Raw genomic sequence first — 57,434 nt, 5'->3', positions numbered from 1 at the left:
CTAGGTGATAAACGAGGCATTGGTCGTTTTGGTTTTAGCTTACCGATGGATGAAGCAAGCGCCACCTGTTTACTTGATTTGTCAGGCCGTGCTTTCACCAAGTTTGATGCCAACTTTGATCGTGAAATGGTTGGAGAAATGTCGACGGAAATGGTGCCACACTTCTTCCGCTCTTTTGCCGACGGCCTGCGCTGTACTCTTCATGTATCAACCCAAGGTGATAATGATCATCACAAGGTGGAAAGTCTGTTTAAAGTACTTGGCCGGGCATTGCGTCAAGCGGTTGCCGTGGAAGGTGACGAACTGCCATCAAGTAAGGGGGTACTATGACCACCCAGCCAACCGCTGAAACCGTCATTATTGATACAGGCTGTGCGAACTTAAGCTCTGTTCGCTATGCCTTTGAACGACTCAATGCCGATGTTCTAGTCACAGACGACCCCGCGCTTATCAAAGGCGCCAAGCGCGTGGTATTGCCGGGCGTAGGCAGTGCTGGAGCAGCAATGGCATCACTTGAGCAGAAGTCTTTAATTGAATTGATACAGGGACTGACTCAACCAGTGCTTGGGGTTTGCCTAGGAATGCAAATGCTCGGGCGCCTATCAAAAGAGCGTGGTGGAAAAAGTGAAGATTGCCAATGTTTGGATCTCGTTCCTGTTGATATAGAAGAACTTGACAGCCAAGGTCAACCACTCCCCCATATGGGCTGGAACCAAATCACGGTTTCAAACCACCCTTTATTTGAAGGCATCGAACAAGGAAGTTACGTTTACTTTGTGCATAGTTATCGCGCACCGCTGAGCGACTATACCTTGGCCCAATGTGACTATGGCGAGCGCTTTAGTGCTGCTATCGGCAAAGACAACTTTATGGGGGTGCAATTCCACCCTGAAAAAAGTGCAGCAGTCGGTGCCAAAATCCTCGCTAACTTTTTAAAAATGAACTCAGAGAATGGAGCATAGGCCTTAGTATGATCATTCCAGCTATTGACTTAATCGACGGCCAAGTTGTCCGTTTATATCAAGGTGATTACCAGCAAAAAACCACCTTTGACCTCAGCCCACTTTCACAGTTGACTGAATATCAAAATCAAGGGGCAAAGTGGTTGCATATTGTTGATCTTACTGGCGCTAAAGCTCCGGAAAAGCGTCAAACAACACTGATTAGCGAACTCGTAAACAACCTCAATGCCAATATTCAAGTTGGTGGTGGTATCCGAACCGAAGCGCAACTAGCTGAACTTCTAGAGCTTGGAGTAAAGCGTGTTGTAATAGGGTCTCTTGCAGTTAAACAGCCTGAAATCGTGCAAAGCTGGATGAAAAAATATGGCCCAGAAGCGATTTGCCTAGCCCTTGATGTCAACATCAATGAGAACAATGAAAAAATTGTCGCTGTTTCAGGCTGGCAATCTGGTGGTGGCAAAAGCCTAGAAGAACTCGTAGAAGCATTTAAGCCCTTTGGTTTAAAGCATGCATTAGTTACTGACATTAGCCGCGATGGTACGCTCAAAGGTGCCAACACCGAGCTTTACCAAGAGATCGCCGAACTTTACCCTGAAATCCAATGGCAAGCATCGGGCGGAATTGCCACCCTTGATGATGTCGCCGCGGTGAGAGATTCTGGTGCCGACGGCATTATCATCGGCAAAGCGTTGCTGATTAACCAATTCAACGTTGAGGAGGCTATCACGTGCTGGCCAAACGCATAGTTCCATGCCTTGACGTAAAAGACGGTAAAGTCGTCAAAGGCGTCCAGTTTAGAAACCACGAAATTGTGGGGGATATTGTGCCCCTATCTGCGCGCTATGCTCAAGAAGGCGCAGATGAACTGGTCTTTTATGATATAACCGCCAGTGCCCATGAGCGTGTGGTGGATAAATCCTGGGTCAGTCGCGTTGCCGAACAAATAGATATCCCTTTTTGTGTGGCTGGTGGTATCAAAACCGTTGCGCAAGCAAGAGAATTGTTGGCATTTGGTGCAGACAAAATCTCGATCAATTCACCGGCAATCAGTGACCCAAGTTTAATTGAGCGTATGCAAGATGAGTTTGGCCGCCAATGTATAGTTATCGGCATCGATTCCTATTTTGATGCCGAAACAGGCACATACAAAGTGAAGCAATTTACCGGTGACGAAGCCGCCACGAAAGAAACCCAGTGGTATACCCAAGATTGGGTTGAAGAAGTACAAAAAAGGGGATGTGGTGAGATTGTACTGAACGTCATGAACCAAGATGGCGTCCGTCAGGGTTATGATATTAAGCAGCTATCCATCGTGCGCAGCCTTTGTGATGTCCCCTTAATTGCATCCGGCGGTGCTGGCACCATGGAACACTTTAAAGACGTGTTTCAATTGGCCCGCGTAGATGCAGCCCTTGCTGCAAGTGTATTCCACAAAGGCATCATCGATATTGGTGAGCTTAAAGCTTATCTAGCCGAGCAAAATGTTGCGACCCGACTATAAGGCCAAATGAACATGACAACAGTAAACCTCATTGAACAACTCGACTGGGATAAGCAACAAGGACTGATCCCTGCCGTGGTTCAAAATCATCTTTCGGGCAAAGTCCTGATGCTCGGTTACATGGATAAAGCCGCGCTCACCCAAACTCTCGAAACCAAAGCGGTCACTTTCTATAGCCGCAGTAAAAATCGTTTATGGACTAAAGGTGAAAGTTCAGGCAATACCTTAACCTTGGTTGCCATTGATTTAGATTGCGATAACGATAGCCTATTAGTTCAAGTCATTCCTGCCGGCCCCACCTGCCATCTTGGCCGCGAGAGCTGCTGGAAAGACGATAACGCCCATCCATTCATTAATAATTTAGCAAGCCTAATTGCCTCGCGCAAAGGTCAAGCAGCAGACACGAGCTATACCGCTTCACTATTTGAACGCGGGACTAAACGTATCGCACAAAAAGTCGGTGAAGAAGGTTTAGAGACAGCTCTTGCTGCAGCAACCCATGACAAACCGGAAATGATTGATGAAGCCTCAGACCTGATGTATCACCTGTTGGTATTACTCGAAGACCAAGATTTGAGCATGGACGATATCAATGCGAACTTAATGAAGCGTCACGCTAAAGCAAGTCAAAATTAAAAGTCGCAAGGCCTAGCCGCTTACTGACTAAGTGCCAATGCCTACACATTTTGCCCACCTGCAGTCGTTGCATGTGGGCATTTTTATAGATATTCCCTCGTCTTTTACAGCCTCCCTCAGCTCAATGTTTTGTTGTCGCTATTGAAGAGGTTCAAGACTAGCAGCCTTGATTGGAAGAATAAATCCCTAAGAAACACCGACAAACACCACAAGCTCCACGAATGCTCAATCGCTCACATCAACTCAAAGTGTGAGCGACCTCTACGACCGAAAAGCAAAGTACCCGTACACTGACGGCCAATAATACAGTCAATTATTCATCTGACATCTCAGCAGCTTATAGGACATTTTCATGGGCAAAATCTTGCTAGTTTGCGGTCATCCAAACCTTTCACAGTCCACTGCAACCCGACAAATTCTCGAACAGCTCGCACCAGACATTTCAGTGCGAAAGCTTGATACGCTATATCCGCACTATCAAATTGATATCAAAGCCGAACAGCAAGCACTGATTGAAGCAGATCTGGTCATCATCCAATTCCCGCTGTACTGGTCAACATATCCCGCGTTGTTAAAGAAATGGTTTGATGATTTATGGACCTATAATTTTGCTTTTGGGCCAGAAGGTGACAAGTTGAAAGACAAAAAAGTGATTCTTTCAATAACGGCAGGAGCGACCGAAGAATCTTATCAGGTCGGAGATTTTAACTTCATGGCGCTGGAAAAATACCTCGATGCCGCGCTACACCCAGTCAAAGCCGCGAAGATGAATATTTGCGATGTGATTACCACGTTTAATATGAACGCAGACGTGAATGAAGGTGGCAATGTGGATAACGTAACAAAGCTAGTGGATGAACATCTGAAAAAACTAAATAAGGCCATCATGGAAGCCAAATCAGCTTAAGACATACAATGGCAACGAAAGCACGCACATGACAATATAATTGCTGCCAACCTCCCGCTGGCAGCACACTTCATACAAATGGGCAATCCTGATGCTGATTAATCGATGCTTACATCTTTGATCTTTTTTACAGCAGAGCAAGTGCCGTCGGTTTTGTATATTTCACATATCCAATAAGCGTTATTCCACAGTACTTTCTCAGGATTATACTTGCGATTACTGTTGAAAACACATGTACAAGGTTCTTCATCAGGCTCGGCACCAATTCCTGTTTTTTTTGCCAAAGGTTGGTTCTCGGCCTTTAAAGGTCTAGTTTGCGATTCGGCTGCTCGAGCTTCAGTCATCACTGAATTTAACGCAGCTAATTCGTTTTTCAGCGCCATCAGCACTTGTTCTTGTTGCTTCAACTCAGTGATTGCAGCTTCAAGTTGTTGGCGCTTCTTCTGATAATCGTCAACCAAAGCTTCATATTTGGCTTGTTTCGCAAGGATATCGGCTTCTAACTGCGCCAGAGCCGGCTCAGCCCCATGACTATTTAGCGCCAGTAACATCAGCATGCTTGTAACCAGCGTTTTTAAAATTTTCATGAGAACCTTTTCACCCTTTTGTACTGCCATCATCAATACTTGATTCAGCTTGCGTCGATCCGCTCGATGGTTAACGCCAAAACCATATATAATGCTGTGACTTTATACCGAACACACAATTTATTCTGCGAATTACTCAGCAATAAAGGTAACCGTTACATTGGCTGAATAAGTAACCTTTTCAAAAGAGGCGTGCATCGGTTCATGGCTATGCTTGCTCGAGGAATAACTTTTATCCATACGACTTCCCGTCACCTGAATTCTTTCTATCTCTTCGTTAACAGCTGTCGCGTGATCAGAGAACGAAACGGCTTTTAAATTGATCCCCAAGGTTTTACTGTAAAACGCTTTTTGCGCCAACACTTTGTTTAACGCCTTCTCCTTCACTTTTTGCGTAAAGGCTTCTTTTTCAGAATGTTCATACTGAGTATCGACGAGGCTAACTTCATCATAGGAATCTACAATTTTTGCAATACTCTGCATGCCTGACTCATTGTTGATACGCACGGTCACCGTATTTGTCACTTTATAGCTATCTGGATTTTTACCAAACCAGCCATAATCTGGAGAGGTCGAAAACTTTGAATTTTTGATTCGGCTAAGTGGGATGTTCTGCGCCTCGAGAGCCGATGAAATGCTAGCGCGTATTTTCGAATTTTTTTGCAGTGACACAGCCAGTTTGTCATCCTCAGTGGTCACGAGCAGACTGATCACCGCCTGATCTTTAAATGCGACGATTTCAGCATCCTGGGTCATCGAAATCGTCTTAACTTCCGGATGCAAAAAACGTCTAAGCTCATCAGGGCTTCCCTTCAACTCAGTGTCTGCAAGTACAGGTAAGGCCAAAAATAACGTCAATCCAATAGGTTTAAGATTCAAAATAACTCTCCTTAGTTTTAGTAAGTCTCACAGCATCTTGCTCTGCACAAAGGGGAGTTGAACATTACTCCCCCCTTTTTTATTGCCTATTATAAAGTGATTTAGAGTCGAAAAAATCAACTTTAAAATATTTTTTGTAAGAATATCAAACATATCAAAGACAACAACCATCTGCACAGACCTTAACAAATAAACGATGTAATAATGACGTTAAGGACCCAGATTTAATTTGGGCACAAGAATGGCTGCGCATCACCATACGGCAAAATGCTTATCATCGTGAGGACGGACCAAAGCCAAAGTTTGGTTACATTTTTGTAAAGAGGTTTCCTCTATGATCGAATCACGAACCAAGTTTTTTGAACCCAGTCCACTTGCTCCGCAGATGACTGGAGTACCTATCGACCTTGCAGAAATAAGCCAATAAAAAATATCGAATAGGTATCAAAGAGGAGGCCCAAGGATTAGCTGGGTATGGTTGTCCGATCTAAGCTGCTCAATACTTTATTGGCGCTTGAGGAAACTCAACTTCGACTAGAGTGTTGGGTGTTTGCAAAAGGGAAAAGCGGTCGTTTCCCTCTTGACTGGGTGTGGGCAGAAAACCCACGGCTTCATCTTCTAGCTGATATAGGCCAAAAGTTGCTGTTTCACTTCTGCAGAAGCAAAGGACTTTTCCACACTAGTCCGATAAATCGCATGATAGTCTTGTTCAGTTAAATCAAACTGTTGCATGACTTTGGCAACTTCGTCAGTCATGGTGGTATTTGAAACAGTGCGATTATCCGTATTGATAGTAATGAGGACATCATCTTGATAAAAATCTCTCAGCGGATGGCTGGCAAGACTTTCTACAGCTTTGGTTTGGACATTGCTACTTGGACAAGTTTCAAGCGCCACGTTTTGAGCTTTAACAAGATTATACGCGTCGGCATGGTCTTTCATATGAATGCCATGGCCAACACGCTCTGCATTCAGTAAATGCACGGCATCAAATACGTTTTGGCCACTACCCTGCTCGCCCGCATGGATGGTGATTCGATAGCCTTTGGCTTTTGCGTATTGTGCATGGGGCACAAATGTTTGGCTAAAGCCTGGCAATTCAGCACCAGCCAAATCAAATGCGACCACCCCTTGGCCTAAGTATGGTAACCCCGCATCAATCACTTCATAGACTCGATCTAAGTCCATGGTTCTCAAAATTGATAAAATGTAGTTACCTTGAATATCGTATTCATCTTGAGCGAGTTGCATCCCTTTAACCACGCTTGCAATCACTTGGTCAAGGCTTAACCCTTGCTGCACGTGCAGCAGGGGTCCAAAACGCACTTCCAAGTACTTCACGTTTTCTTTGGCTGCATCTTCAAATAGTTCATAGGAAATTCGAGTCAGCGCTTCTTCGGTTTGCATGACACTAATGGGGAGTTCGAAACGCTCGATATACTCCACTAAATCTTTACATGATTCGGGCGCGATCATGAGATTATTAATCACTTCAATATCTTGAGAAGGGATCTCTAACTCTTGCTGAGCAGCAAGATCAATTATTGTTTGAGGACGAACACTACCGTCGAGGTGACAGTGAAGATCAATTTTAGGTACATCAAAGTATTGCATGAGGTCTCTACCTTTATTTGGCACGCATAAAGTACAGACTTCATAATCAAGAGTTTAAGGCTCTTGGTAGAAACTCCCAAACCATATCATTGGGATTATACGAAGTAACTTAGCGCGGATTCTATCACTGCACGACTAACTGTGCAATATTTAGAACAGCCAACATGAAATTGCGAACAATAGTGTAATTCATTGAATTCACAGTAGTTGAGTTATCAATACCGCTTCAATGTTTACTTTCGTTATTTTCAATATAGGTGACACATCACATAAATGACAATTGGCACCGCAACATCTGCTGCTAAGTGCCAATTTTTTAGACAAGTCAAAGACTTTGAAGTGATTTAATAGCTGTTTTGGTGCACCGATTCAGCAAGGGTTTTGCGTTGTTTCCATTTCAACTTTTCTAGCTCTGGCATATCGAAGAACTCATCTACGTAGCCAACACATAAATAACCTACCAACTTGTGCCCTGCAGGCGCGTTTAAGGTTTGCTTTACTGCTTGTGGGTCTACAATGCTTACCCAACCTATACCGACATTCAGCGAACGCGCCATTAACCACATATTCTGAATGGCACACACCACACTATACTCCCCCATCTCAGCCATCGAGGTTTGTCCTAGGGTTACTTCATCTGCCTGGGCGTAAAATACGGCAATATTTACTGGCGATTCTTTAATGCCCTCAAGTTTTAACCGGGTATATAACGCTTTTTGCTCACCATGAAATAGCTGCAGTGCTTTATCATTTTCTTTGGCAAAGTTGTCGGCAACTTGTTGCTTGATATCGCCATCACGGATCACGACAAACTCCCATGGCTGAGAAAACCCGACTGATGGCGCTAAAGTCGCTGCGTGCAATATTTTATTTAGTACTTCTTCTTCAATCGGTTTTGATAAGAATTTATTCCCACGAACATCACGACGGTGAAGCATAATTTCTTCTAATAATTGCTGCTCTTGTACATCAAATTGGCGATTATTCATGACGTTCAAATCCTTTGTTATTGAGACGCATACCAAGCAGAATGCATTGCTATACCTTTAGAGTGCAGACAAATATTTAAAGCGATAGCTACAGCTTTAGCAAGCGAATTGCCAAGACGGCTCCTCAAGATGAGAGATCCACCAAGTTCATAACTTCTTTCGCGAGTGTTAGAGCATTCTTAAACGTAAAAAAGCTAAACCGTTCAAGCTGATGAACTCGGCCTTGGCGCATTATGTATTAGCGCACTATGAAGTGATTATTTATTGGTCAACTCAGCTCGGACTATAGCTTGAGCTTCGGTTACGCTCTGAAGAAAAATAAGTAGAGAGAACACCATAGAAAAGCCTTGAGCAGCGAACGCTACTCAAGGCTTTTGACAATTCACAACGCCTCACGTATGCCTTATAGGCTATAACCTGTTTCTTCGTGTTCTGATATATCTAGACCTGTCACCTCTTGTTCTTCGTCAACACGGAGACCACCAACCATCACGCTAACAACTTTGAACAGTATGAAACTTACAACCGCGGTATAGGCGAAGGTTGAAAGCACACCAATGACTTGCACGCCAAACTGATCAGCCATGGTTTCATTTCCATCTGCAAAGCCGTAACCACTAAAGACACCCAGCTCCGTTGAGCTAAAGACACCCGCAAGCAACGTACCTAAGATACCGCCAACACCATGGACAGGAAATACATCGAGCGAGTCATCGATTTTGAGCTTTTGTTTGATATAAACCGTTGCATAAAAACAGATCACGCCACCAAGTAGGCCAATAACTAATGCGCCACCAGGGCCAACAAAACCTGAAGCTGGTGTAATCGTACCTAGGCCCGCAACCATACCGGTCACGATACCCAGCGCACTGGGTTTACCAAACTTCGCCCATTCAATCGCAGCCCATGTCATAGCCCCCATGGATGCTGAAATATGCGTGACTAAGATTGCCATCGATGCATCACCGTTGGCAGCCAATGCGCTACCGCCGTTGAATCCATACCAGCCAACCCAAAGCATACCTGCGCCAGTGACCGTCATGGTCATATTGTGGGGAATAATCGCTGTGGTTCCAAAACCTTTACGAGGGCCAACCATCACTGCAGCAATCAGTGCAGCGACACCTGCGGTGATATGTACCACGGTGCCACCTGCAAAGTCATATAAACCCATTTCAGCTAACCAGCCGCCACCCCATACCCAGTGGGTAATTGGTGCGTAAACAACCAGTAACCATAACGCACTGAAAATAAGTACAGCTGAGAACTTCATCCGTTCCGCAAAGCCACCAATAATCAAAGCCGGTGTAATTACGGCAAAAGTCATTTGGAATAGCATAAACAGGGACTCAGGAATGTCGCCACTTAAGCTGTCTTTGGTCACACTCGCGAGCATGGCTTTACCAAAACCCCCCATAAAGCCATTACCTTCATCAAAAGCAATGGAATAACCCACGATAAACCATAAAACCGACGCGATGCCAGCAATAGCAAAACACTGCATCAATATCGAAAGCACGTTTTTACTACGAACCAAGCCACCATAAAACAATGCAAGACCGGGCAGTGTCATAAATAGCACTAACGCCGACGAACTGAGGATCCAAGCCGTGTTTGCGCCATTGAGTTCATCTGCGCTTGTGCCAAAAGAAATCAACGACAATAAGCCGATTGACCAAGCAGATTGCATAAATTTCTTCATCTTAAATTGCCTCGCTACCTTCTTCAGATGTACGGATCCGAATCACTTGATCAAGCTGTCTCACAAAAATCTTGCCATCACCAATCTTACCGGTATGGGCAGCTTTAATAATGCTCTCGATGACTTCGTCTTCTTGTGAAGCGTTAATTGCGATTTCCAGCTTCACCTTGGGAAGAAAATCAACCATATATTCTGCGCCACGGTAAAGCTCAGTATGTCCTTTTTGGCGGCCAAAACCTTTCACTTCAGTCACGGTGACACCTTGAACGCCGATGTCGGCAAGAGCTTCACGTACGTCATCGACTTTAAAAGGTTTAATAATTGCGGTTACTAGTTTCAAAATGACCTCCAAACAAAATGCCTTAGTGAATTCCCAGCAGAGGCTGTATTCACCTGATACTGGTATTTAGCAGGTTTCAGGCCAGAAATTTTAACTGTTTTTTAACAATGGGTTACATCAAGACGCACAAAAATGAAACGCCGAAGCGCACCATTAGCGTGCAACAAAAACTGAAAAGGGAACAAAATGGTGCAGTGCACTTGATAGTGCACCAGTGTGAGGCACGTCACGCAATTACAAATAATGCGCCAGCAAGCGAGGCCAAAGGCATGGTAATGCTCAGTACGCGTATACTGAACACGTATGATTAATAAGGTGCCAAGTGTTATTTCGCGCTTAAAACACCCGCATGATAAGCGGCTTTCCTCTGTAATGCGGCGGCAATAATCACTTGTTTTTGATCTTCATCCGCATGGTGCCAAGCAAGGATCTCTTCAAGTAATCGAAAACAGCCTAAACACATATCTTCTTCATTCAAACAACACTTACGAACGCAAGGTGTAAACTTGGGGTACTTTTGTCTCATGACATCCCCTTCATTAGGAGTTTTTTTGATTAGTCAGACCAAACTGCATACTCATTACCACAGGGCTCGGTAAAATGAAAACGTCGCCCACCCGGAAAACTAAACACGGCTTTGGTGATCACACCACCCGCAGCAACAACCTTTTCCTGTGCCGCTTGCAAATCATCATGGTAAAGCACTATTAATGGCGAGCCTTGTTGTAGATTAAAAACTTGGTCTGCCTGATAAAAGCCGCCATCGATGCCTGCATTACTAAAGCAGCAGTATTCGGGGCCATAATCTAAAAATTGCCAGCCAAAAACTTGGCCAAAGAATGTTTTACTACTTGCGAGATCTTGTGTGGGTAATTCCAGGTAATTTATCGTGTTATGTATTGCGGGCATGATCCAGTTCCTTTTGTTTCTACCACAAAAAAGGAGCCATAAGGCTCCTTCATTTGAGTATAGACTGCTTGGTTCAATTTGTAAGCAGCAAGCTCAATTGAAACACTTTGGCTAGATCCAGCTTACGCCTGAATGAGTGCTGCGACAAGACCTATTATGCCGCCAAACACGCCGCCCCAGATCACGAGCCAACCTAAATGTTCTTTAATCATGTTTTGTACAATCTCTTTCACCAGCTCTGGTGTCAGTTCATTCAGGCGTTGGGTGACGATTTGTTCAATCTTCGCCCGCATGTCAGCGATGATATCTGGTTGCTCTAACTCATTTTTTAACTCTTCGTAAAACGCATCACTACTGGCCATTTCGATCATGGATGATTTCATTTTGACAATAAAGGGCTCCTTTAGTGGAACCAGTGCTGCGCTCCCCCCCATCATCTCTATCATGCCCCCAAAGGCAGACTGTTCAACGGTCTCAATCAACGCATTAAATGCCGGTTCCATGTCGATTTTTTCAATCACTGGCGCTAGATCAAAATGAGCTTGTGCGCCCCCTTTCTCACTTAAAAACCTGTCTATATTTTGATGGGTAAAGAATTGCTCCATCATCAGTTGTGCAATCGCCGATTTAAAATCTTCAAACCTTGCAGGGATGACACCAGAACCGTATAAAAATGGAACTTTTTCAAACAGCATATGTACCGCAAGCCAATTTGTGACTGCGCCCGATAACGCAAAAAGCCCCACAGATAAGATCATTGCCGAGCCGGTAACATAACCAGAAATCATTAAAGACGCAGCTAACAGATTGGTAATTAAACTTTTATTCAACAAACTAACCTCATTTAACTCAAACAGCTTCACAAGTACTTACAATTGTACTGGCTTAAATTGCGCGCATTTTATCAATGGCAAATCTGTGATTCAAGAGAAAGAATTGCTAAACAAAAACAAATAAATATGCAAATTTACCCGCACAATATTCTCACAAAAATCACCGAGAAAACGTTCGATTAAAAATCCTACGCTCAAATTTATAGCTCTCTGTGACCTACACTTAACCCGACGTTTGACGGCCACAAGGATCTATATATGAGCTCGCTTTTTACGACACACGGAGCACTGAGTTGGCATGAACTCACTTCAAGCAATACGGAGCACTCCATGACGTTTTATGGGGAAGTATTTGGCTGGTCTTTTCGAACCATTCAAATTGCAGAAGGCCCATACCACATTATTGAAAATCAAGGGGAAAGCATTGGCGGAATTATGGGTAGCCCTGCCCCAGCAATGCCAAGTAATTGGACAGGATATATTACAGTAAAGAATGTCGATGACATTATACAACGGGTAGAACGGCTTGGCGGAACGATACTATTTGGGCCCGAAGATATACCTGATATTGGTCGTTTTTGTTGGATTAAAGATCCCCAAGGCGCAATTATTGCGGCAATCTCGTACCACATCAACGCAAAAAACAAAATCGGCTAGTAACCGTTACTGATTGTGTCTCGATTCATTTTCAATAAAACTCAGTAAATTCAGCGCGAACTGCATATTCATGAAGGCGCTTTTTAGTTACCATAGCATAGGTAGAGAGTTGGATTATTTGAAGCTCATTTTTTGGCCTCAGTTGTAAATCTTTGCCGTATTTCTAGGAGCCTGTCGTCGCTATGTTAACTGCACTTTCCCAAGTTCAAACCAAGTTTTTCGCACTGCCAAAATGGCAACGTATTGTGAGTTATTTGCTTTTAACCTATCTCATTTATGCCATCATACTCGGACTTGTGGTTCCGCAAGTAGCTAAAACCATAGTGCCAGAAAAGATTACCCAAGCCACAGGCCGAGCATCAAGCGTTCAAGATATTCGAATTAACCCTTTCCTATTACAGCTACAGGTCGATCAATTGCTTATTGCAAAACAGTCGGCACAATCTGTGACAAATCAAAATACTGACAAAACCGAATCGATAGCAATCAGTAGCAATACCGAAGGTTTTATCGGCTTTGAACAACTTTCAGGCCAAATCAATTTTTGGCACTCATTAGTTAACGGGGCCATCAGTTTATCGGACTTACACCTCAAAGCGCCTTATGTCGCCATAGAAGCAAAGCAAATATCACACGATATTGCCGGCCCAATGACATTTAGTTTTGACGATATTTTGGCTCACGTAAACGCGCAGCAAACCCAAGTAACCAACCAAAATGAAGCTACGGAGCAAGAAGCGACGGCCTTGCCACACATTTTGATTAACCAATTACATCTCGATGCGGCGCGCGTTAAAATTGTGTTAGATAAGCAGCTCACTGGGCAGCAAGCCCTATTTAGTGTCGATGATTTCAGTGTTACCCTGGCGCAATTTGATTCGCTCAGTCAACCACTAGAAAACCAAGCCAATCAAACACGACCACTCCAAGACAACCGATTTAACCTCTCACTGCATAGTAATGACAGTGACGAGATTAGCGCTCAAGGGCAACTACAGCTGTTACCATTTGCTGTCGATGGCAATGTAAAGATGAGCAAGTTATCGCTCCATAAGTTGTGGCCATTTATTGCCGAACACTTTGAAGCTACGCTTGCGCATGGGGTGTTGGGTTTTGAAACTGATTTTCTAGTCAAGCAACAAGCCGAGGGGATGGTATTGAAGACCCATCAAGGGCTGATCGTTCTAAATCACCTTGATCTTCAATATCAGCAACAGAGCTTTATTCAGCTGCCAGAATTTGCCATTGAATCTATTGAAGCACACAGCGGGCAAAAACAGGTGACGATTGCAAATATCCGCAGCCAAGACCTATTGCTCAATGCACTCCTTGATGATGATGGCCTTAATATTGCCAAATGGCTTCAACCAAAAGCTATTCAATCTGAATCCGTGGAAAATACAAACACAGCGCCAGTGCAAACAAACACAGACATCGTCGACACATCAGAATTACAGCATCAAGCGGACCCTAGCCCAACGAGTCAGGCATCACAAAATAATGCCACACAATCCTGGTCAATTATTATTGATGCACTAGCTATCAATAATTACGATGTCAAAATTCAAGAGCAGCTGGTCACTAAAAACACTGAGCTTTGGCATATAGCGCCGCTATCTTTTAGTACAACCGCCATCCATAGCGATTTAAAAACACCCGTGGATTACCAACTTGCTTTACAAGTGAACCAGCAAGGCACCATAACATCGGCGGGCTCAGTAGACCTAGCTTCGCAAACGGCGAAGCTCGCCCTTGAGATAGAAAAGCTGCAATTTAAACAGTTTCAGCCCTATGTATCGCCTTGGGTCAACCTTGAACTTGTCGATGGCAATTTGAATACCCAAGCGAAAATAGAACGTGTAGCAGATGGCTCTGTGATCGTCGATAGCGCCATTCAAGTGAGCCAGCTACAAGTGAAAGACTCCGTGAAGCAACGCGAGTTATTGGCATGGGATCAGCTAAATATTAATCATATTCGCTTTGAGCAACAAAATAATAAGCTTAGCGTTGATACAGTTCACTTCACAAAACCCTTTGCTCGGGTGGTCATTGCCAAAGATAGAAGCACAAATATTGGTAACCTTCTGGTTTCAAATCAAGACCAGAGCCCTTCTAAGACTGTGCCCGCCCCAAAAACAGCGGAAACACCCAAAAATAAAAGCCCTCAGACAATCAATGAACAAGGGGCGTCTACTCAACAACCCTCAGCAGATACACAAGCGCCTTTAGCCATTGAAATTGCTCAAATAAAAATAGAAGATGGTGCTGCATTTTTTGCAGACAAGTCACTGACACCGAGTTTTGCTTCCAGTATTGAGCAACTCAATGGCCATGTAAGCCGCCTCTCCTCCAGCAGCAAGCAAGCTGCCACTGTAGATTTAACCGGCAAAATTGATAAATACGCGCCGGTCATTTTGCAAGGCGAAATTAATCCGCTCCTTGAAAAGCCATTTTTAGATTTAGGGCTGCAATTTAAAGATGTCGAGCTTACGTCCGTGAATCCCTATTCCGGCACCTACGCGGGCTATTATATTGATCGCGGCCAGCTCTCTTTGACTCTGGATTACAAGCTAGACAACAATCAATTACTGGGCAGCAACCACTTGGTTGTCGATCAATTAGAGCTTGGTAAACCAAGCAATAGCAGCCTCGCCACCAGTCTGCCTGTTTCACTCGCCATTGCATTACTGCAGGACAGCGATGGCGTGATTGATCTTGGACTGGATGTATCTGGAGACCTCGATTCACCCAGCTTTAGCTTTGGTGACATCATTATGACCGCAGTAACCAATGTCATTACCAAAGCGGTGACTGCACCGTTTTCACTGCTCGCAAGTTTAGTCGATACCGATGATGAACTTGATAAAGTGGCCTTTGCTATCGGCCGCGACAGCCTCGATACTAAAGAAACGAAAAAGCTTACAGAACTTGCCAAGGCTCTCAATAAACGGCCCAAGTTGATATTAAGCATTAAAGGCGAAGTTAAACGAACCGACGACAGTCGTGCGCTCAAACAGCAGCAACTATTGGATCAGCTTTACCAAGAAGTGAAGCTAAATGGCAATGAAATTGGTTTGCCAAGATCAGCCAGTGAAGTCGCGATGGATACACGTTTTGCCGATGCCCTACCGGCAGTGTTTCAAAAAACGCTTAAGCAGGATCCACTGGCCTATAAAGCAACACTTGCACAGCAACTTAAAGACAAGGCAGAGAAGCCAAAAGAGCCATTATCTGAATCTACACTCAATGAACAATGGCGCATCGGTCTCTACAATATGAGCTTAAATGCACAGCCGATCAGCGATGATTTACTTGGAGAACTTGCCCACCGCAGAGCACTCTCCGTCAAAAGCTTTTTGGTAGAACAAAGCCAAGTACCCGCTGCTCGTGTCTTTATTATTGAAAGTAAAGTGAATATCGAAGATGCCAGCCCGCAAGCAACATTGACCCTTGAAGCCAAGTAGGTGAAATCTTATATACATCCTCCATAAAAGTGTGAGGTGGATCTTCCCCCAGTTGGAGGCATGAGGTAAAATCCGCATGATTTTTTACTAATACAGAGGTCAATCATGTTCGTAGTACGTTGGATATTAGGTCGGATCATTTTAGTGGCTAACTTCATTTTTACTCCCAAAAAACGCCAACGACCCGTATCAGAGCAGAACAAAGTTGATGAGCAAACTGCAAACATGGCTTTATACCAATACGCGGCTTGCCCTTTTTGCGTCAAAGTAAGAAGAGCTATGCACCGCCAAAGCCTCAACATTGCTATCGTTGATGCTAAACAAGCTACAAATAAAGAAGTTTTAGAAGAAAACGGTGGAAAAGTTCAAGTTCCTTGTCTGCGCATAGAAGAGCAAGGGGAAGTCAAATGGATGTATGAGTCCAAAGCAATCATTGAGTTTTTAAACCAAAAATTTGCTTAGTTGTCTTCGAAAATGAAAAAAGGCTGAGTTACTTTGTATCAACTAGTTCAAATGATACTAGCAAAATACAAAATATCTCAGCCTTTTTTGTGGCTCATTATCGAAGAATTAATCGATTAAGTGTGTCATACCTTTCAAAACAATATCATGGTAGCTCACCAGCCCAAGAACTTCGCCATTCTCGATGACAGGCGCTTTGGTAATACCAAAACGCTCAAATAATCGCGCACAGTAACGAACATCCATGCTGCCCGTCACCGACAATACTGGTTTGATCATGATTTCATAGATATTAATCCGTTCTGGCGCTTTATCTTTTGCGAGCACCTTCTTGGCAATATCACTCATCAAAACCATGCCATGCTCATCATTTTCATGACGCTTATTCACTAGTAAGACTTTCACGTCTTTATCGATTGCGGTGCGGATCCCTTCTGCAACGGTCAACAAGCCATCAACACTGGCGTATTGTTGGTTCATGACGTCAGAGACTCGGACTAATTGTGTTGGCTTCATATTTGGTCCTCAATATCTTTGCTTAGCTGCTCTACTTGGTGCGCAACACCAACGGCATCTTCTACATCAATTTGGATGGCAATCCCTCGGCCAGGGTTGGTATCAAACTCCCCGGCACGACTCATTGTCTCCAGAATATTACGACTCATGTGTTCTTCAACAAGCAGCAAAATTACATCACGCTGCACATCTAAGGTGAGCCCCATAAAGGTTTTTTTCTTTTTCAGACCTTCACCACGAGCATGATTAATCACGGTAGCACCCGTTGCTCCCGCTTCACGGGAGGCTCGTAGGACTTCGTCTGTACAACAATCATCTACGAAGGCGATGATAAGTTTAAAGCGCATAAAATCGCTCCTTATGATTTCTTAGAACTTAAGTAATTCACGATTTGGGCATATCCCATTACCGTAATCATTGGAAATAAACTCGCAAAAGCAATCAGACCAAAACCATCAATCAATGGGTTTCGTCCAGGAACATTGGTTGCTAAGCCAAGCCCCAGTGCTGCAACTAAAGGTACGGTAACCGTAGAAGTTGTAACACCACCGGAGTCATAGGCCAGAGGAACAATCATTTTGGGAGCCAAGAATGTCTGTATTACAACAATGACATATCCCGCCATAATGTAATAATGAATCGGATCGCCGACGACAATTCGATAAGAGCCAAGGCCAATACCGATAGCCACACCAAGTGCGACCGCTAAGCGCAAACCTTGCACCCGAATCGAACCACCGGAAACCTCTTCCGCTTTAATCGCAACGGCAATCAAAGAAGGCTCTGCAATCGTGGTACTGAAACCAATCGCAGCAGCAAAGACGTACACCCAAATGTAATCTTGCCACTGGGGCTCTGCTCCAACTCCTCCCGTAGGCTGCACAAACTCAGCAGAGGTTAACTGCTGCGCCATCGCTTCACCGAGCGGGAATAGTGCCAGCTCTAACCCAACCAAAAACAGGGACAAACCAACAATTACATAGCCAAAACCCATGACGACTTTTGGTAAATTTGCTATCGGCCGCTTTAACACCCCGAGTTGGAAGCCGAACAAAATCACGGCGATAGGCACCACATCACGAAGGGTAAGTAAAAAGGTTTCTAGCAGGAAGCTCATAATTTCCATTACATCACCACCATGCCGTAGATTAATACAAAGATCATTGGCGATAAGCTCGCAAATGCTATCAAACCAAACCCATCAAGCATGGGATTACGCCCTTTAATCACCCCCGCCAAGCCAACACCGAGGGCGGTGACCAAGGGTACTGTAATTGTCGATGTTGTTACGCCTCCGGAGTCATAAGCGACACCAATAATGCTCTCTGGTGCAATACCAGTTAACGCCATAACCGCAATGTAACCACCGATAATCATATAGTGAATCGGCCAGCCTTTGAGGATACGAACGACACCCAGTAAAATCGCTAAACCCACTGAAAGTGCGACGGTAATTCTAAGCCCCATCGCATAGCTATCCATCGATTCTTGGGAAGCTGCGATGGCTCCGGCCTCAGCAGCAACCTCTGCGGCCTCTCCCGCTACAGCCGTCAGCGCTGGTTCCGCAATTGTGGTACCAAAACCCAAAGAAAAGGAAAATAACACTAACCAAAATACACTTCCTTTGCGTGCCAAGGCTTGCGCCAACGACTCACCAATAGGAAATAGTCCCATTTCGAGACCAAAAACAAAGAAAGTTAAACCAAGTACAATGAACACCAATCCAATCAAAATATTAATGAGATTATCTGGTGCTTGATGCAAAACGAATATCTCGAAAAAAGCAACGACCACGATAATAGGGATTAAATCACGGAAACTTCCCATCATCGCTTTAAGTAGATTAACAACGCCTTCCATTCATGCTCCTTGTTTCCACGAATTAAATTCAGTTTGCCACTGCTACACGAAATAACAACAACCAAATCATAACAGAAAATCCAAAACGTGAGTGCCTTCTCATATCTATAAAAACGCAGTGTAAAAACCTGTATTTTTAAAGATTTATTGTTATATCAGCAATAATTAATTTTCAAGGCTTACGCCACAAATACTGTTTGTCTGAATAGTCATAAAGCCAATGCGGTCGATAAACCACTAGCAAGGTAATCGCCATGCCATTCAGCAGTGCTTCCGGAAATCCTAACAACGGAATCAACACCAAATAGTTATCAACTAACACTGACCATGAATACTGCTGTGTGGCCCATAACCATAGTGACCATAACGAGATATGGCTCGCCATCATCAGGGCCGCATTAAAAAAACCACCAAAAAATATAAAAATGAACAAGTGCTTAGGTAAATACTTGTAGCTTTGAATATAGAACAAATAACTTAAAAAGATTGGCAACAACATTGCAATTAAACTGTAAGCCCCAAAAACAGCGGGTTGTTTAATAATAAAAGTACTAAAAAACAAGCTACAGGGCAGAACCAAAATACTGGTTAAGCGCCAGCCAAACATCATACTGATACTCACAAGCCCCAGAAAATGTGCGTGCATTCCTTGCATCACGTTGGCATTCAACAGCCACAACCCAATAATAAACGTTGCAGCGATAAAGAATCGCTGGCGTAGCTCCCTATCAACAAGCAAGGACTTCAATTGATGGGTTGGCCATATCAGCCACAGCCAAAACATGAACGCAGCGAAGGCAAGCCAATCGGCTTGCCTTGATTCAGTGCTGATTTCATGCCAGTTCTGTAACCAAAAATCGACCATGACTAATTTTACAGCTCCTTGATTTTTGATTTTATCATGCGCAAGTTCAGCGCATATTTATCTATCTTAAATGAGTTCGAATGACTCTACGCAGAACTTTAGTATAAAATGGGCGTTTTTATCGGATGATCGAGTCACATAATTACTAGGAAATACAATGAAGTCTCAAGGCACCAAACGAAATACCTTGCTTGTATGCATACTGGCAACGGTTTTAGTTTCTGGCTGTAGTTCAAAAAAAGAAGACTTTAACCCATTTGCGGGCTTAACCCGTGACCAATTTCAGCCACACATTAAAGCCAATGGCTTAAAAATTTTCATTTACCGCGCTCACTTAAAAATGGATAAAGCAGCTGCCTATCGCAGCTATGCCAAACTCAAGAGCAATAAAAAGCAAAAAAAGAAAGCCAAGTCTGATCGCCGGGAGATTGAACTGGCGTGGATCAAGCAAGTTGAACTCGGATTAACGAAAACACTCGCGATGAACAAGTTTTGTAGAGACGGATATATAGAGCTTGACCGCTTGATTGAATCGAATCGGGGCGAAATCCGAGGGGAATGCATTGACGGTGCATCGGCACAAGATCACCAAAAGTACGGACATTCAAGCTAATTCATTCATCCAAGATTCAAGTTACAGCGAAATTCTACTGTAGCCCGCTAAATATTTTGCCCCCGAAGAAAAATGAAATACCGAAACGCCCTACCGGTACTGGCACGTTGAGCGGCATTAAGGTAGAATCCACGGCCGTTTTGGTTATACTCATCTTACACGCAACACTTACATGATTGCGTCACTCGTTAGGCTTTAGGAGAGCTCATGAATAAGAAACAAAAAATGACTAAAAAGCTCGCTAAACGCGCTAAAGCAAAATTCAACAAACATACCCCACCAACAGTGAAAAAGTATGTGTCAAAAGCTGAACGAGCTAAAAATGCACTCGAGCAGCAACAAATTGCTGAATCTGCACCAACAGAGTCGAATACAAGTTCTGCAGTGGATGAAGCGACACAATAGCGTAAGCGATTTGCATCAAACTCGCTTCACCGGAAAACTTTAGCAGGACACTTTTTACAGTTCTTCACCATCCGTTTTAAGCACTTCGCCTCTATCTTTTGCAGGGGGCGCTTGGGTATCAATTAGGCTTTCTTGCGAAAAATCACTCTCTTCTGATAGTTGAGCCATTTGCGCGCAGGAAGAAGAGAGAGGAGTGGTCGCATTTAAACAAATAGTCTCCGTTAACTCATCGTTGATGGCTTCATCACTAGGCTTTTTCCTTAATTGCGCAGACACATTGGAGCGCTCAAGTTCAGCTTGTGGTACCTGTTTCGCTAACTGATGCGCAGCTTCAACGCGCTCAACTAAACGAAACGCCGCCAATACTCCGAGACCGCCAAATAGAATAGAGCCCAAGGCCTGACCAAGTAGCACACCATAAGCTCCCCACCATAAACCACCAAAATAGACAAAGGGAATGGTACCCAAGGTTGCTTTACCTACATTGAAAAAAGTTGAATATTTTGGTTTCCCCAAATTATTAAACGAAGCATTGGCCACAAATAAAACACCGGAGAATACAAAAGTAATCGCAATATAACTGCAGAAGAACTCCAGTAAGGCAGCAGCCTCTCCCTCAAGGTCAAAGGCTTGCACTATATACCCTTGCAATAGGAATAAGATCACCGAAATACAACTGACATATGCTAAGCAAAACAACATCGCTTTGCGTAAACTTTCGCGGACTCGGTTGAATAACAAGGCACCATAGTTTTGGCCTACGATTGGACCAATCGCACCAGATAACGCAAATATCATCCCGAACGACACTGGTATAATCCGCCCAATAACCGCCCACCCCGCGACGTAACTATCCCCAAAATCTGCTATCGCCCGGGTAACCACGGCATTGCCGATTGGGGTAGCTGCATTGGTGAGCATCGCTGGCCCTGCTATGGCAAAAATTGGCAACAAGTCCATTTTAAAATGGGACCAATGAAAACGACCAAGTAGCTTGTGCTTCACAACCACACCTCGCGCAGCCATGGCCAGCACGGCACATCGCGCTAATACTGAAGCAGTCGCAGCACCTTCAATCCCCATCGACAAAGCAAAGATAAAAATAGGATCGAATACGGCATTCACCGCACCGCCACTGAGGGTAGAAAACATGGATAGCTTCGCGTCGCCTACAGCTCTTAAAGCTGCGCCCAGCGCCATCGCCAAACAAATGATTGGCATGGATGGTACTAAAATATACAAATAATCCGCAGCAAGCTCAGCAGTTCGGCCTGTTGCACCAAGTAAACTCACAAGGCTCGGAATCGACAAGGTTACGCAAGTAGCTACCACAATGCTGACAATGAGCGTTACAACTGCACTATTGAGCAATAGTCGCTTTGCGCGTTCAGTGTCTTTCGCTCCGATGGCTCGCGACACTAATGCCCCTAGGGCAATCGATAACCCGATCCCGATTGAAGTTGTAAAAAATGAGATGGTACCGGCATAGCCAACGGCGGCTGCTAGTTCAATCTCTCCCAGCAAACTTAGAAAAAAGATATCAAGCAAATCGACAATAAAAAGTGCCGAGATGCCAATTGCCGCTGTAGAACTCATCACGAGAATGTGACGTAAAATGGAGCCTTGGGTAAACTTTGCCGCTGGCATTTACACCTCTAAAATATATGTATGTGGGACAGGTTTAGGAAAACTGTGCTTCTGGATAGCTCAACACCTAATCAAGCCTTTTAACTGGTCATGAAAACGGTACACCTGAAATGAAGAGCCGCCAAATCCCTCTCTTGAACAGGCATCAATGATCTGAGTCGGGTTCAAGTTCAGGCTCAAGTTCATTGCCACAATGATTACAGAATGCAGCATCATGATCATGGCCGGTTTTTAAGCAATTATTACAGCGACGAATATCTCGCTTCCGCCCCATCTCTCCGGATAATTCGGCAGTTAAGATACCGGTTGGAATAGCAATAATCGAATAGCCTAGCAACATGGTAAATGCAGCAATGGTTTGCCCTAGCGTCGTTCCCGGAGTGATATCACCATAGCCAACCGTGGTAATTGTTACTATGGTCCAGTAAATCGACTTGGGAATCGAAGTAAAGCCATTATTTGGCCCCTCCACTACGTACATGACCGCGCCAAGAACGAGGATGATCAAGCTTACTGAAAAGAAGAAAATCGTGACTTTTCGCGCTGACAACATTAGGGCCCGAAGGAGCAAGTTACCTTCACTTAAATAGCGCAGCAGCTTGAGTACTCTGAAAATACGAAATAAACGGAGAACTCGGATCACCAAAGTAAAATTCGCACCGGGGAAAAATAGTGCCAAATAACTAGGTAAAACAGATAACAGATCGACAATGCCATAAAAGCTCAGAGAATATTGCCGAGCATTCGCAGAGCAATATAAGCGAAGCAAATATTCAATCGTGAAAATGACAGTAAAGAACCACTCAATACGCAGAATCAGTGTTCCGTATGCTTGGTTGACCGATTGAATCGTGTCGAGGAGAACTAAAGCAACACTAATAATAATGCTCACAATAAGAATAATATCGAACGCTCGCCCCGCTGGGGTGTCCGTACCAAAAATGATACGGCGAAGTCGCTTTTTAGTGAGTTCATTTCCCTGAGGCATTTTGTTCGAAGTCATACGCTTAGTTCCAAATTTCGCAGCAACACCTATTTAACCACACTCTCAGGTTCGCAAACCATAATTTATCGATTCAGCCAAGAACTCGCATGACGATGACCAACATAAATACAGACAAAAGAAATCGGCTTAGGTTAAAATCAACTTTAGTTTAGGTTTTAAGATTGTGGTTTATGCATCTTCATTTCATTAAATTCCAACCAATATGTATCGCGGTTTGTTTGCTCTTTTGTGTGCCTGCACTCGCTTCCCAAGCGAATCAATCCCCATTAGTGGGTAAGATTGATCGTGTAGTCGTCACCAAGTCAAAATCAGTGATGGCGCTCTATCAACAGGGAAAAAAAGTAAAACAGTATCGCATCGCTTTAGGCGACCGCCCTCAAGGGCACAAACGTAATGAAGGAGATCAGCGTACACCACAAGGACGCTACTTTCTCGATTATAAAAAATCAGATAGTGCCTATTACAAAGCAATTCATATCTCCTACCCAAATGAAGAAGATCGCTTACGAGCCGAAGCTCTAGGTATTGACCCTGGCGGCCAGATTATGATCCACGGACAGAACCCTAAATCGAGCTTATCGGCCGAGCAAGCCCAACAATACAATTGGACCGATGGCTGTATCGCCTTAACCAATGAGCAAATGGATGAGCTATGGCGCGTTGTCGATCCCGGTACGCCTATTGAAATATGGCCATAGTCGACCACTGGAATGTGAGTATTCTCCTTGGTAAGACACGCTCAAGTCATTTGAGCACGACACCAATTCATAAAAGATAAAGAGTAAAATCATGCCCGTTCTTACCCACGAATACCTAGACGATACATGGAGTGAATTCTCGCAAAAGATAACCGCATTGGCAGCGCAGCTAGGTTTACTCGATAAGCCACTGGATTGCGACCATGTCGCCTTAAGGGTGAACGATATCCAGGTAGCCAAAGCGCTCAGTGAACATTTTTGTCGTCAAGGCTCTCTGATCTCCCACAATCAGATCAATGGCCGGCCCATTGAGATCATTGAACTTCAACAACCACTCATGCTCGGGAAGTGGTCGATAGCGTGTATTGAACTCCCCTATCCCGGCAGCAAACATTACCCCCAGCAAGGTTGGGAACATATTGAACTGGTATTTCCGGGGGACTTTACAAATTGCCAAGCACTTGAAGTTGCACTGGTTGACACCTTCCCTCACCTTAAGCCAGTGCTTGCAGAGCAAACCGATATCCAAGTGAAAAGAAGCTCCCCCCAAGGGCAACATGAACGGCTGGCCAATCCCACCCTCGCATTTAAATCAAACGGCATTTGTATCAAAATCCACCCCCACGACATTAAGGCGATCATCGCCAGTGAGCAGTCAGCAGATTAGTGTCAAACGCGATAAGATTAGCGAGCTTTACAAGCTTATCGTTTTACCGTTACCCGATTATTGGTATCTCGGCTTTTCCTAATCAGGTCATCACTACCACTCGCGTGTTGGCTTTTTGCGAGACGGTCATAAAGTAAAACATTGACCGTTGCAGCAAGGTTTAAACAACCGATTGTGGGAACATAAACAACCGCATGGCTTTTATCGACCATCTCTTGGCTGATGGTGCCATCTTCCGGGCCAAAGATATAAATTGCATTCTCAGGATGCTCAAATAGTGGTAAAGGGGTTGCCCCTTCAACCAGATCGACACAAACAATTTGTGTGGTTTCGTCAATCTGCTCATCCAACGACTTTACACTGACCAGCGGGATTTGTTCTGCAATATCTTTCGTATCTGGGTTGTATTGGGCCGCACGGGCATAGCGCTCACCGGTGTAAAACACACCATCGACGTTAAAGCATCCTGCTGCACGCATAATTGAACCCACGTTGGTTGGTGTTTTAGGGTTGGTTAAACCAAGATAAACTTTTGAAGACTGTGCCGTGGCGTATGACATTGAGCGATCTCAAACGATAGATGTGCAGTTGATAGAATTCAGTCAGTTTAACATTCAAAAAATCCAAGCAATCGATACAACGCACATGCTTTTATCACCGCGATGGCGATGGCTTGGATTAAACTAACTTCGGTGTCGTTTTACAATAAATCGATTACTGGCCTATTTTTGACGCCCCAGATAATACACTGGCCATCGAAGGAACGATTGAGACCGGATCAAGTCGCATTTGATACCAATTTAAACGCCAATCAAGATGAGGGCCCGTGGCTCGGCCGGTTGCACCGACTTCACCTATGGGTTGCCCTTGAGCAATAAAATCCCCTGGCGCAACATAGAGCTTACTTAAATGCAAAAAGCTAGAACTGACACCATAGCCATGATCCACGATAATTGTACCACCAGAATAGAACATATCCGCAACCGCTAAAGAAACGGTACCATCTGCAGGTGCGACAATCACCGTTCCGGTTTTTGCAGCAACATCGACACCATAATGCGGAGTTCCAGGTTTTCCGTTGTAAACCCGTTGACTGCCATACACACCTGAAATTCTACCCGTTAGTGGCCAAATGAAGTCTTGCATAAATGCTTGATTATCAGTGAACTGGCCTCTGGCAGTTTTGACTTGTTTACTGTCTTGGCGTGAGCGAGCGACCGCTTTAGGATCAGGTTTCATGATCTTTTTCGCGATACCATTGACCCGTTGTATTTTATATTCACGCGATTTGATTTTTAGCGGAATAACTTGCTCACTACCATCTGCTAGTTTCAGTTTGAGCTCTTGTTTCAATGCTGCTTCGCGGGCAAAACCAAAAGCTAATTCGCCGTCAGGCGTTAACATCAAAGGCTCATTATTCAGCCAAACCTTGGTATCAGGCGCAACTTTAGCTCTAACCAACGCACCTTGTTCAAACAATCCGTCAAACGTAATATTTGCCGCCGCGTTAAACGAACAACAGATAGCAAATAGCGATAAGAGTGGCAACAAACGTTTCATAATTTTGAATTACCTTGGATTTTTATAAATAAAAATAAGGCGCCACAATTTGACGCCGATGAATTCAGCAAATGAGAATTAATCGTTTTCTGTATCTGCTGCTATCAGGTTTTGTACTGCGGAACTAACTGAAATCGCACCTTTGCCAACGCCTTCATAGGCAATGACTTTGAAATCACTCTCAGGTGTTTGCGCCGATAACTCTTTGGCCATATAACCCGCAAGTAGTTCAATGGTCGTATCATGTGGAATAATTTCACAGCAAGATTTCGGCATCGCTAACTGGAAATCCCCTTGGGGGGCTTCATAACGGAATCCATAATGCGATGTATCACTAATTTGAGTTTGCAACGACAACTCAAGGTCATCAACTGACTTCAAATCATCCTTACTGCCCAAATAAATATCCTGCCAACGCTTCGCCCAATAAGCATCCCATTGATGCGCAGCCACGCCATTCTCAAAAACATTGACCGGACTGCGGTGTCCGTGAGCAATTCGCTGACAATTCCCTTTATGTTTCTTCAAGCCATGGCTGTAATGATAATAAGGTGTTTCAAGCATTTCGTTTCTGAGCGTCAAACTCACGCCATGCACGTTTTGTGGCAAGGCTTCACGCAATGCTTTTTGTAAAAATTGGTTCACACTATCAAAGTCAATAATTTCGCTAGGCACCAATGCAAAAGCCTGTGAAGGACACGCCAAATGGATACTCCCTTTTTGACTCATAAAGTCCATCCACACGCGCCCACCCTGCTGCTGCCAGCGCACTTCACTACACGCCGTAGGGATAAGCAAACGATGATCGGCAACATCATCAATCGTGTCTTTAATGATGCGCTTTACCTTGCCGAAATCGAGCACCATATTTTGTTCATCTAGACCGCCATCTAGCATCACATCGACAATCCAACTCTCACCAACCATCCCGCGTATTGGGCACAGGTATGAAAAGTCGATTACCGTTAAATCTCTTACAAACAGTTGCATTTATGCTCCTAGGCAGAAAAACAGTCCGCCCTAGTTAAATCGTCCCAAAAATAGCGTGGGCTATTGTTGGTTCACTTGTAATTGCTCAATTCTAATCAATTGTTTGCCGCTGTGCGAATTAAGTTTACGGTGAACAGAAAAATTAAAGCAAAACCCGCAACATTGATTAAAAAAGCCACCTCTTGGGTGGCTTTTTGTGAACCATAGGTTTAAAAGTTTAATGATGCGTGGCTGACCGCCATGACTTCTGGCATCGGCGGTTGCTGGGAGACCATCCATTTAAACTGTTTAATGAGTTCACCTTGATGAGTCATGCCAGTAACAAATGCGGGTTTAATACTCTGATAATATAAGGTTACATCTACAGTGAGCGCGCCTGAAAACGTCTCTTGCAAATCAATTTGATAATGCACTGTATCTTGCCCAGTCCCTTGCTTTGCATCACCCCGATTGAAATCAGCATCTAGGGAAGCTTGACCAACAATAGCGACCTCTTGGTTATAGCGAACACTTTGACTGTCAAACCCTACCGGCGGGATCCGGTTGTCTTTGAGGTAACTTACGCCATGTAACAAAACGTAGGTCACATGATGATTGCTATCTGCCATCACAGATTCGTAGATGGGGACCTGGCTAGCATCGGTCACGACGTCAACATGGGCCATATAGCAATCCGCATTGTTATTGGCAATATTTACATCCAAAACACACGCCTGACTCGCATGATAAACATCATGTGCTATCCAGCCCTTATCATTTGGCACACCAGAACTGAACAGCACCTTGCCTTGTGCATCCGTAACTTGGGTGGCTAACCAAACTCTGCGGCTTGGAAAGCCAGTCGGCAGCTTATGGCCACTGTGATTGTGAATATGCACAGAAAAACGCAATTGTTCATTTTCTAGTGCTAAGTCATCCACCTCGATGCTCGCAGCCTTGGTTGCAATAAAGGCTTTATTACGCGCCATAACGTCAGCAAAGCCTTCAGGTTCTGTTGCACCATCAATCCCAAGCTCAGTATCGTAACTTTGCATCAACAGCGCCAAGTAAGAATTTCCACCTAAAAACTGGTGCTGGGAATAATCGTCACGAATCGGCCAGCGACTATTGCTTTCACCACTTGGCATCACGGCAATCGGCGTTTGATAGTCGTCCAGCTCAGGCATATGACACCCCTGACAAGCGATATCATCGCTATCACCATCATTAAAGGTACTGTTTAACCACTCGGTAAACGGGGCTTGCTCAACAAATGTCGTATTCAGTAGCTGATCATTGTTGATGTCTATCGAGGGGGATTTAAGGTTATGGCAAACCGCACAAAGCTGAGACTGCTGCACATGTTCACTTCCGGCGACATCATATTGGGTGTTATTCCACATTGGCCCGCGTAGTACATCATCATATGGACCATAGATCGTACGCTTATCATGATCAATTTGAACATTTTCGAGTAGCACAGGCTCAAGGCTTTGTGGATCAATTTGGTGACATAACGTACAACTTACGCCCTCTCTTGCCGCCATACTTTGCTGCGCATTAGCCATGCTATAGCAACCATCGGAATTACCACAATCCATTTGACCCAAGTCAGTTTGATTGTCATGGGCATTTAAATGCGCCATGGGCGCATGACAGCTCAAGCACTTATCTTCAATCGTGCCTTTTAAGTGCGGAAAATGTAGTGTTTCTTCTTCTACAACAGCTAAGTAATAGGGGTCATCAAGGGCATGGGCCATTGCACTATGCTGCCACCCAGCATAAGGGCTTACATCATCGCCTGCTTGAGTCATTGGATAGCGTAAAACCCCACTGCTATCGCTGGCAGCTTCATGACATTGGCCGCAGGAGCTTGCCGATGAGAATGCGCCGAGACTATTCCAGTCTGGTTCAAAATCTGCTCGTTCGGAAAAACTAAAACTATCATTGGCTGCGATGGTGATGAGAGTTTTTGGTGTGTCAATGAGGGCGCCACTGGCTTGATAAAACTCAACAATAAATTGCTCTTCTTGTTCCTGAAGATCGTCATCAATCAGCAGAATTGGAATTGATGACGTCAGTTGAGCGGCCTCAAAAACTATAGTGCCTTCAGTGGGTTGGTAATCAGCCATTGCGATCGCAGTGTCGTTGAGCATTCGATATTGCACGCTAACTATAGTGGTTGAAGCTTGCGATAAGGTTACCGTTAACATAGGTGCAGCGTCACTTTCTTCAAACTGAATAGCGTTCACTTGCAGTACGGGAAGCTCGCCAGGATCGTCACCAGGGGTTGAGCCACTATTATCATCACCACTGTTATCATCACCACTGTTATCATCATCGCCGTCACTGCCTTGGCTTGGCGGTGTTAATGGCGCTTCACTATCTGAGCCTCCACAAGCACTCAAGCCTATCGATATAAAGAAAATAAGACCAATAAAAAGCAGAATAGAACGTAGGATAGGACTTTGCTTTGAGGTAAACATAGAGCACCACCTTCTTAGCCTAAGAATGCATCGGGGAAACATCCTTTTTCTTAATACACGCCGCCACTCCTGTTATATGCACAGCCAATAGAGAAATAAAATGGATATTGAATCTGCTGCGACACTTTGACACATCAGCACAACGACAAACATTTGCCATTAAACTTAGTTCATGAACTGACCATGATTCACTCTGTATGTTGGTAACTTATTTTAGGTTTTTTTTAATGCCCAATAACAATATTTGCCCACCCCGTTTACCACCTTATCGTCTCTTCACATTTGCATTTATATCGTTGCAAACAAAAACAGCACCCAAAGGTGCTGTTTTCAATCCGTTGCTTTTTGCAAGCGATAACTTATTGGAGCAATGACTTAGTTGCCACCTTTTAATCGTCTATCGAGCTGATCTTTCAAATTAGCGGGCACACCTTTAATCATAATGGTGTCAGAAATCGGGTCATAGATGACTCTCTCCCCTAAATGACCACTGTCAAAACTTAAGGTAACCCCGCCGCCTGTTCCAGAAAACTTCTTCAGCTGTCTCAGTGTCGACTTATCTGCCGGAAACTCTTCCTCGAGTTCATACTCGCCACCGGTCGCAAAATCATAAAAAGAATCCATGCCATCATCAGCCAATTCGTCGGCCAGATCTTTCATTTGCACATCTTCGCCGCTATCAAACTGGTTGGTGCAATAGTCGTACACTTTATCGCGACATTGCTGGCGCTCGTCTTTGGTTAATTCACCACTTGCGACAAAATCTTCTACGGCAACCATTAAGCTCTTATTCTGCGCTTTCAGGTTAACTCCTTCGACACAGCCCATAAAATCAAGGAAGAAGTCTGCAACTTTTCGTCCTGCACGCCCGCGAATAAAAGAGATGTACTTGCGAGACGTTTCATCCGCTTGCCATTCCGTTAAATCAATACGCGCTGCCAATTGAATATTGCTTAAATCTAAATGATTGTTCTGTGTTAATTCCATATCATCAAGCACGGTCATCGAAGATTTCGCGTTGAGCATCGCCACAAATAGGTAGTCGCTTGTTATCGACGTATAGCAAGACAACAGCAAAAAGCCACCTTGACTGAAATCGTATTTGGCTAACTCCTGTTGAAGTAACTTTACGGCTGCACTTGAAAACTCAACAAAGCCCATCTCATTGCTACGGTAATTCGTTAACGCCTCTTCAAAAGCTGGATTGGCATCGCCATCATCTTCGGGCACACCAAAATAACCAAAACCTTTGCCCGCTTTGCTTGAGTAGGTTTGGTGTAACTCCTCCAGCATAACTTCAACAGCTTGACCATTTAATAGAGGTTGAGGGCGCAAACGGCAAGCAAGCTGCCCTTCGCCATCTTGGGAAATTTCGTGAATAATTGCCTGTTCGACGTGAATACTCATAAGCCTAGATAGTGATACGAATTGAATTGGGCTATTATATGCCGCTAATTCGTTTCAAAGTGAATCATTTTTTTAATATGGCTATTCAATCTAAATATACCAACGCTCAAGTTGAGACTCTCATTACCGAAATGTTGACTGTGCTCGAAAAGCACAAAGCCCCAACAGACCTTAGTTTAATGGTGCTTGGCAACTGTGTGTCGCACCTTCTTGAAAGCAAAGTCCCAGCAAGCCAGCGCCAAGCCGTTGCTGAGCAATTTGCAAAAGTGTTAACTCAGTCAACAAAAGCAGATTAAGTCAGCTAACAAATCACAGCGCAATTTAGCGGATCAGCGAACTTATTGGCTAACTTGCGCACTAAACACAGGTATTCATGGCGTAAAATTCGTAGAATGCTTAAGATATATCAGCTTAACAATAGCTTATATAACCGAAGCAACAAACCGAGCCCATGGTGTTAAAGGTTAATTGTACGGCTATAGATGAAAGGTAAGTGGCGCCAGTAACCTACCTTTTAACTATATAGACAATGGCATTCGCAAAGGAACAAACGACAAACAATGGTTGAACGCAAAAAGCAAATGAGCCGAGACAAAGTATCGCGCTTAGTTAATTGGGGGCATTGGTTTGCTTTTATTAACGGCTTGCTTGCCATCATTATTGGTGCTCGATACCTTGAAACCGTAGGTTACCCAGATTCTATCGTTGGCTGGGGTTATCTCGCGCTGAACACCATTGGCCAATTTAGCTTCCTTGCGTTTATCGTCTATCTCGTCGTTTTGTTTCCGGCAACACTCGTCATTCCCTATTCTAAAATTCTGAGAGGCTTGGGCGCATTTGTTGCAACGGCAGGTTTATGCACCTTACTCTATGACACCATCGTTTATGACGATTACGGGATGCATTTAAGCCCATTTGCATTTGAGTTGGCGTGGGCGGATCTCAATGCATTGCTCCGCGGCACATCGTATATCATCACGCCACTGGCAATCATTGCTATAGAGCTGACACTTGCAAACTTTCTATGGAAACGAATCGAAAAAATTCAAAAACGCAATTGGGGCTATAAAGTCGTTGCCTTTGTAGGGGTTTGCTTTGTGAGCAGTCATCTCATCCATATTTGGGCCGATGCTGCTGATGTCAGCGAAATTACGCGCTATGACGATGCTTATCCACTATCTTACCCTGCAACTGCCCGCTCATTTATGGAAAGCCATGGCGTGGAAGGCACCAGTGCTCCACAAGAAAACCTACCTAAAAACACCATCCAGTACCCGAAAGCCCCGCTGCAGTGTAAAGCAGATCAAACGCAAAACGTGCTTGTCATCGGTGTGAACAGCTTACGCGCTGATTTAGTCGATGCGTCGACCATGCCATTTTTCCACGGATACGCTCAAGATAATCAATCGCTAACACAACACCTCAGCGGCGGCCACCAATACCAAAGTGGCTTATTCTCATTACTTTATGGGATCCAAGGTAGCTATATTGACGTTGTGGAAACCCATAAAATTAAGCCATTGATGCCACAACAATTTGCAAGCCAAGGCTACGATGTGGGTTTATTTACGACGGCCACTAGCTCAGAAAAAGTGGCGGAGAACCCTGCTTTTCATGATTTTGAACACCATATTGCATCCAGTGAAGATGGTAGCGCCCAAGCAGATATTCAAACGGTTACAGAGTTTAAGCGCTGGCAAGCTTACCGAAGCAACCCTTGGTTTGCATTTGTAAATCTCGCCTCGCCAGAAGATTACGATACGCCTGTTGGTTTTTTAGGGATAGAAACCGTTCAAGCGGATAAGAGCCTGAAACCGGCGCAAAAAGTATTATTCAATCAATACCGACAGTCCCTCAACTTTATTGACCAGCAAATTGAGTCGATTGTGCAGCAAGTTCCAGAAGACACCCTCATCATCATTACTGGGATCAGCGGTAAGGTATTTACCAGTAACTATCGTGTTGCCAGTAAAAACCTCTCGCCGGCCAACGTGCATGTTCCAATGGTTATTCATTGGCCAAACGGTAAACGCGCAGCCGCAAAACACACCACAAGCCATCTCGGGCTAGCCCCAACATTAATGAGTCAAGTCTTAGGTTGTACGAATCCAGCAACTGACTACAGTGCCGGCAGAGATTTACTACAACCCGACGACGAAACTTGGGTGTACGTTGGTGACAAGCGCACATTTGCGATTTACCAAAAAGAAGAAATTACCGTGATCGACCGTCACGGCAAATACCGTATTTATGATCGAAACTATGAAAAGCGCTTGAAAAAGAAGATGAGCGCCCCTGAATTAATTCAAGTCATGAGAGAAGGTAGGCGTTTGTTCAATAACTAGCGCCACAAGCGAAAATCTTGCGCTATTATTTGATTCACGCACAGATAATCGCCAATTAATACAAGTAAATGGATAATTGCTTGCGCAACAATAAAGGTCTTGATAAAGTTCTGCGTCACCAAAGATGCAAAAAGCACATTTGGTAATTCTCGGTATGTAGCGCAGCCCGGTAGCGCACTGTCATGGGGTGTCAGGGGTCGGAGGTTCAAATCCTCTCATACCGACCACATTCAAAATAAAAAAGCCCGAAGTACTCATTACTTCGGGCTTTTTTATACCTAAAACCAATAAGCATGTGTCTGTGCACTTTGCCTCTCACGTGTTTTAGTACTTATTGGTCTGTTTTCGACCTCCTAGGGGCTTGCTCACTTCATTTCGAGAACGCTTAAGCATCAACGCCCCCAGCAAGAACGTGTAAGCCGTCGTTGGCGCCTCTCTCAGTAGTCAACATACGTTAGTAAAGAGTTTTTGACCTACATCAATTAAAAACAAGGTTGTATTTTGCATGGTTAACCTTAGAGCGAGTATGAGTTAACATGCGGCTCGCTGTGATGCACGATCAACTAGAACCTAATATGAATTTACCACTCGAACTCTTTTCCTCATCAGTACTGACATTTGGTGTGATTTTGTTAGCTGAAATTGGAGATAAAAGTCAGCTCGTATGCATGACGTTAGCGTCTAAACACCGAGCCAAAACCGTCGCAATTGGCGCGATAACAGCCTTTGCCTTGCTAAACATTCTGGCCGTAACAGTGGGCGGCAGCTTGTCTCAACTGATCCCTAAGCAATGGATTACCATTGCCGCAGCGTTACTGTTTGCTCTGTTTGGCCTGCACTCCCTTTTGTCAAAGGAAGACAATGAAGAGGGGGTGAGTCAGATGAAGTCTGCTAGAGGCGTTTTGCTAACAACCTTTATGATGATCTTTCTCGCAGAATTGGGCGACAAAACACAGTTAGCCGTGATTACCCTGAGCACCACGCACCGACCTTTGGCTGTGTGGCTAGGTGCAACATTAGCCTTGGCCACCAGCGCTTTGATGGGGATATACGCTGGCCGCAAGTTATTAGCGCGACTCAATATTAATCTATTACACAGAATAAGCGGTCTATTCTTTATCGGGCTTGCTATTCTATTGCTTTTAGATTTGTACCAAAGTTTATAGTTTGCCCGAAACCAATAGACGAATGGTTCGCACGCTAAGGTAACCGATAAATAGGTTTGCACCGATAAATACAGGTACTGAAATAACCTCAGCAGAACTGACACCTGCAAGCGCAAGTTTTAGCCCCGTAACCGTGGCTGCTGCAATACCAAATGTATAAGCCCAATAAGACGGTGCGAAAGGTTGAGAGCCTAGCCATTTACCTAACCGAATACCAAGCATCAGTTGATAAAGCCCATAGCCCCACATCATCAAAATCCAGTATTCGTGACTACTGGGATTGATAGACAACCAAGCCATCGTACACACGACAGGGGGCGCAAACTGGATCCCAAGTAACGGACGTTGCATTGAAGGTAGTTCTTGATCCAACCAAAGCCGTTGAATAATCAACGATTCAATTGCGAGCCAAGAAAACATGCCCGCCCCTAAAAACAACCAGCCCCAGGAGGGATATCCCAAAGCGCCTAACGCCGCAGCACTCGTGAAATTTCCCGCAACCGTCGGTAAATATAGTGAAGGGAGTGAATCTAAACTTCTGCGCCCCCCCTTCCACAGCGAGCCATTGTGCCAAAGAGAGAAACAAACATGCCAAAGAATACCAAGTGCGGCTAATATCCACGCCAATGTGCGAGAATAGGGTAAAACCGCAAGAACAATGAGTAATGTAGACACGCCTAACAAGGCTGGAGTGCTGCCTTGTACTGGGTGACAAAATTCCTGAACGACAACTGCAGTTTGTCGGAATACTTGCTTGATATAGACGATGAGCAAAATCAGCCAAACCAAGGTGGCAATAGCCAATAAAGTTTCACCAATAAATGACGGGAGTTGCCATAAAGAGTGCGCGATACGCCAAGCCTGCCCTAAACCAGACAGACCAAGCACAATACCAAAATAAGACGCGGGAATCGTTGTGTTAGACATCTATGACTCTTGTATTTAAAAAAGCGGATTCATCATAATTAAAACCATGAAAAAAATGACGAGGGTATCAACCGGCGGCACGATTTAAAGTCGCTGATAGGAACATCAAATACTGTCACGGGATGTTATGGGTACAGATCAAATTTTGCTCGAACACCCCACGGTAAAATCAGTGTTATCTTACATCAACAGCAACTCTTTCGACCTCTCGACAAAAATCATCTTGATCAAATACTTTACATACCCATACATAACCGAACGCAGCAAATCGTCCATCCTTTGGCTTCATATCTTGCATTTTGTCGAATATACAGGGACAGATTATGCCCTCCCCGGTACGCTCACCAAATTTGTCGACAACGACTTGTTGCCGTCTATGATTTCCATACCGCTCAATTGGTTGCATATTTTTTGTTGGAACGACTCGAGTCTCTGCGTAAGCGTTGCTCACTCCTGCCAACCCAGTAGTGCCTAAAAGGGCTGCAATAAACAAAAAAGGTGTGATTTTTAGCTTCATAATAAAACCCAATGTTGATGGTAAATTGAATATCAATAACACCCAAACCAAGGGAGTCATTAGAACATTTCTTTTGAAATCAATAGGTAAACATTTATGATGTGGCTTATATAACACAACTCCCGAAAAACCGAGAACGACACCACAAGCAACCTAACAACTTTACACGACTGTCCCAACAACTAATGCCCTATCCTTCACAAAAAACGTCATATTTCTCTTATAGTTGCCACTAAACAATAACGCCCTAGTCTTCATTTCTTTTTTACACTCGCAAAACGCAATATATCTGGTAATGTTGCAACAATAACCAAACAGGCAAAGTCATGAAAATAGAAAGAAGGACAAGAATTAACAGCTCAACGCTTTCTGGTGGAGCCTTTGGAACGCATGCTCAAAAGCCATTTGTAAATCAACTTTGCCTTGCTCTGGAATACACGTAAACATCGACGCATAGCTAACAGCCTGATGCGCGTAACAAACGATTTCTGCGGTTTGCCACGCACAAGTGAGTCTTTCAATAGGTAAGAAATCATGCCAAGGGGCTAAATAAGCATTCACGATTTTATCCTTCTCTTTACTCTTCGCCATTCTATAAATATATGTCCCATCGATAAACGGATGAGAGATACAAGCATCACTCCAATCAAAGAACATAAACGAATTATGTTTGCGCGCTATATTTTCGATATGCAAATCACCATGAACTAATGACTCTGGGAGCTCAAAAATTTGCAATGCTTCAACAGCCTGATGGACTGCTGATATGATGACATTGGCATCTGATTTGATATGGCGTGGCAACATTGCTTTGATAGCATCACAAGCAAACACATCCGTTAACTGTAGTGGTAGCTTTTCAATAGGCCGATAAAGACAACCGTGTTCTTTGAGCGATTCGATATTGTTTATCGTATTGACCTGTAGTTGAGAAAACGCAAAAAACGCCTCAGCCCAAGTCGAAAGGCTTTCATTCTCACAAAACGCTACTCCAAAACTTTCAGTGAGCATCAATTGGCGTTGAATATCTGCGGCCACCACCGTTGGTACAACTTCTGGATATAGCTTAGCAAGCAGCAAGCAAAGCTGCGCTTCATTGGAAAACAGGGGTAACAAAGCGGTCGCTTTGAAATAGTAAACACCACGATTAGTGGATTGTCTTAAGATTTGGCCAAGTGCCCAGCCCGATACTTTTTCTACAGGAGACTTTGGCTCTACATTACGCAATCTAAGCTGCTGCTCTATCCAAGTTGATGCATCGCTCAACCAATTTTCATGATGCCAAAATTGTGTATTATTCATGTCGACATCCCATTGTTTTCTGTGAACCATACAATGTAACCCGTATGAAACAGCGTTTTAAAAAATAAAAATTAGCTCAGATTTTTAAACGGCGATCTCTTGGGTGATCATCAAGAGCTGCTCTCTAAACCAACGGTGAGCTGGATCATTTTCAAGCTTTTTATGCCAAATCAAGTAATTGGATATTTTCCGATAAGGAAAAGGCGCAGGTATAATTTGTAATTGAAGCCGATCTTGAAATTCAAACGCCATTTGTCGTGGGATAACAGCCAAATATTCAGATTGACTAACTAATAACAAATTACTAAATAAGGAGCGGCCATGGTACGCCACTTTTCTTTTAGTTAAATCAACCTCTGCAAATCGCTCGAGGGTGTATAACTGATCTTGACTCCGCTCTAGCACTGCATGGTGTTCGTCCATAAACTGTTCAATTGAGAGTGTGCCATCTATCCGAGGATGGCTTTTCCGACAAACCACGACAAACTCACTTTCAAACAGTTTTTCATTCATCATATTTGGCTTTTCCAGCGGAAAAATATCAATCAAACTATCAAACTTGTTTGTTAATAACGATTCGTAGGAGTACTGAGGGTCATAGTGGGGATCATATAACTCAAGGGTGATATTTGGGTTTGCAACTTGTACAAATTTATCTAACAAGAGCCAATGTAAGTGCTCCGGTGCTGTGGTGACAAACTTACGACTGGACACTTCGGGTTCAAAGCTTGCAAAGGATTGAAAAACGTCACGAAGCTGGGATATGGGCTGCTGAATTTGTAAGTATAAACTCGATGCATAGGTTGTCGGCACCACCCCCCTGCCTTTCCGAACAAATAAGGTTTGACCTACTTCATTTTTTAATCGAATTAGCATTGTGCTAATGGTGGATTGATTGGTATTTAAGGTGTCAGCGGCCTTACTTAAACTGCCATGTTCCATGACACTAGCAAACACCACGAGCAGATTTAAGTTTGGGATCTCATTTCGCATCGCCTTCTTCCTATGTTACGCGGCTGACCAATGGTTCGCACTCGCCCAATTCATCGTAAATACGATAACACAAAATCATCTCAGCCTATATATAAAGCAATGACTAACCTTTAAACTGCTTCACATCTCAAAGCTCATCTAAATATTTTTGCCTAAAATCATTGATTCTCAAACAGCTACAGCCAATGAACTCCGTGAGGTTTAAGCTGCGCTAAAGGGGAAAAATGGGCAACAGGAGGAATACGCCTTGTTCAAAGCAACACTATCAAAAGTACGAATTATTACTTTGATTTTTATTAAATTTATTGCATTCATGGCCGTGATGATTACGGGCGCCTATTTTTTAGCACCTTTAGGTTTAATCAACTCAAAAGATATTGAGATGAGCCAGTTTAGCAATACACCAAGCGATACCATGATGGCATTTTTTAACAGTGAAATTTTTAGTGGTTACCTGTTCATGGTGACCATTACCCTCGCAGTTTTTGCAATCTATTTACTCTGGCAACTACATGAGGTTGCAGTGCATCAAGCCCAAGCGAAGAAAAGTGCCCACGTACAATTGGTCTTTGCACTCTCTCTTTGTGGTTTGTTTTTACACAAAGCTTGGTGGGTCGGCGCAATTATTATTGCATTTGCCAACTGGCAACATATTGGCCAGTCCATTACGCAAATGTTGCGCAACAGTCGCTCAGAAATAAATGCTGAAATAGTAAATGCCTCAAGCCATAAAGCTTCTGCCGCTGGCGCGTTGAGCCCTCAAACTAACAAGCAACCCACTGTGACAAGCCAAGGATAATCCCATGAAAGAAGTCATGATCCCCTATATTTTAATTATGTGGATTTTAGTCTCGACCGGAGTGATCCGTTGGACACTAAAAAGCGCATTTTGGATTATTTCAACCGGTGCCTTTATTCTCGTCATTTTAGGCATTATGTCACGACTATGGGCCCCTGTTGATTTAACCTACTCTTCAACAGTGAAGGCGCCCCATTCAGTGTTATCACCGCTATTTCAAGAACAAATTGATCACATTTATGTGGAACACAACCAAAAAGTAGAAAAAGGCGACATCATTTACACCCTAGTCGATACGAGTTCACAAGCCAACGTACAGAAAATTGAAGCAGCGATTATTCAGCAACAAGAGACGATAGCCCAGTATAAGCGCGACATTGCACGCTCTAAGATCTCTCCAGAGATTTTTAACGAGCGTGATATTGAGTACTTCCAATCGCAAATGCGTATTGCGAAAGCTTCGTTAGAATCGTTGCGAGCTGATTTACAACAAACAGAGTTCGAACAAGCACGAAAAACAATACGTGCGCCTTTTGATGGTCAGGTTGCTCTAGTTAATGTCGCAGATGGTAGCCGGATAGGTAATATGCATATCTATGATACGTCTAGAAAGTTTATGGAAATGCGAATTCCAGATCAAACCTATCGATATATTGAACCAGGTCAATTTGCTGAGTTTTACGTCGATGCCTATCCGGGCGAAATTTTTAGAGCCAAGGTTCACAGTGTAACGGCGGGGACGGGAGAATCTTCAATTTCACCCCTGCAAGGGCCACAAAGTGTCAGGCAACATGTCGCGGCAAATACGAGCAGTCACGGCCGAACAGTTGTGTTAGAAATCATGGAGCCTGAGGGGAAAACGATTCCTATCGGTGCAACCGGCTCCGCTTGGATTGCGGCCAATAAACCGCACTCATTCTTTAGCTTCATCGATGTCATTGGCGCGGCAACGGTACGACTTAATTCCTATAAGTCCTACCTCAACGCATTGTAAGCAAAAAAACGGGCTACGGTTACTGATCAGTAGCCCTATTTTCATCGGGTTTATTGACTTATCTTGTGTCTAACGCAATCAGTAAACCTCGTGTATTGCTTCAACCTCACTCCATTTTATAGCTAAACGACCCGACTCTGGCCAGCATTCTTGTACGACGCCCTCAGAGCTTCCGCCCTCGATATACTCACGATAAGCAGTCGTAAAGCACCGCTGGCGATTACTCAGTTCGATTTTGATGTGGTTGCCTGACTTAAAATAGATGTTATAGGTACGATTCTCAGCAATTGTCGTACTTTTGATGCGTTTACTCTTCCCTGCGAGTTCCATTTCAACCTCCATGAATTATGCCCGAACAATTGAGCTAACTTGAATCACAGTAACAAGATGTCAGTCGCTTGCAAGGCTTGGAGAGCTATAACGTCAAACCTAAACAAGAGTTAATGATTGAGAAAAAATGAATGTTCAATTCAAGCGCGTCATTGATACTCACAAAAGAAACTCGGGGGATAGTCATAAAGGAAAGATGCTTCATTTTAACTGCCATAATTCAGCATAAGCCTAAGCCAAAAGTTTTACCTAGCAAGTTTTTGTCAGCTTGTGTTGTTCTAAATTTGAAAATCTGTAACCCAATGTGATTCAACTCAAAATTCAAACAATTCTTGAGATCTGGTCATACAGGCTTTAACATGAGCCAACCTTAATATGGATGGCGGTACATGGATAGCAAGCTGTGGGTATTGATCGAAGATAAATTGAATACCAAGCACCTGATGTTCACCATAATCCTTGGCTTTATCGCAATGATTGCCAACGCCTTTCCCATTCCTCTTGTCGCCAATTTACAACTTATTCTTGGCAATGTTGCCGTTATCATTGTCACGATTTTGCTTGGCCCTTGGTATGGGCTTATCGCTGCAGCATTGGGTTCTCTCAGCCTTATATTTTCTCACAATGGTGCCCATGCATTGCTTGTCTATTCAGCTGAAGCAATTTGGCTTGGGTTCGCTGTTCGATATGGTCTTTATGCACTCTATGCAAATTTTTTCTACTGGCTGATTGCAGGCACTCCTTTGTTCTATATCTGGGCGAAGCTCTTTTACGAACTCCCTGATAGCAGTTTGCCGTTTATCTTTTTAAAACACATGATCAATGGCCTGATATATACCTGTATCGGTTCTATCGTCATCATCATGACTAGCCGTTTTTGGAATCAGTATCGAATTACTCAAGATCGAAAACGACGCAGGTTTAGTGAACAATTAACTTATGTTTTCACCATCATTGTGACTTTGTCCTTATTGGTTTCTGCACTTGTGTTTAACCACAACTCAGTGCAAGACCGACAAGTGTTACTGCAAAAACATATACACGATATGACGATTCAACAAGGAAAGGCGACGGAGAACTTCCTAAAACAAAACCAAACCGCCATCGAACACGCTGCACATTGGCTCGGCCGAGTTATCGACTCTCCCGCTGAACAGCAAACGATTCTAAAAAGGCTAAGTCAACATTATCCAAACTTTACCACGTTAAATATAGCCAATAAGCATGGCGATATAACGCATTCTATTTTGCAATCAAAAAATGCGGAAGACACCCAAGAGATGTCGATTCAAGGCGCTGAAAAAGACGTCATTAACGTTAAAGACTCGCCGTATTTTCAACAGGCGTTACATCAAAATAAAAAGTATTCTTCCCCTGCATTTGAAGGTATCGGCACACACCCTAAAGCCATGATCGCGATTTCTTCGCCCGTTCATACGCCCACTCAGCCCGATGTACCAGTTGCGGTTTTACAGGGATCTCTTGAGCTCTCTAACTTTACAGGCTTTGCCAATAACCAAGCATTTGAAATCGCGCAATATGTGTTACTTGTGGATGATAATCAGCGTGTTATTTATGCTTCTGCCCCTCTAGCTTTGCCAACGCTCTCAAGTTTCCAATATTCAAAAATGAGTAATCAAATCTATCGCACTGATATGAACTTGATGAATTTGCACGATCTTTCAAATAGCAGCCCTGAATATATTTACTCAAAATATCAAATGAACAATGGCTGGAATTTATATATCCTGGAAAGCTTTGCCCCCATCATTCGTTCTGTTGAAGCACAGTTTAAAATTACATTTGCATTTTTGTTGCTATCAACCATTATTGCTATGTTTATCGCAAAAACCACCAGCAAACGCTTAACCAAGCCTTTAGAGTTGATAGCGAATAATTTCACGCAGATCAAAAGTAATTCAAATGATGTTTTTCTGCTTGATCATTTTGCCCCGAGAGAAGTCTACAAGCTATTCCTAAGGCTGAAGAGTTCGCAAGCACAATTACTTAAACATAAAAATGAGCTTGAACAGACGGTGGCACAACGTACTCAAGAACTTGAAGATGCAAACATCCGACTTAAAGATTTAGCCGAGAAAGACTCGCTGACCGGCCTTTACAATCGACGCTATGCCGAAACTCGATTTGAAACCGTTCAAGAACTTTGTGAGCGTAGCCACGAACCTATTACTGTGGCTTTGTTAGATTTAGACCACTTCAAACGAGTAAATGACACCTATGGCCATTTAGCCGGCGACGAATGCTTAAAGGCCGTCGCACAGTTATTAACAAAGCATTTCCAACGTGAAAGTGACATCGTGGCACGATACGGTGGAGAAGAGTTTCTTTTGATTTTGCCACTATGTAACCCAGCGCAAACTGCAGAGCATTTAAATGCTTTCCGTAGGGATTTGGCCGACCTTGAAATCAAACATCCAACCGAAGCGAACCACTTCCATATTAAAACGAGCATCGGTGCTTTTGTGGCTCATGCCAGCTATAGCCACTTGCTTGAAAAGTGGATTAAGCATTCAGACACTAACTTATATCAAGCAAAAACAAACGGACGAAACCAAGTGCTTATCTCTTATGACGAAGCACTTACCTACCCAAACCAGCAGCAAGTCTAAATGCATACGCTTTTCGACGGTTCAAACGAGATTCAAGACACAACCACAGTGACGCTGCAGTCAATGCAGACCATTGGCAATCCTCGTAGCCAAATCTGCTTTTATTTGCCCAAGCCGCCTCTATTTCCAACATATACTGAACTCAACAGCACGCAAAACTCGAATACCTGGCAACAAGCTTTAATCGACTTAAATGGCAATCATTGGCGAAAGATTTTAGTGCTCATTGCAAAAATATCTGCACCAAATCTTCAATGGCGAAACTACCGCACGCAGCTTTTTACGGTACAACGGGAACAAGTTCAATTCGGTGCAACGCAGCTTAATCCGCACGCAAAGTGGCATATTGTTTGTGGTATACAAGCCGCAAAAATGCTTGGGGTTTCAAGCGCTCATCAACCCAAACAAATCGTAGTCAAGGAGCAAGTTATCCTTACTCCATATTTGGACTACAGGCAACTCCCCAATGTTTTGGTGGAACAGATCCGCCAAATCATCCATCTAAAATGAATTCATATATAACTCAACTCGAAAATAGCGCTACCCACGGCTCATATAAACCTCACCAACATGAAAAAAGCAGCCGATTGGCTGCTTTTAGGAGTCAGTCTTTAAACTGCAATGCTGAGCAAACAGAGAGCGCTACAAGCTTAGTCATAAATCGTTGGAATGGCTTGGCGCTTGTGCTGCGTACGCTTGTATATACCAATCAGCTTGCTTTCAACGGCTTCAGTCACCTCTTTACCTTCTAAGAAGTCATCGATTTGATCATAGGATAGCCCTAAAGCCACTTCATCAGCGAGTTGCGGCTGCTCTTCTTCCAAATCAGCTGTGGGTGCTTTGTTCACTAACACATCTGGCGCCCCTAAATAGGAAGCAAGCTGGCGCACCTGGCGCTTACTCAATCCAAACAAAGGCGCGAGATCGCAGGCACCATCACCAAACTTGGTATAAAAACCTGTGATATTTTCTGCACTATGATCGGTTCCAACAACGAGTCCACCGGCAAAACCAGCAATTTCATATTGGGCAACCATACGCATTCTTGCTTTCACATTACCTTTTACAAAATCCGTTTTATCAGCGGCGGCACTGTCAAAGCCAGCAGCTTGCAATGCATTCAGTGTTTCTTGATGAATACCGTTCACGCCGTCAGCAATATTAACTGTGACTTGCTTTGACGGTTGAATGAACTGACAAGACAACTGGGCTTCATCCTCATCTTTTTGCACATCATAGGGAAGACGCACTGCTATAAATTGGTATTGAGTCGCATTTAACTCCTGATTTAATTCATCAACAGCAAGCTGGCACAGGCGCCCTGCCAGTGAAGAGTCAACACCACCACTAATGCCCAGCACTAAAGCACTTGATTGCGCCTCTTTCAACTTGGCTTTGAGAAAAGCCACGCGTCGTTGTACTTCATACTCAGGCTCAATGGCCTTAAGTACCTTCATTTCCCGTAGAATTTGTCCTTTCACAGCTAGTCTCCGCTCTGTGCAATGTGGCACTTTATGATCAAAAAATCTGTCAGCAAATTTAGCATTTATGCCCAATTAGGAACAGCGCAAATTGAGGTCGTCACAAAATTTGCTAGCTTGATGAATTAAAAAAGCCATACAATACTGCCGCTTCACATATTTCCGCTCAAACAGATATCTAAAAAATCGACCTGACGGGAAAGGTTAATCACCTCAAATTGATTCATCACAACAACTCTTAGGGATTTTTAATGGATTGGCAATTACTCGCAACCATCGGCATGATCCATAGCCTTGCATTAATAAGTCCAGGACCCGATTTCGCGTTGATGGTCAAAATTGCCTCTCAGCAAACTCGACAAACCGCATTAGCAGCTGCTCTTGGCATTGCCATTGCTATTTTAGTCCATACCATTTTAAGTCTCACTGGTGTAAGCCTACTGATACATAGCTCTCCGGTTTTGTATACCATAGTGCAACTCTGCGGTGCGAGTTACCTAGGTTGGATGGGAATTGGCGCGCTCAAAAGTGCTTTTCGGATACAAGAAGGCACTTCAACTTTGGACGAAACCAGCCCTGCTATCAGCGCCATATCAGGCTTTAATCGAGGATTATTGACCAATCTGCTCAACCCTAAAGCTTTGGTATTTTTTATTACCTTGTTCTCAACATTAATGACGCCGAGTATCAGCTTTAATACACGAATTGCTGCTGCAGCCCTGCTATTTACGCTGTCTACTGCCTGGTTTGGCTTACTTGCAATCCTATTGTCTAAACCTAAAATGCAACGCAAATTCCAGCAGTTCAATCGGCTCGTTAACGGCCTCATCGGGTTTGTTTTTATTAGCGTGTCATCACTAATCTTATACCAGTTGATATTTCTCTAACCGATACAAAAACGCCTTATAACTCAAGCCTAAAAATTTAGCAGCTTGGGTTCGATTCCCTTGGTTACGAGTCATTGCTTGCTGTAAACACTGCTTCTCAAAAGATTCCCACTCAATCCCCTCTTGAGGCAAAGTGAATCCATCGATGGACGTTGACGGCGCTGGATTGTTTAGCTCTTCAATCAACTCTTGCTCGTCACCAAGTAAAACAAATCGCTCGATACGATTAGCCAATTCTCGTACATTTCCGGGCCAATGATAATCGAGCAGGGTTTTCTTCGCATGGGAGCTTAGCGGTTCTGGGTGTGCTCGGTATTGCTTACTATGCATCACTAGAAAATGCTCGATTAACCGACCAATGTCCTCTTGACGGTCGCGAAGCGGTGGCATGTGAATCGGCACAACATTCAAGCGATAATATAGATCTTCTCTAAATCGTCCGGCTTTAACCTCTTGCTGTAGATCCCTATGGGTTGCAGCAATGACGCGTACATCTAATTGAATTTCACCTTGCTGTCCTAAGCGACTAATCACACCTTCTTGTAAAAATCGCAGTAGCTTAGTTTGCAATAGCAACGGCAACTCACCTATTTCGTCAAGAAATACTGTGCCACCGTTTGCAGCTTCTAACTTGCCAATCTTGAGTTGCGAGGCTCCGGTAAACGCCCCCTTTTCTGCGCCAAATAATTCTGCTTCAGCCAGAGACTCAGGAATCGCGCCGCAATTAATCGCGATAAACGGTGTATTTTTACGCTCTGATAATTGAAACAACGCACGTGCAGCGAGCTCTTTTCCTGTACCACTTTCGCCACCAATTAACACCGTAGCATCGGTCGAGCTAACCCGCTGAACTCGCTGATAAACCTTTTGCATACAAGGCGCTTTTCCCACTAACCCGATGAGTGATTGCTGTTCTGAGAGTTGAGACACGAGCTGCTGATTTTGTTTTTTGAGCGCGACAGACTTGACGACTTTCTCTATGGCCAACAACAGCGACTGACGCTGATAAGGTTTGGCTAAATAGTCATCCGCTCCAGCATGCATAGCATCCACAGCGTGGGTAATGGTTCCATAGGCTGTTGCGATGATAAATCCCATATCGGTATGTTCTCGACGAACATACCGCAGCAAATCCATACCGGAAAGTTGACCAAGCTTCCAATCAGAAAACACCAACTCTGGCGGCCTTTCCTTAATCATTAAAATTGCTTTTTCAACACTATCGGCCGTTTCCACCTCATAGGCTTGAGCACTCAAAATCTGTGCGATGAGCTGCCGTTGATCGTTTTCATCCTCAACCACGAGAATGCGTATACTTTGCTTCATTCGCCTGCCTTATCTATTTGAAATGTAACCGTCGCAATGGTACCGCCATCAGGGTTATCACGATAACGTATCTCCCCCCCGTAGTGGCTTTCGACAAGCTTACTTGCAATATATATCCCCATGCCCGAACCCTCTGTTTTGGTCGTCACATGGGGCTCAAACAGATGGCCTCTGACCTGTTCATCAATGCCTTTTCCCCAATCGGTGATCTCGACAACCGTTGTACGCCCTTCTTGGCGAAGGTCAATGGCTACTCTTGGCCGCTGTTCGCAAGCTTCAACAGCATTAATAATTACGGCATGGAGAATACTACGAACTTCAGATTCAGCGCCCATTACAAGATAACTATTTTCATCTTCTTGCGTTGTTAAACCAGTAACATCTAACTTCGATCCACCAATAGACAACTCGAGCAATATATCTTGAATGACTCCTTGAATAGGAATTGCTTGACTGCGACTTACTGAGCCTGCTGCCAGAGTGAGCAAAGCCTGAATGCTTTTATCCATATGTGCAATTTTCTGTTGGACTTTTTGTGCTAAATCAAAACGGGTTGATTGCTCGACTTCTTGAGAAAGCTGATCACTAAGAAGACCGAGGGTATGCAAAGGATTTCGTAAACTATGGGCAATTCCTCGGGTTATTTGACCAATATCAGCTAGGTTTTGTTGCTGAGTCATCAAAGCTGTTTTCTCGCTTAAACTCGCTAATTGGCGGCTCATCCCATTGAACCCAGCCAAGATCTGCTTAATCTCCTCAATACCGGACTCTTTGACTTGAATCCCCAATTGACCAGAACCTAATTGTTGATGCCCTTGCCGCAGCTGTATCAAGGGTTGGCTAACGTGATGACTTAGCCAATAGGTTAAAAACAAAGCGATAACACAACTCAAGCCGATCAGAACAAATATCGTCTCACTAAACTGCTCTAAACCATTGTTCGCATCATTGCTGGCTAGCTGAAGCTCTCGTATAGTTGAGCCCTGTGAGTGCAATGACTCATACGATGCTTGGTTTAGCCCCTCATGCATATTCAATCGTTTACTTTCATCAGGTAATCCAGTAATTCCCTCTTGCACAACCTTTGACGGAATAGGCTTGGGCGCGGTATCGAACCTAGATTGCACGATCATCACTCGACCGGAATCCAACCAATCTTCCGTTCTAATTTCGATGTTTCTCACAGCTTCTTTTAAACGCTGCTCATACACCTTGGCCGCTTGCTTTTGGAGCGCAACAATCTGCTGCCGCTCTTTCTGTATGGCTTGGGTTTCCTTCTGCATCAAAGCAACCACTTTAGCTTTGTGTTTCGCTCGCTCTTTTTGTGCTTGCATATCCGGATTAGCACGATATTGAATCCCTATGTCTTTAATTTGCGTTGCAAGCTCATGGACACTTTCATCCATTTTTGCAATCTCATCGTCAACCATTGAAAGCTCTTCAGCCAACTCTTGGGCCAAAGCGTGATGTTGACGCTCACTAAGGATTTCTTCTAATACTTCATGGTTTGGTAGGTCAGATCCAGAAACTTGAGGCTGAGAAGGCGGGTGCATCGAAATCACACGCTCAAATTCTTCTTGGGGCATATCATCCAATAAATCAGGCCAATCCCCTGCCTGCTCAATCACAACATCGATAATATCCTGCGATAAAGCACGAGAACTAGTTTGTAATTGTGCTTGAAGCTGATCTTTGAAGTACTGCGCTATAAAAATCTGACTCAACCCCAAGAGCACAATCAACGTCCCAAACACTAGAAATACATATCGCTTAATTGACATAAAATTACGCGTCTCCGTCAACAATGACCCAGGCTATACCGATAAAATTGGCATGTATACTTCAGCTTATGCTCCTGCAACGACCAATCCCATCAAACTCCATACAAAATTAAGGCCAACACAGCGATTTATTTGCTGAGCCGGCATAATAAAAAATATGTTTATAATCAGCGTGATGCATTTCAAATCATCATAAAATCTTAAACACCAGATTTTTGTAGCAGCTTTTCGTCTTCTCTGCATAAGCTGACTTCCTCATATCAGGAAGTCAACTCCTTGAATGGGAACTCAACTTTGCAATAAAAGCTGCCGAGGACACGCTTTTAGGCCAGCAGGCATCATAAACCTTCGAAAATTCATGCTGGCACACTCTTCGCAATGGTCATCTCTGAATCATAGCTACGCTCGCTATTAATCAAAGTGAGACTTCTAGCTATAAAAATATTGGTTTTAGCGCCGCTTACGCCAGTTTTATACGCTCAAAATAATAAGGACTCTTCATGTCAATCTATCAAAAAAAACAACCCATACTCTATACTCTACTAGCGACGTTACCATTGCTCGCCTGTGCCCAACACACAGATCAAACCAAGGCGACGGCTCAAAGCCCTGAATCATTTGTTGTCAAAGGCGATCAAAACCTACCGAATCAAAGAAACACCATCAAAACCATTCAGATTGAAACCGAAGATCCGCGAACAAATACTGATGAAAAGTCCGGAGTTATTCAGGTCAAAGTACATGATAATGACCAAGAACATCAGTTTAAGCTCTCCCAAACCCAATTATCTGATAAGGCCTATGTCGAATCACAACTCGACGATTTGCCACCAAAAACGAAAGCGCATATATCAGAGCTAATCAGTCAGCTTGAAGCGCCCCATAAACAAGGTAAACAGATAACAAAAATGATTGCGCTAAAGCAGGAAAAAGCCAATAAATACGAAGCAATACACAAACAGCATTTAGCAAAGAAAAGAGCAAAATTACAACAAGCATTAGAGAAGAAAACCGCTGCCATAGAAAAGCGCGCGATTCACATTGAAAAGAAAGCGGCTCATCAATTAGAACGTGCACTTAAACAACAAGAACAGCATTTACGCATGTTAGAAATGGAGCAGGAACAAAGCAAACATGCAAATAACCAGCATTTAACCCATGATATCGCTATTGAATTACAACATGATTTAAATCAAGAGGATATCGCTGAAATTCAAGAGTTGGCAATTGAAATTGCCGATTTGGAACTTGCACAGTTAACCGAAAACATTGAAGAATTGCACAGTCTGAAATCAATAGATTCTATTCAGCTCGCTGATTTAGGTGGTTTAGAGCGCCAAGTCATCATTTTAAATCACCATGACAAAGAACAGCCATTTGAGTATGTGTTGAAGCTTATAAAGTTAGGTACATTTACTCAAACTGAGAAAAATCAGATAAAAGCCGCATTAAATTAAAAATATGTGAACAAGCTTATAGTATGCGCCTTTTCATTTACGGTATGCTGACCAGATAATACTTTTGGAGTACGGTTTATGTGGTGGCGCATTTTACTTATTTGTCTTGCGTATTTATTGATCAGTGCTCACTTTCTGCGTTATGGCCAGCACCCATTCGCTATTAGTTTTGCCGTCGCTCCAATTTTGCTATTTATAAAGCAGAGTTGGTCAAGTCGCTTATTACAAATCGTCCTTGTTGCAAGTTGCGTACTCGTGTGGGGTGTCAGTACTTATGACTATATCCAAGTGCGTGTATCAATGGGTGAACCTTGGACTCGTTTATCACTTATCATGTCAAGTGTGATCGTTTTTACAGCCATCGCAGCAAGCTGCTGTAGTGGAATAATTAAGAAGCGAGCCAATCGCAACCCGTACGGTTGAACACTGCGCAACAATAATGAGTCCACCTTTTTATCACCTCAACTTCTTTGTTGACTCCTTCCAAATGAGCCAGTTATTGCACGATTACTTCGTTCACGGGTAACCTATTTGGCATGACTTTCCCGTTCAGCTAAGAACTAACGAACCGATACACAAAGCCCCTCTTGAAGTCAGGCTCGGTTAAGCTAACTTGGTTTAGAATAAGCAAAATTTGGCAGTTTGCTTATAAATCAGTAGACTGAGTTGACTGAAATGTATCAGGAAGAACCCCATGAGAATATTGGTAGTTGAAGACGATCCCATTCTTTCCCACCACCTTAATGTACAGCTGAGCGAATTGGGTAATCAGGTTCAAGTCGCCGACACAGCGAAAGAAGGCTTCTACCAAGCCACAAATTACCCAATTGATGTCGCGATTGTTGATTTAGGGCTTCCCGATCAAGACGGAATCAGCTTAATTCAATCCCTTAGAGAGGCCGATCTTAAAGCGCCGATTCTTATTTTAACCGCAAGGGTGAATTGGCAAGATAAGGTCGAAGGACTCAATGCTGGCGCTGATGACTATTTAGTTAAACCCTTTCAGAAAGAAGAGTTAGTCGCCCGTTTAGACGCCTTAGTTCGACGCAGTGCTGGTTTTGTGAAACCTGTTATTCAGAGTGGTGCACTTGAGCTCGATCTCGCAGCCAAACAAGTCACACTCAACCGAGAGCCGATGGAAGTGACAGCATTTGAGTATTTGATTCTTGAGTATCTTATGCGCCATTGCCATGAGGTCGTAGCGAAACAACGACTACTCGATGTGATATACGGCGACAAAGAAGGTGATCCTAATACAATTGAAGTCATGGTAAGCCGGTTACGTAAAAAACTATCCAAAGGTGGCATTGAGCAATCTATTGTGACCATTCGCGGCCAAGGCTACAAATTTAACCTCCCATGCAACTAAGATTAAAGCCAAAGAAACGTCTGTTAACACGGATGTTTCTCACATCACTTTCAATCATTGCACTGGTGGGCTTCGGTTTAGCATGGATGGTAAATACCTTGCATGTTCAAAATGCCTATACTGAAGAAACCGCGGAGTTAATTGCAGAAATCCCACAAGTCGCTGCAGAACTCAGGGAACATGATTTAATCCCCGATACCAGTGCTTGGTTAGAGGAAAACAACAAACAAGAAAACTTTGTTCTCGCAAGCTGTGATAAAGACTTTAAACAAGTTTGGACCTCAAAGCTTGCTGTTGATCGAGGCCTGTTTGATACCTGTCAACAATTCCTACAAATCAAAGATGAGTCCCCGCCTTATCATTTAACTTTGTCAGACGATAAAGGCTACTTCATCTATATGCTTGAAGTCGAAATCTCCGCAGTTCACTACAACCTTTTAATTTTAAAGGATGCTGAACAAATTGAGATGGAATACAGTGAGTTCAGCAAAAGAACCTATTTGCGCTTGGCATTAGTCATTTTACTAGCGCTGCTACTGCTTATCAGTGCCGGCTACTGGGGAATGCGCCCTCTTGTGAGAATGCAAAATGAATTGCAAGCGATTAATGACGGTAAGAATAAATCACTCTCTGGCGGATACCCTGTAGAACTAGAAGGCGTAACCAAAGCACTTAACCAGTTGTTAGTACAATCCAATGCACAACAACAGCGCTATCAAAACGCCATGAATGATTTGGCCCATAGTTTAAAAACAAGGCTCGCCGCGGTCCATGCTATCACCGACGATCAAAGCCTCGATAAAGCAGGCACTAGCGAGCGGATTATGGAGCAAGTCAGCCAAATGGATCTGTTGGTAAAATACCAACTCAAGCGTGCGATGCTTGGTCGTAAAGGCTTAAAAACCGAGATGACACCAATCGCACCTTTAGTGGCACAGTTATCGCAAATGCTCTTTAAAGTTTATCGAGACAAAAATATTCGCTTTCAAACCGACATTCAGCAAAATGCGATGTTCCCCGGCGATAAGGGGGATTTAATGGAGCTATGCGGCAACCTTATGGAAAACGCATTCCGTCTGTGCATTAGTGAAGTGAAGCTAACTTGTTTAATCAATGACGCACAGGAATGCGAAATCATAGTCGACGATGACGGTGCAGGCGTTGAAGAAAACATGAGAAGCAAGATTTTACAACGGGGAGTACGTGCAGATAGAAACTCCCAAGGCCAAGGTATTGGGCTTGCAGTTTGCCATGAAATTGTTTCTAGCTATAACGGTCAATTGTTTATCGAAGATTCTGACCTACAAGGTGCTCGGTTTAGAATCTGTATTCCTTTATAAAAGAAGTGTAGCTAGGTTTTCATAAACAATCGCGTCACCATCTGTCAACGACGATATAGTTGTTCCGCACGATTAAACATCACCCACGACGTCGCAATATATTTATTACCACTTAAGGGAATATTGCCGCGATGGGAGTGGGTAAACCCAGCTGGAGCGATCACCAGCGTGCCCTTTTTCGGTTTAATTTTTTTCCCCTGATAATAGAACTCTGTTTCTCCACCTTCATCAACATCATTCAAATAGAACATATACAAGACCACACGATGCAGGGCTTCATTATGCTCTTGTTGTGGAAACTGTTCTGAGTGCCAATGGGGATAACCACCGCGGCCCTGTAGATACTTTTGAATATTGATATTACCGCTACGATATAAATAGCGGACGATGGCATCAATATTAGGCTTACCCAGTGAATCAAAGTTATCTGGATTTAGGGTCACTGCTTGACCGTTTTCTCCTGCAACTCCCACTGACACGGCTCCCATCAATCCCATATTATAGGTTTGAAAATACCGCTTGATGTACTCAAAGGTGCGTTGAAGCAGCTCATTTTTTAACGGGAGTAAATCATCATAGTTATCCATCATCAAATCCAAACTACGTTTTTTCGCTTTATCGACGCCACCACCGGTTTCTCCATCACGCACCCCAGGGTGTTGCTCAAATGTCGTGATGAGCCGGTCGCATAACTCATCGGGTAAAGCATTTTGATAAACTTCAATAAAATCCATAACAAAGGTCAATTTATAGTCTAACGGATGATATTAATATGCTGTCATGCAAGTGTGTACATTGTAAAGCGTCATAAACCATATAATAATATTGGAACTTCCCTATTCGAAATGGCTTCATGAGCAAAATAAAGAAAATTCCTGTCGGTCAACTCAAAGTAGGCAGCTATGTACAGCTACCGCTGTCGTGGAAAGACCACCCTTTTCTCTTTAGTAACTTTAAGATCAAGCAAGCAGCACAATTAGCATTAATTAAGAAACTGCCGCTAGACCATGTCTATATAAATCTTGAAAAATGTGAAGACATAGAGATCGAGCAGGATCTGCCGCAGCCTGAAGCTCAAGAAATTAACGATTTATCAAAAAGTATGCATGATGAAAAAGCTGCCCGTATTGAAGCTTTTAAAAAGATGCGTCGCAGCTTAACGAAGACCGAAAAGAACTTTGATCGCTCCATTGCCAAAATGCGCAGCTTAATTACCAAACTCCGAAGTCGTCCGTTAACCGCTGTAACTGAAGCACAAGACTTAATCCATGACATTACCAATCAGTTACTTTCGTCTGATAACCTCGTACTACATTTGATGGGTGATGCAAAAAATGATGAAGGCATCTATTATCACTCCTTAAATGTCGCCGTCTTATCGATGTTAGTCGCGAAAGAACTAAAGTGGTCTCAGGAAGAAATTGAAAACGTAGGACTTGCGGCATTGTTTCATGATATCGGAATGCTAAAAGTACCAAGCCAGCTATTGAGAAAACAAACGGCGCTGACAACTGCCGAAATAAATTTTATGAAACAGCATCCAAGTATGGGTGCAGATCTTGCCAAACTTGCTGAAAACTTCCCTGAAAAAGCTCTACCACTCATTCAAAACCATCACGAGTTTTTAGACGGAACTGGCTACCCAAAGGGGTTAAAAAAAGACCAACTTGACCCATCATCGCAACTTATTGCTGTTATCAACCAATATGATGAACTGTGCCACCCAAACCAAAATATAAAAGCAAGAACCCCTTACTCAGCATTGGGTTACCTCTTTAAAAACTTTAAAGAGCAACTCAATCAAGAGCACGTTGGCCAAATGATAAAAATGCTCGGCGTCTATCCCCCTGGCAGTGTTGTCGAGCTATCATCCGGTCAGTTTGGCATTGTCATGGGTGTCAATCTCGACAAGTTATTACTCCCAAAAATCATGGTTTACGATACCATGGTGCCCAAAGAGCAGGCACCTATTATTGATTTAGAATCAGAAAACCTTTCAATAGTCCGCTGCCTGCCGCCTGCGGCACTCCCAGAAAAGATATTTAAATATTTGAATCCTAGAGAGCGGGTGAATTACTTTTTTGGTTCTGAAAGTAATTAGTTCAAAGTGTAATAACTGTTTTCATGCCCACTAAAGCCGACAAAACCATCTAAACTTAGTTAATACTTCAAGGATAGCTTAACGATGAGCACCAGCGCTCACTAGACACTGCCTATTGAAATTCTCATTTTGTCGCAAGGAAAGTGCGAATAACTCGCACTAATAAATCGCGAATCACAAGCAAAATTTGGCAGTAAAACGGGAGCATCAAATGACCCAGCTACCTGATTTTGACACGTTGAAATGGCTTGCTGAACACAAGCCTGAACAACTTCAAAAACTTCAAACAACCTTGAGTGACGAGGCAATCTCTTCCTCGGTTCGAAATCAAGCACAACTCCGCTGCCTTATTTTTCATCTGCATCAAAAACTCAACAGATGCCAAAATGCATATCAGCGTTGCCAGTTAACGATGGATCTTATGGGAGATAAGCTTTCAACACTTTCGATGGTGATCAATGAGCCAAGCTTTGTGAAACAGCCAGCAGGAGAAGTCGTTCAATTCATCCATAAACAGCAATGACTGTGAACTTCCATATAGGAAAATCAACTCCCTATACGGATTATAGCCAGCCTTTTCGCCTGAAAAACAGGTAGGTACCTGCTGCGCTTGCAATCATCATTAAAATGGCCATTGGGTATCCTAAGCGCCAATCAAGCTCTGGCATGCTTGTGAAGTTCATTCCGTAGCTACTTGCAATTAATGTTGGCGGTAGGAATACCACAGCTGCAACGGAAAATATCTTGATAATTTTATTCTGTTGTAAACCACTAAAGCCCATTGCCGCATCGAGCAAAAAGTTCAATTTATCAAAAATAAACTGACTATGTGGCATAAGAGACTCAATATCTGAAAGCATCTCTCGCAGCTCTTTAAGATTTTCTTCGGTCAATTGTCCGCGATAATAACGCTGCATATAACGAAGTGAACGCTGGGTATCAAGCAAACTTAACCGGATCTTACCATTTGAATCTTCTTGCAATGTAATCAGTTTGAAGATGTCATCCAGTTCATTGCTCTCAAAAACTTCTTCACTCACATTTTCGAGTACCGTATATACATCTTCAATTAAATCAGATAAATAATCGACTTTAAGTGTAAACAGCTCCAGAAAGAGTGCCTGTGGTGTAGTCACTTCAACACGACCTAGCCTCAGGTAGTTGCGAAGTAAACGGATCAGACCTACATCTTCTTCTCGGATAGTGAGCAAAAAATTACTACGAAGGTTAAAGGAGACGTTCACGCCTTTAATATCTTGACCGACACGCTGGGGAAATAACGAATTAATATGTAAGCCGTCGCTATTTTGATAAAAACGAGCAGAGGCTTCGATTTCGTTAAAGTCCTCCTCTTCAGGTACTTCCTCGACAGAATAATAGCTTAACCAGTCTCGTTCTTCGTCGGTCGGGCGGTGTAAATCAAGCCATAAGGTTTCTTCCGGAAGCTGATCTTTAATATCCAATTCGAGGATCGATAATTTTCGATCAATGTAGACATATGCCGTGATCATGTTGCCTCCGGTTCTGATTAAGCCTTCAGCTTAATCGCATATTTAGTTTTAAATAATAAATACTTTCGTACTGAAATGAGTTTGAGAAAAGAGTACAAATAGAGCTCTGCGTAAAAAACTACTTTGCCGATGTCGCTATGATAACCCGCTCTTGATTAGACAACCGAATCGTAATCCCATCAAGTGTAACAATTTCATGTTGAGAAATATCTCTCTTCTTAACTTGGTATACCGTCTCACCGGAATGATTGGGTGAGACGATCGTTACCGAGAGTACCTGGCTACCATCATACCAGTACCAGCCCAAGTAACTTGCACTGCCCAGGAGTAAGACCGCTAATGTCCCAGTAACCATATAACGTCTCAAAATTGATTGCCCTAAATCAGCTGCGGGTTTTTTCGTGGTTTTCACTCTAGAAGAGCGTTTTAGCGTTGCCCAAGCAAACGCAATAACAAGAGCAGTAACCAGCAGCTTCGTTAACATATAAGGATTCTCAAAAAAATTTTAGACATTATAGCGAGGTCGCCGTTTGATAACCTCATTAGATATCAACTTTTTATCGAATTCATGACTTGAATTTATTTCGGAGAAATAATAATCAAGGAATCGATTACACACTAAAGCATCTCTGCAATGGGCAACATTTACGGCTAATTCTTAGTTTTTAGAGATAAGAGATAAGAGATAAGAGATAAGAGATAAGAGATAAGAGATAAGAGATAAGAAATAAAACCTACAATGATTCAAGCAAAATGCAGGTAAAATCAATGACCCGTTAAAAAACAACACGCACAAAAAAGCCCGCTGCAGTGCAGCGGGCTTTCTCATTTCTCTTACGAGAGTATATTAGGCGCCTGGAAATGAAGCTCTATGGTTTCCAGACAAATTCTTTATCTACCATCTAACTCTGTTAAACAGTAAATAATAATTCGGAAAGCTGTTCTCACTTTAATCAAGTGCTTCATATTCATACTAAGTTATAGCAACCAACCACTACCATCGCTGGTAAAACCCATCAGGGTTGTATGGTTAAGCC

59 protein-coding genes, 1 tRNA gene and 1 riboswitch (1 of these 61 running past the window's edge) are annotated in these 57,434 nt (G+C 43.4%); of the genes, 28 read left to right on the top strand and 32 right to left on the bottom strand.

Going from position 1 to position 57,434, the window contains the following annotated elements; all coding sequences use genetic code 11:
- The 6 genes from hisB to IEY18_RS12630 all read left to right on the top strand — a co-directional run.
- Positions 1-330 carry the 3' end of a bifunctional histidinol-phosphatase/imidazoleglycerol-phosphate dehydratase HisB gene (hisB, locus tag IEY18_RS12655; RefSeq protein ID WP_188921389.1) on the top strand. 738 nt of this gene lie to the left of the window's left edge, so the window shows 330 of its 1,068 coding nt (coding positions 739-1,068); its start codon lies beyond the left edge, outside the window; the stop codon is at positions 328-330.
- Positions 327-962 carry an imidazole glycerol phosphate synthase subunit HisH gene (gene hisH, locus IEY18_RS12650; protein WP_188921387.1) on the top strand — a complete coding sequence of 212 codons (636 nt, stop codon included), beginning with the start codon at positions 327-329 and terminating at the stop codon, positions 960-962. The genes hisB and hisH overlap by 4 nt, the downstream gene beginning before the upstream one ends.
- Before the next feature lie 8 nt (positions 963-970).
- Positions 971-1,708, top strand: coding sequence for a 1-(5-phosphoribosyl)-5-[(5-phosphoribosylamino)methylideneamino]imidazole-4-carboxamide isomerase (gene hisA, locus IEY18_RS12645; RefSeq protein WP_188921385.1), 738 nt, complete (start codon positions 971-973; stop codon positions 1,706-1,708).
- Positions 1,690-2,463, top strand: coding sequence for an imidazole glycerol phosphate synthase subunit HisF (hisF, locus tag IEY18_RS12640; protein ID WP_188921383.1), 774 nt, complete (start codon positions 1,690-1,692; stop codon positions 2,461-2,463). The genes hisA and hisF overlap by 19 nt, the downstream gene beginning before the upstream one ends.
- A 12-nt stretch (positions 2,464-2,475) precedes the next feature.
- A complete protein-coding gene (gene hisIE / locus IEY18_RS12635) occupies positions 2,476-3,099 on the top strand; it encodes a bifunctional phosphoribosyl-AMP cyclohydrolase/phosphoribosyl-ATP diphosphatase HisIE (protein WP_188921381.1) in 624 nt (207 codons plus the stop codon).
- 352 nt (positions 3,100-3,451) lie between these two features.
- Positions 3,452-4,006, top strand: coding sequence for an NAD(P)H-dependent oxidoreductase (locus tag IEY18_RS12630; RefSeq protein ID WP_188921379.1), 555 nt, complete (start codon positions 3,452-3,454; stop codon positions 4,004-4,006).
- Positions 4,007-4,104: 98 nt separating this feature from the next.
- Here the strand turns inward: IEY18_RS12630 and IEY18_RS12625 are convergent, their stop codons facing one another.
- From IEY18_RS12625 to IEY18_RS12585, 9 genes are all read right to left on the bottom strand, one after another.
- Positions 4,105-4,593: an HlyD family secretion protein gene (locus tag IEY18_RS12625; RefSeq protein WP_188921564.1), complete on the bottom strand. Its 489-nt coding sequence runs from the start codon at positions 4,591-4,593 to the stop codon at positions 4,105-4,107.
- 132 nt (positions 4,594-4,725) lie between these two features.
- Positions 4,726-5,472: an SIMPL domain-containing protein gene (locus IEY18_RS12620; RefSeq protein ID WP_188921376.1), complete on the bottom strand. Its 747-nt coding sequence runs from the start codon at positions 5,470-5,472 to the stop codon at positions 4,726-4,728.
- A gap of 618 nt (positions 5,473-6,090) precedes the next feature.
- The gene (gene add, locus IEY18_RS12615) at positions 6,091-7,086 is read right to left on the bottom strand and encodes an adenosine deaminase (RefSeq protein ID WP_188921374.1); all 996 of its coding nucleotides are present in this window, start codon (positions 7,084-7,086) and stop codon (positions 6,091-6,093) included.
- Positions 7,087-7,109: 23 nt separating this feature from the next.
- Positions 7,110-7,209: riboswitch (purine riboswitch) on the bottom strand.
- A 221-nt stretch (positions 7,210-7,430) separates the two neighbouring features.
- The gene (gene bluB / locus IEY18_RS12610; protein WP_188921372.1) at positions 7,431-8,075 is read right to left on the bottom strand and encodes a 5,6-dimethylbenzimidazole synthase; all 645 of its coding nucleotides are present in this window, start codon (positions 8,073-8,075) and stop codon (positions 7,431-7,433) included.
- A 403-nt stretch (positions 8,076-8,478) separates the two neighbouring features.
- Positions 8,479-9,765 (bottom strand): ammonium transporter, encoded by a 1,287-nt coding sequence (locus tag IEY18_RS12605; RefSeq protein ID WP_188921549.1) that lies wholly within the window; start codon positions 9,763-9,765, stop codon positions 8,479-8,481.
- A 13-nt stretch (positions 9,766-9,778) separates the two neighbouring features.
- Entirely contained in the window at positions 9,779-10,117 is a 339-nt protein-coding gene (locus IEY18_RS12600; RefSeq protein ID WP_188921370.1) for a P-II family nitrogen regulator, read from the bottom strand.
- A gap of 325 nt (positions 10,118-10,442) precedes the next feature.
- Positions 10,443-10,643, bottom strand: a complete 201-nt coding sequence (locus IEY18_RS12595) for a DUF1289 domain-containing protein (RefSeq protein ID WP_188921368.1) — start codon at positions 10,641-10,643, stop codon at positions 10,443-10,445.
- Positions 10,644-10,672: 29 nt separating this feature from the next.
- Positions 10,673-11,026 (bottom strand): VOC family protein, encoded by a 354-nt coding sequence (locus IEY18_RS12590; protein ID WP_188921365.1) that lies wholly within the window; start codon positions 11,024-11,026, stop codon positions 10,673-10,675.
- A gap of 122 nt (positions 11,027-11,148) precedes the next feature.
- Positions 11,149-11,856, bottom strand: a complete 708-nt coding sequence (locus IEY18_RS12585) for a DUF445 domain-containing protein (protein ID WP_188921363.1) — start codon at positions 11,854-11,856, stop codon at positions 11,149-11,151.
- 261 nt (positions 11,857-12,117) lie between these two features.
- On the opposite strand from IEY18_RS12585, the gene IEY18_RS12580 reads away from it, so the two are divergent.
- The 3 genes from IEY18_RS12580 (at position 12,118) to IEY18_RS12570 (ending at position 16,442) form a co-directional block, all read left to right on the top strand.
- Complete coding sequence (locus IEY18_RS12580) at positions 12,118-12,516, top strand: VOC family protein (RefSeq protein ID WP_188921361.1); 399 nt, start codon at positions 12,118-12,120, stop codon at positions 12,514-12,516.
- 182 nt (positions 12,517-12,698) lie between these two features.
- Entirely contained in the window at positions 12,699-15,980 is a 3,282-nt protein-coding gene (locus tag IEY18_RS12575) for a DUF748 domain-containing protein (RefSeq protein WP_188921359.1), read from the top strand.
- A gap of 105 nt (positions 15,981-16,085) precedes the next feature.
- Entirely contained in the window at positions 16,086-16,442 is a 357-nt protein-coding gene (locus IEY18_RS12570) for a glutathione S-transferase N-terminal domain-containing protein (protein WP_188921357.1), read from the top strand.
- 108 nt (positions 16,443-16,550) lie between these two features.
- Here IEY18_RS12570 and IEY18_RS12565 read toward each other — a convergent pair whose 3' ends face one another.
- From IEY18_RS12565 to IEY18_RS12545, 5 genes are all read right to left on the bottom strand, one after another.
- Positions 16,551-16,958, bottom strand: a complete 408-nt coding sequence (locus tag IEY18_RS12565; RefSeq protein WP_188921355.1) for a CBS domain-containing protein — start codon at positions 16,956-16,958, stop codon at positions 16,551-16,553.
- On the bottom strand, positions 16,955-17,305 hold the full coding sequence (locus tag IEY18_RS12560; protein WP_188921353.1) for a P-II family nitrogen regulator: 351 nt from the start codon (positions 17,303-17,305) through the stop codon (positions 16,955-16,957). Before IEY18_RS12560 ends, IEY18_RS12565 begins: the two co-directional genes overlap by 4 nt.
- A gap of 11 nt (positions 17,306-17,316) precedes the next feature.
- The gene (locus IEY18_RS12555; RefSeq protein WP_188921351.1) at positions 17,317-18,084 is read right to left on the bottom strand and encodes a DUF1538 domain-containing protein; all 768 of its coding nucleotides are present in this window, start codon (positions 18,082-18,084) and stop codon (positions 17,317-17,319) included.
- Positions 18,084-18,818 carry a DUF1538 domain-containing protein gene (locus IEY18_RS12550; protein WP_188921349.1) on the bottom strand — a complete coding sequence of 245 codons (735 nt, stop codon included), beginning with the start codon at positions 18,816-18,818 and terminating at the stop codon, positions 18,084-18,086. Before IEY18_RS12550 ends, IEY18_RS12555 begins: the two co-directional genes overlap by 1 nt.
- Positions 18,819-18,990: 172 nt before the next feature.
- Positions 18,991-19,683, bottom strand: a complete 693-nt coding sequence (locus IEY18_RS12545) for an energy-coupling factor ABC transporter permease (protein ID WP_188921347.1) — start codon at positions 19,681-19,683, stop codon at positions 18,991-18,993.
- 157 nt (positions 19,684-19,840) lie between these two features.
- Between IEY18_RS12545 and IEY18_RS12540 the strand changes: the two genes are divergently transcribed.
- Positions 19,841-20,296, top strand: a complete 456-nt coding sequence (locus tag IEY18_RS12540) for a hypothetical protein (RefSeq protein ID WP_188921345.1) — start codon at positions 19,841-19,843, stop codon at positions 20,294-20,296.
- Positions 20,297-20,503: 207 nt separating this feature from the next.
- The gene (locus tag IEY18_RS12535) at positions 20,504-20,701 is read left to right on the top strand and encodes a DUF2986 domain-containing protein (protein WP_188921343.1); all 198 of its coding nucleotides are present in this window, start codon (positions 20,504-20,506) and stop codon (positions 20,699-20,701) included.
- A gap of 54 nt (positions 20,702-20,755) precedes the next feature.
- Here IEY18_RS12535 and IEY18_RS12530 read toward each other — a convergent pair whose 3' ends face one another.
- A complete protein-coding gene (locus IEY18_RS12530; protein ID WP_188921341.1) occupies positions 20,756-22,348 on the bottom strand; it encodes an MATE family efflux transporter in 1,593 nt (530 codons plus the stop codon).
- Between the two features lie 145 nt (positions 22,349-22,493).
- Positions 22,494-23,351, bottom strand: a complete 858-nt coding sequence (locus IEY18_RS12525; RefSeq protein WP_188921339.1) for an ion transporter — start codon at positions 23,349-23,351, stop codon at positions 22,494-22,496.
- Between the two features lie 173 nt (positions 23,352-23,524).
- Here IEY18_RS12525 and IEY18_RS12520 point away from each other — a divergent pair, with 173 nt between their 5' ends.
- Positions 23,525-24,052 (top strand): L,D-transpeptidase family protein, encoded by a 528-nt coding sequence (locus IEY18_RS12520; protein WP_188921337.1) that lies wholly within the window; start codon positions 23,525-23,527, stop codon positions 24,050-24,052.
- A 91-nt stretch (positions 24,053-24,143) separates the two neighbouring features.
- Positions 24,144-24,719, top strand: coding sequence for a VOC family protein (locus IEY18_RS12515; RefSeq protein WP_188921334.1), 576 nt, complete (start codon positions 24,144-24,146; stop codon positions 24,717-24,719).
- 35 nt (positions 24,720-24,754) lie between these two features.
- Here IEY18_RS12515 and IEY18_RS12510 read toward each other — a convergent pair whose 3' ends face one another.
- From IEY18_RS12510 to yejK, 5 genes are all read right to left on the bottom strand, one after another.
- Positions 24,755-25,279: an RNA methyltransferase gene (locus IEY18_RS12510; RefSeq protein ID WP_188921332.1), complete on the bottom strand. Its 525-nt coding sequence runs from the start codon at positions 25,277-25,279 to the stop codon at positions 24,755-24,757.
- 154 nt (positions 25,280-25,433) lie between these two features.
- On the bottom strand, positions 25,434-26,279 hold the full coding sequence (locus IEY18_RS12505) for a M23 family metallopeptidase (protein ID WP_188921330.1): 846 nt from the start codon (positions 26,277-26,279) through the stop codon (positions 25,434-25,436).
- Between the two features lie 78 nt (positions 26,280-26,357).
- Positions 26,358-27,269, bottom strand: coding sequence for a 6-pyruvoyl trahydropterin synthase family protein (locus tag IEY18_RS12500; protein ID WP_188921328.1), 912 nt, complete (start codon positions 27,267-27,269; stop codon positions 26,358-26,360).
- Between the two features lie 209 nt (positions 27,270-27,478).
- Positions 27,479-29,734, bottom strand: a complete 2,256-nt coding sequence (locus tag IEY18_RS12490) for a Calx-beta domain-containing protein (RefSeq protein ID WP_188921326.1) — start codon at positions 29,732-29,734, stop codon at positions 27,479-27,481.
- A 375-nt stretch (positions 29,735-30,109) separates the two neighbouring features.
- A complete protein-coding gene (gene yejK / locus IEY18_RS12485) occupies positions 30,110-31,141 on the bottom strand; it encodes a nucleoid-associated protein YejK (protein WP_188921324.1) in 1,032 nt (343 codons plus the stop codon).
- 77 nt (positions 31,142-31,218) lie between these two features.
- On the opposite strand from yejK, the gene IEY18_RS12480 reads away from it, so the two are divergent.
- The 4 genes from IEY18_RS12480 (at position 31,219) to IEY18_RS12465 (ending at position 34,652) form a co-directional block, all read left to right on the top strand.
- Positions 31,219-31,437, top strand: coding sequence for a YejL family protein (locus IEY18_RS12480; protein ID WP_188921545.1), 219 nt, complete (start codon positions 31,219-31,221; stop codon positions 31,435-31,437).
- A 264-nt stretch (positions 31,438-31,701) separates the two neighbouring features.
- Positions 31,702-33,486, top strand: a complete 1,785-nt coding sequence (locus IEY18_RS12475; protein WP_188921322.1) for a DUF3413 domain-containing protein — start codon at positions 31,702-31,704, stop codon at positions 33,484-33,486.
- Between the two features lie 150 nt (positions 33,487-33,636).
- A tRNA-Pro gene (locus IEY18_RS12470) sits at positions 33,637-33,713 on the top strand.
- A gap of 348 nt (positions 33,714-34,061) precedes the next feature.
- Positions 34,062-34,652: a TMEM165/GDT1 family protein gene (locus tag IEY18_RS12465; RefSeq protein ID WP_188921320.1), complete on the top strand. Its 591-nt coding sequence runs from the start codon at positions 34,062-34,064 to the stop codon at positions 34,650-34,652.
- Here the strand turns inward: IEY18_RS12465 and tehA are convergent.
- The 4 genes from tehA to IEY18_RS12445 all read right to left on the bottom strand — a co-directional run bounded on the left by tehA (position 34,647) and on the right by IEY18_RS12445 (position 38,391).
- Positions 34,647-35,579 (bottom strand): dicarboxylate transporter/tellurite-resistance protein TehA, encoded by a 933-nt coding sequence (tehA, locus tag IEY18_RS12460; RefSeq protein WP_188921317.1) that lies wholly within the window; start codon positions 35,577-35,579, stop codon positions 34,647-34,649. The genes IEY18_RS12465 and tehA overlap by 6 nt on opposite strands.
- 175 nt (positions 35,580-35,754) lie before the next feature.
- Positions 35,755-36,096, bottom strand: coding sequence for a hypothetical protein (locus tag IEY18_RS12455; RefSeq protein ID WP_188921315.1), 342 nt, complete (start codon positions 36,094-36,096; stop codon positions 35,755-35,757).
- 351 nt (positions 36,097-36,447) lie between these two features.
- Positions 36,448-37,398 carry a phosphotransferase family protein gene (locus IEY18_RS12450; protein WP_188921313.1) on the bottom strand — a complete coding sequence of 317 codons (951 nt, stop codon included), beginning with the start codon at positions 37,396-37,398 and terminating at the stop codon, positions 36,448-36,450.
- Between the two features lie 84 nt (positions 37,399-37,482).
- Positions 37,483-38,391, bottom strand: a complete 909-nt coding sequence (locus tag IEY18_RS12445; RefSeq protein WP_188921311.1) for a LysR family transcriptional regulator — start codon at positions 38,389-38,391, stop codon at positions 37,483-37,485.
- A gap of 247 nt (positions 38,392-38,638) precedes the next feature.
- Between IEY18_RS12445 and IEY18_RS12440 the strand changes: the two genes are divergently transcribed.
- Positions 38,639-39,190, top strand: a complete 552-nt coding sequence (locus IEY18_RS12440) for a magnesium transporter (protein WP_229779856.1) — start codon at positions 38,639-38,641, stop codon at positions 39,188-39,190.
- A 4-nt stretch (positions 39,191-39,194) separates the two neighbouring features.
- Positions 39,195-40,184 carry an efflux RND transporter periplasmic adaptor subunit gene (locus tag IEY18_RS12435; RefSeq protein ID WP_188921309.1) on the top strand — a complete coding sequence of 330 codons (990 nt, stop codon included), beginning with the start codon at positions 39,195-39,197 and terminating at the stop codon, positions 40,182-40,184.
- Between the two features lie 78 nt (positions 40,185-40,262).
- Here IEY18_RS12435 and IEY18_RS12430 read toward each other — a convergent pair whose 3' ends face one another.
- Positions 40,263-40,514: a hypothetical protein gene (locus IEY18_RS12430; RefSeq protein WP_188921307.1), complete on the bottom strand. Its 252-nt coding sequence runs from the start codon at positions 40,512-40,514 to the stop codon at positions 40,263-40,265.
- A 389-nt stretch (positions 40,515-40,903) separates the two neighbouring features.
- Between IEY18_RS12430 and IEY18_RS12425 the strand changes: the two genes are divergently transcribed.
- Together IEY18_RS12425 and IEY18_RS12420 are read left to right on the top strand one after the other, a co-directional pair.
- Positions 40,904-43,144, top strand: a complete 2,241-nt coding sequence (locus tag IEY18_RS12425) for a diguanylate cyclase domain-containing protein (protein ID WP_188921306.1) — start codon at positions 40,904-40,906, stop codon at positions 43,142-43,144.
- Positions 43,145-43,654: a DUF6942 family protein gene (locus tag IEY18_RS12420; RefSeq protein ID WP_188921304.1), complete on the top strand. Its 510-nt coding sequence runs from the start codon at positions 43,145-43,147 to the stop codon at positions 43,652-43,654. It abuts the gene before it with no gap.
- Between the two features lie 140 nt (positions 43,655-43,794).
- Here the strand turns inward: IEY18_RS12420 and nadE are convergent, their stop codons facing one another.
- A complete protein-coding gene (gene nadE, locus IEY18_RS12415) occupies positions 43,795-44,625 on the bottom strand; it encodes an NAD(+) synthase (RefSeq protein WP_188921302.1) in 831 nt (276 codons plus the stop codon).
- A 251-nt stretch (positions 44,626-44,876) separates the two neighbouring features.
- Between nadE and IEY18_RS12410 the strand changes: the two genes are divergently transcribed.
- Positions 44,877-45,512: a LysE family translocator gene (locus tag IEY18_RS12410; protein WP_188921300.1), complete on the top strand. Its 636-nt coding sequence runs from the start codon at positions 44,877-44,879 to the stop codon at positions 45,510-45,512.
- Here the strand turns inward: IEY18_RS12410 and IEY18_RS12405 are convergent.
- Together IEY18_RS12405 and IEY18_RS12400 are read right to left on the bottom strand one after the other, a co-directional pair.
- A complete protein-coding gene (locus IEY18_RS12405) occupies positions 45,489-46,838 on the bottom strand; it encodes a sigma-54-dependent transcriptional regulator (RefSeq protein ID WP_188921298.1) in 1,350 nt (449 codons plus the stop codon). The two genes, IEY18_RS12410 and IEY18_RS12405, sit on opposite strands and share 24 nt — an antisense overlap.
- The gene (locus IEY18_RS12400) at positions 46,835-48,619 is read right to left on the bottom strand and encodes a sensor histidine kinase (protein WP_188921296.1); all 1,785 of its coding nucleotides are present in this window, start codon (positions 48,617-48,619) and stop codon (positions 46,835-46,837) included. The genes IEY18_RS12405 and IEY18_RS12400 overlap by 4 nt, the downstream gene beginning before the upstream one ends.
- Positions 48,620-49,119: 500 nt before the next feature.
- Between IEY18_RS12400 and IEY18_RS12395 the strand changes: the two genes are divergently transcribed.
- The 4 genes from IEY18_RS12395 to IEY18_RS12380 all read left to right on the top strand — a co-directional run bounded on the left by IEY18_RS12395 (position 49,120) and on the right by IEY18_RS12380 (position 52,785).
- A complete protein-coding gene (locus IEY18_RS12395) occupies positions 49,120-50,076 on the top strand; it encodes a hypothetical protein (protein ID WP_188921294.1) in 957 nt (318 codons plus the stop codon).
- Positions 50,077-50,154: 78 nt separating this feature from the next.
- A complete protein-coding gene (locus IEY18_RS12390) occupies positions 50,155-50,499 on the top strand; it encodes a hypothetical protein (RefSeq protein ID WP_188921292.1) in 345 nt (114 codons plus the stop codon).
- 271 nt (positions 50,500-50,770) lie between these two features.
- Positions 50,771-51,445 carry a response regulator gene (locus IEY18_RS12385; protein ID WP_188921290.1) on the top strand — a complete coding sequence of 225 codons (675 nt, stop codon included), beginning with the start codon at positions 50,771-50,773 and terminating at the stop codon, positions 51,443-51,445.
- Positions 51,436-52,785 carry an ATP-binding protein gene (locus IEY18_RS12380; RefSeq protein ID WP_188921288.1) on the top strand — a complete coding sequence of 450 codons (1,350 nt, stop codon included), beginning with the start codon at positions 51,436-51,438 and terminating at the stop codon, positions 52,783-52,785. The genes IEY18_RS12385 and IEY18_RS12380 overlap by 10 nt, the downstream gene beginning before the upstream one ends.
- A gap of 44 nt (positions 52,786-52,829) precedes the next feature.
- Here IEY18_RS12380 and IEY18_RS12375 read toward each other — a convergent pair whose 3' ends face one another.
- On the bottom strand, positions 52,830-53,519 hold the full coding sequence (locus IEY18_RS12375; RefSeq protein ID WP_188921285.1) for a 2OG-Fe(II) oxygenase: 690 nt from the start codon (positions 53,517-53,519) through the stop codon (positions 52,830-52,832).
- A gap of 119 nt (positions 53,520-53,638) precedes the next feature.
- On the opposite strand from IEY18_RS12375, the gene IEY18_RS12370 reads away from it, so the two are divergent.
- Together IEY18_RS12370 and IEY18_RS12365 are read left to right on the top strand one after the other, a co-directional pair.
- The gene (locus tag IEY18_RS12370) at positions 53,639-54,886 is read left to right on the top strand and encodes an HD-GYP domain-containing protein (protein ID WP_188921283.1); all 1,248 of its coding nucleotides are present in this window, start codon (positions 53,639-53,641) and stop codon (positions 54,884-54,886) included.
- A gap of 211 nt (positions 54,887-55,097) precedes the next feature.
- Positions 55,098-55,409: a DUF3135 domain-containing protein gene (locus IEY18_RS12365; RefSeq protein ID WP_188921281.1), complete on the top strand. Its 312-nt coding sequence runs from the start codon at positions 55,098-55,100 to the stop codon at positions 55,407-55,409.
- A 40-nt stretch (positions 55,410-55,449) separates the two neighbouring features.
- Here IEY18_RS12365 and corA read toward each other — a convergent pair whose 3' ends face one another.
- Positions 55,450-56,397 carry a magnesium/cobalt transporter CorA gene (gene corA, locus IEY18_RS12360; protein WP_188921279.1) on the bottom strand — a complete coding sequence of 316 codons (948 nt, stop codon included), beginning with the start codon at positions 56,395-56,397 and terminating at the stop codon, positions 55,450-55,452.
- 118 nt (positions 56,398-56,515) lie between these two features.
- Positions 56,516-56,881 (bottom strand): hypothetical protein, encoded by a 366-nt coding sequence (locus IEY18_RS12355; RefSeq protein WP_188921277.1) that lies wholly within the window; start codon positions 56,879-56,881, stop codon positions 56,516-56,518.
- Positions 56,882-57,434: the final 553 nt, after the last annotated feature.

Origin of the sequence: Shewanella gelidii (assembly GCF_014647855.1) — a bacterium.
GTDB classification, from domain to species: Bacteria; Pseudomonadota; Gammaproteobacteria; order Enterobacterales; family Shewanellaceae; genus Shewanella; species Shewanella gelidii.
Note: the sequence above shows the minus strand (reverse complement) of the source record. Positions and strands in the feature narration are given on the sequence as shown.

Bases quoted from the DNA above. Each gene is read 5' to 3' on its own strand.
- hisH (WP_188921387.1), top strand. From the start codon at position 327: ATGACCACCCAGCCAACCGCTGAAACCGTCATTATTGATACAGGCTGT.
- hisA (WP_188921385.1), top strand. From the start codon at position 971: ATGATCATTCCAGCTATTGACTTAATCGACGGCCAAGTTGTCCGTTTA.
- hisIE (WP_188921381.1), top strand. From the start codon at position 2,476: ATGACAACAGTAAACCTCATTGAACAACTCGACTGGGATAAGCAACAA.
- IEY18_RS12630 (WP_188921379.1), top strand. From the start codon at position 3,452: ATGGGCAAAATCTTGCTAGTTTGCGGTCATCCAAACCTTTCACAGTCC.
- IEY18_RS12625 (WP_188921564.1), bottom strand. From the start codon at position 4,593: ATGAAAATTTTAAAAACGCTGGTTACAAGCATGCTGATGTTACTGGCG.
- add (WP_188921374.1), bottom strand. From the start codon at position 7,086: ATGCAATACTTTGATGTACCTAAAATTGATCTTCACTGTCACCTCGAC.
- bluB (WP_188921372.1), bottom strand. From the start codon at position 8,075: ATGAATAATCGCCAATTTGATGTACAAGAGCAGCAATTATTAGAAGAA.
- IEY18_RS12605 (WP_188921549.1), bottom strand. From the start codon at position 9,765: ATGCAATCTGCTTGGTCAATCGGCTTATTGTCGTTGATTTCTTTTGGC.
- IEY18_RS12595 (WP_188921368.1), bottom strand. From the start codon at position 10,643: ATGAGACAAAAGTACCCCAAGTTTACACCTTGCGTTCGTAAGTGTTGT.
- IEY18_RS12590 (WP_188921365.1), bottom strand. From the start codon at position 11,026: ATGCCCGCAATACATAACACGATAAATTACCTGGAATTACCCACACAA.
- IEY18_RS12580 (WP_188921361.1), top strand. From the start codon at position 12,118: ATGAGCTCGCTTTTTACGACACACGGAGCACTGAGTTGGCATGAACTC.
- IEY18_RS12575 (WP_188921359.1), top strand. From the start codon at position 12,699: ATGTTAACTGCACTTTCCCAAGTTCAAACCAAGTTTTTCGCACTGCCA.
- IEY18_RS12570 (WP_188921357.1), top strand. From the start codon at position 16,086: ATGTTCGTAGTACGTTGGATATTAGGTCGGATCATTTTAGTGGCTAAC.
- IEY18_RS12565 (WP_188921355.1), bottom strand. From the start codon at position 16,958: ATGAAGCCAACACAATTAGTCCGAGTCTCTGACGTCATGAACCAACAA.
- IEY18_RS12560 (WP_188921353.1), bottom strand. From the start codon at position 17,305: ATGCGCTTTAAACTTATCATCGCCTTCGTAGATGATTGTTGTACAGAC.
- IEY18_RS12555 (WP_188921351.1), bottom strand. From the start codon at position 18,084: ATGGAAATTATGAGCTTCCTGCTAGAAACCTTTTTACTTACCCTTCGT.
- IEY18_RS12550 (WP_188921349.1), bottom strand. From the start codon at position 18,818: ATGGAAGGCGTTGTTAATCTACTTAAAGCGATGATGGGAAGTTTCCGT.
- IEY18_RS12545 (WP_188921347.1), bottom strand. From the start codon at position 19,683: ATGGTCGATTTTTGGTTACAGAACTGGCATGAAATCAGCACTGAATCA.
- IEY18_RS12540 (WP_188921345.1), top strand. From the start codon at position 19,841: ATGAAGTCTCAAGGCACCAAACGAAATACCTTGCTTGTATGCATACTG.
- IEY18_RS12535 (WP_188921343.1), top strand. From the start codon at position 20,504: ATGAATAAGAAACAAAAAATGACTAAAAAGCTCGCTAAACGCGCTAAA.
- IEY18_RS12530 (WP_188921341.1), bottom strand. From the start codon at position 22,348: ATGCCAGCGGCAAAGTTTACCCAAGGCTCCATTTTACGTCACATTCTC.
- IEY18_RS12525 (WP_188921339.1), bottom strand. From the start codon at position 23,351: ATGACTTCGAACAAAATGCCTCAGGGAAATGAACTCACTAAAAAGCGA.
- IEY18_RS12520 (WP_188921337.1), top strand. From the start codon at position 23,525: ATGCATCTTCATTTCATTAAATTCCAACCAATATGTATCGCGGTTTGT.
- IEY18_RS12515 (WP_188921334.1), top strand. From the start codon at position 24,144: ATGCCCGTTCTTACCCACGAATACCTAGACGATACATGGAGTGAATTC.
- IEY18_RS12510 (WP_188921332.1), bottom strand. From the start codon at position 25,279: ATGTCATACGCCACGGCACAGTCTTCAAAAGTTTATCTTGGTTTAACC.
- IEY18_RS12505 (WP_188921330.1), bottom strand. From the start codon at position 26,279: ATGAAACGTTTGTTGCCACTCTTATCGCTATTTGCTATCTGTTGTTCG.
- IEY18_RS12500 (WP_188921328.1), bottom strand. From the start codon at position 27,269: ATGCAACTGTTTGTAAGAGATTTAACGGTAATCGACTTTTCATACCTG.
- IEY18_RS12490 (WP_188921326.1), bottom strand. From the start codon at position 29,734: ATGTTTACCTCAAAGCAAAGTCCTATCCTACGTTCTATTCTGCTTTTT.
- yejK (WP_188921324.1), bottom strand. From the start codon at position 31,141: ATGAGTATTCACGTCGAACAGGCAATTATTCACGAAATTTCCCAAGAT.
- IEY18_RS12480 (WP_188921545.1), top strand. From the start codon at position 31,219: ATGGCTATTCAATCTAAATATACCAACGCTCAAGTTGAGACTCTCATT.
- IEY18_RS12475 (WP_188921322.1), top strand. From the start codon at position 31,702: ATGGTTGAACGCAAAAAGCAAATGAGCCGAGACAAAGTATCGCGCTTA.
- IEY18_RS12465 (WP_188921320.1), top strand. From the start codon at position 34,062: ATGAATTTACCACTCGAACTCTTTTCCTCATCAGTACTGACATTTGGT.
- tehA (WP_188921317.1), bottom strand. From the start codon at position 35,579: ATGTCTAACACAACGATTCCCGCGTCTTATTTTGGTATTGTGCTTGGT.
- IEY18_RS12455 (WP_188921315.1), bottom strand. From the start codon at position 36,096: ATGAAGCTAAAAATCACACCTTTTTTGTTTATTGCAGCCCTTTTAGGC.
- IEY18_RS12450 (WP_188921313.1), bottom strand. From the start codon at position 37,398: ATGAATAATACACAATTTTGGCATCATGAAAATTGGTTGAGCGATGCA.
- IEY18_RS12445 (WP_188921311.1), bottom strand. From the start codon at position 38,391: ATGCGAAATGAGATCCCAAACTTAAATCTGCTCGTGGTGTTTGCTAGT.
- IEY18_RS12435 (WP_188921309.1), top strand. From the start codon at position 39,195: ATGAAAGAAGTCATGATCCCCTATATTTTAATTATGTGGATTTTAGTC.
- IEY18_RS12430 (WP_188921307.1), bottom strand. From the start codon at position 40,514: ATGGAACTCGCAGGGAAGAGTAAACGCATCAAAAGTACGACAATTGCT.
- IEY18_RS12425 (WP_188921306.1), top strand. From the start codon at position 40,904: ATGGATAGCAAGCTGTGGGTATTGATCGAAGATAAATTGAATACCAAG.
- IEY18_RS12420 (WP_188921304.1), top strand. From the start codon at position 43,145: ATGCATACGCTTTTCGACGGTTCAAACGAGATTCAAGACACAACCACA.
- IEY18_RS12410 (WP_188921300.1), top strand. From the start codon at position 44,877: ATGGATTGGCAATTACTCGCAACCATCGGCATGATCCATAGCCTTGCA.
- IEY18_RS12405 (WP_188921298.1), bottom strand. From the start codon at position 46,838: ATGAAGCAAAGTATACGCATTCTCGTGGTTGAGGATGAAAACGATCAA.
- IEY18_RS12400 (WP_188921296.1), bottom strand. From the start codon at position 48,619: ATGTCAATTAAGCGATATGTATTTCTAGTGTTTGGGACGTTGATTGTG.
- IEY18_RS12395 (WP_188921294.1), top strand. From the start codon at position 49,120: ATGTCAATCTATCAAAAAAAACAACCCATACTCTATACTCTACTAGCG.
- IEY18_RS12390 (WP_188921292.1), top strand. From the start codon at position 50,155: ATGTGGTGGCGCATTTTACTTATTTGTCTTGCGTATTTATTGATCAGT.
- IEY18_RS12385 (WP_188921290.1), top strand. From the start codon at position 50,771: ATGAGAATATTGGTAGTTGAAGACGATCCCATTCTTTCCCACCACCTT.
- IEY18_RS12380 (WP_188921288.1), top strand. From the start codon at position 51,436: ATGCAACTAAGATTAAAGCCAAAGAAACGTCTGTTAACACGGATGTTT.
- IEY18_RS12375 (WP_188921285.1), bottom strand. From the start codon at position 53,519: ATGGATTTTATTGAAGTTTATCAAAATGCTTTACCCGATGAGTTATGC.
- IEY18_RS12370 (WP_188921283.1), top strand. From the start codon at position 53,639: ATGAGCAAAATAAAGAAAATTCCTGTCGGTCAACTCAAAGTAGGCAGC.
- IEY18_RS12365 (WP_188921281.1), top strand. From the start codon at position 55,098: ATGACCCAGCTACCTGATTTTGACACGTTGAAATGGCTTGCTGAACAC.
- corA (WP_188921279.1), bottom strand. From the start codon at position 56,397: ATGATCACGGCATATGTCTACATTGATCGAAAATTATCGATCCTCGAA.
- IEY18_RS12355 (WP_188921277.1), bottom strand. From the start codon at position 56,881: ATGTTAACGAAGCTGCTGGTTACTGCTCTTGTTATTGCGTTTGCTTGG.